General features: G+C 44.0%; 60 protein-coding genes and 1 pseudogene (2 of these 61 cut by a window edge). 36 read left to right on the top strand and 25 right to left on the bottom strand.

The features are described 5' to 3' along the window. From KQI66_RS08500 to KQI66_RS08475, 6 genes are all read right to left on the bottom strand, one after another. Positions 1-2,063, bottom strand: partial view of a peptidoglycan D,D-transpeptidase FtsI family protein gene (locus KQI66_RS08500; protein ID WP_216428551.1) — the 5' portion only. Its footprint begins 280 nt before the window's first position; only the first 2,063 of its 2,343 coding nucleotides appear in the window; its start codon is at positions 2,061-2,063; its stop codon lies off the left edge, out of view. A gap of 5 nt (positions 2,064-2,068) precedes the next feature. Continuing rightward, a complete protein-coding gene (locus KQI66_RS08495; RefSeq protein ID WP_216428548.1) occupies positions 2,069-2,623 on the bottom strand; it encodes a septum formation initiator family protein in 555 nt (184 codons plus the stop codon). Positions 2,624-2,640: 17 nt separating this feature from the next. Continuing rightward, positions 2,641-3,573 carry a 16S rRNA (cytosine(1402)-N(4))-methyltransferase RsmH gene (rsmH, locus tag KQI66_RS08490; RefSeq protein WP_216428546.1) on the bottom strand — a complete coding sequence of 311 codons (933 nt, stop codon included), beginning with the start codon at positions 3,571-3,573 and terminating at the stop codon, positions 2,641-2,643. Between the two features lie 50 nt (positions 3,574-3,623). After that, positions 3,624-4,052 carry a division/cell wall cluster transcriptional repressor MraZ gene (mraZ, locus tag KQI66_RS08485; RefSeq protein ID WP_216428544.1) on the bottom strand — a complete coding sequence of 143 codons (429 nt, stop codon included), beginning with the start codon at positions 4,050-4,052 and terminating at the stop codon, positions 3,624-3,626. Between the two features lie 306 nt (positions 4,053-4,358). After that, positions 4,359-5,075 (bottom strand): hypothetical protein, encoded by a 717-nt coding sequence (locus tag KQI66_RS08480; RefSeq protein WP_216428542.1) that lies wholly within the window; start codon positions 5,073-5,075, stop codon positions 4,359-4,361. A gap of 262 nt (positions 5,076-5,337) precedes the next feature. After that, on the bottom strand, positions 5,338-6,336 hold the full coding sequence (locus KQI66_RS08475) for a hypothetical protein (RefSeq protein ID WP_216428540.1): 999 nt from the start codon (positions 6,334-6,336) through the stop codon (positions 5,338-5,340). A 465-nt stretch (positions 6,337-6,801) separates the two neighbouring features. Between KQI66_RS08475 and larA the strand changes: the two genes are divergently transcribed. The 7 genes from larA (at position 6,802) to ilvD (ending at position 15,126) form a co-directional block, all read left to right on the top strand. Next, on the top strand, positions 6,802-8,073 hold the full coding sequence (gene larA, locus KQI66_RS08470) for a nickel-dependent lactate racemase (protein ID WP_216428538.1): 1,272 nt from the start codon (positions 6,802-6,804) through the stop codon (positions 8,071-8,073). Positions 8,074-8,104: 31 nt separating this feature from the next. Next, positions 8,105-8,407 (top strand): UxaA family hydrolase, encoded by a 303-nt coding sequence (locus tag KQI66_RS08465; RefSeq protein ID WP_216428529.1) that lies wholly within the window; start codon positions 8,105-8,107, stop codon positions 8,405-8,407. Positions 8,408-8,454: 47 nt separating this feature from the next. Next, positions 8,455-9,618 carry a UxaA family hydrolase gene (locus tag KQI66_RS08460; protein WP_216428527.1) on the top strand — a complete coding sequence of 388 codons (1,164 nt, stop codon included), beginning with the start codon at positions 8,455-8,457 and terminating at the stop codon, positions 9,616-9,618. Positions 9,619-10,179: 561 nt separating this feature from the next. Further along, on the top strand, positions 10,180-11,835 hold the full coding sequence (gene ilvB, locus KQI66_RS08455) for a biosynthetic-type acetolactate synthase large subunit (protein WP_216428526.1): 1,656 nt from the start codon (positions 10,180-10,182) through the stop codon (positions 11,833-11,835). Positions 11,836-11,849: 14 nt separating this feature from the next. Further along, positions 11,850-12,356 (top strand): acetolactate synthase small subunit, encoded by a 507-nt coding sequence (gene ilvN / locus KQI66_RS08450; RefSeq protein WP_216428524.1) that lies wholly within the window; start codon positions 11,850-11,852, stop codon positions 12,354-12,356. A gap of 87 nt (positions 12,357-12,443) precedes the next feature. Next, the gene (gene ilvC / locus KQI66_RS08445; RefSeq protein ID WP_216428520.1) at positions 12,444-13,430 is read left to right on the top strand and encodes a ketol-acid reductoisomerase; all 987 of its coding nucleotides are present in this window, start codon (positions 12,444-12,446) and stop codon (positions 13,428-13,430) included. A gap of 28 nt (positions 13,431-13,458) precedes the next feature. Beyond that, entirely contained in the window at positions 13,459-15,126 is a 1,668-nt protein-coding gene (ilvD, locus tag KQI66_RS08440) for a dihydroxy-acid dehydratase (RefSeq protein WP_216428518.1), read from the top strand. Positions 15,127-15,131: 5 nt separating this feature from the next. On the opposite strand, the gene KQI66_RS08435 is transcribed toward ilvD, so the two are convergent. From KQI66_RS08435 to KQI66_RS08400, 8 genes are all read right to left on the bottom strand, one after another. Beyond that, complete coding sequence (locus tag KQI66_RS08435; RefSeq protein ID WP_216428516.1) at positions 15,132-16,256, bottom strand: SLC13 family permease; 1,125 nt, start codon at positions 16,254-16,256, stop codon at positions 15,132-15,134. A 179-nt stretch (positions 16,257-16,435) separates the two neighbouring features. Continuing rightward, positions 16,436-16,960, bottom strand: coding sequence for a VanZ family protein (locus tag KQI66_RS08430; protein WP_216428515.1), 525 nt, complete (start codon positions 16,958-16,960; stop codon positions 16,436-16,438). A gap of 204 nt (positions 16,961-17,164) precedes the next feature. Further along, positions 17,165-18,328, bottom strand: coding sequence for an aspartate aminotransferase family protein (locus KQI66_RS08425; RefSeq protein WP_216428513.1), 1,164 nt, complete (start codon positions 18,326-18,328; stop codon positions 17,165-17,167). Next, a complete protein-coding gene (gene argB / locus KQI66_RS08420) occupies positions 18,325-19,191 on the bottom strand; it encodes an acetylglutamate kinase (RefSeq protein ID WP_216428511.1) in 867 nt (288 codons plus the stop codon). The genes KQI66_RS08425 and argB overlap by 4 nt, the downstream gene beginning before the upstream one ends. Before the next feature lie 34 nt (positions 19,192-19,225). Then, a complete protein-coding gene (gene argJ / locus KQI66_RS08415; protein ID WP_216428509.1) occupies positions 19,226-20,440 on the bottom strand; it encodes a bifunctional glutamate N-acetyltransferase/amino-acid acetyltransferase ArgJ in 1,215 nt (404 codons plus the stop codon). Positions 20,441-20,448: 8 nt separating this feature from the next. Beyond that, a complete protein-coding gene (gene argC / locus KQI66_RS08410; protein WP_216428507.1) occupies positions 20,449-21,399 on the bottom strand; it encodes an N-acetyl-gamma-glutamyl-phosphate reductase in 951 nt (316 codons plus the stop codon). Positions 21,400-21,704: 305 nt separating this feature from the next. Next, positions 21,705-22,103, bottom strand: a complete 399-nt coding sequence (locus KQI66_RS08405) for a DUF5684 domain-containing protein (protein WP_216428505.1) — start codon at positions 22,101-22,103, stop codon at positions 21,705-21,707. Positions 22,104-22,214: 111 nt separating this feature from the next. After that, complete coding sequence (locus KQI66_RS08400) at positions 22,215-22,847, bottom strand: helix-turn-helix domain-containing protein (protein ID WP_216428503.1); 633 nt, start codon at positions 22,845-22,847, stop codon at positions 22,215-22,217. A gap of 193 nt (positions 22,848-23,040) precedes the next feature. Here KQI66_RS08400 and KQI66_RS08395 point away from each other — a divergent pair, with 193 nt between their 5' ends. From KQI66_RS08395 to KQI66_RS08315, 17 genes and pseudogenes are all read left to right on the top strand, one after another. Beyond that, positions 23,041-24,507 (top strand): ParB/RepB/Spo0J family partition protein, encoded by a 1,467-nt coding sequence (locus KQI66_RS08395; RefSeq protein WP_330655096.1) that lies wholly within the window; start codon positions 23,041-23,043, stop codon positions 24,505-24,507. Between the two features lie 310 nt (positions 24,508-24,817). Next, the gene (locus KQI66_RS08390) at positions 24,818-25,165 is read left to right on the top strand and encodes a DUF7768 domain-containing protein (RefSeq protein ID WP_117498342.1); all 348 of its coding nucleotides are present in this window, start codon (positions 24,818-24,820) and stop codon (positions 25,163-25,165) included. Beyond that, entirely contained in the window at positions 25,158-25,874 is a 717-nt protein-coding gene (locus tag KQI66_RS08385; protein WP_153919677.1) for an antirestriction protein ArdA, read from the top strand. Before KQI66_RS08390 ends, KQI66_RS08385 begins: the two co-directional genes overlap by 8 nt. A gap of 90 nt (positions 25,875-25,964) precedes the next feature. Further along, positions 25,965-26,435 (top strand): PcfB family protein, encoded by a 471-nt coding sequence (locus KQI66_RS08380; protein WP_153919674.1) that lies wholly within the window; start codon positions 25,965-25,967, stop codon positions 26,433-26,435. An 8-nt stretch (positions 26,436-26,443) separates the two neighbouring features. Beyond that, a complete protein-coding gene (locus KQI66_RS08375) occupies positions 26,444-28,252 on the top strand; it encodes a VirD4-like conjugal transfer protein, CD1115 family (protein ID WP_330382836.1) in 1,809 nt (602 codons plus the stop codon). Between the two features lie 106 nt (positions 28,253-28,358). Beyond that, positions 28,359-28,571 (top strand): Maff2 family mobile element protein, encoded by a 213-nt coding sequence (locus KQI66_RS08370; RefSeq protein ID WP_153919671.1) that lies wholly within the window; start codon positions 28,359-28,361, stop codon positions 28,569-28,571. 20 nt (positions 28,572-28,591) lie between these two features. Continuing rightward, the gene (locus KQI66_RS08365; protein WP_216428502.1) at positions 28,592-29,458 is read left to right on the top strand and encodes a VirB6/TrbL-like conjugal transfer protein, CD1112 family; all 867 of its coding nucleotides are present in this window, start codon (positions 28,592-28,594) and stop codon (positions 29,456-29,458) included. A gap of 45 nt (positions 29,459-29,503) precedes the next feature. Continuing rightward, positions 29,504-29,902 (top strand): annotated as a pseudogene (locus KQI66_RS08360) (DUF7007 domain-containing protein); the annotation flags it as partial. Between the two features lie 42 nt (positions 29,903-29,944). Then, entirely contained in the window at positions 29,945-30,334 is a 390-nt protein-coding gene (locus KQI66_RS08355; protein ID WP_153919667.1) for a PrgI family protein, read from the top strand. Next, the gene (locus tag KQI66_RS08350; protein ID WP_330587937.1) at positions 30,282-32,684 is read left to right on the top strand and encodes a VirB4-like conjugal transfer ATPase, CD1110 family; all 2,403 of its coding nucleotides are present in this window, start codon (positions 30,282-30,284) and stop codon (positions 32,682-32,684) included. The genes KQI66_RS08355 and KQI66_RS08350 overlap by 53 nt, the downstream gene beginning before the upstream one ends. Beyond that, positions 32,677-34,542: a C40 family peptidase gene (locus KQI66_RS08345; protein WP_216428500.1), complete on the top strand. Its 1,866-nt coding sequence runs from the start codon at positions 32,677-32,679 to the stop codon at positions 34,540-34,542. The genes KQI66_RS08350 and KQI66_RS08345 overlap by 8 nt, the downstream gene beginning before the upstream one ends. Before the next feature lie 20 nt (positions 34,543-34,562). Next, complete coding sequence (locus tag KQI66_RS08340; protein ID WP_117498380.1) at positions 34,563-34,817, top strand: DUF4315 family protein; 255 nt, start codon at positions 34,563-34,565, stop codon at positions 34,815-34,817. After that, positions 34,807-35,421, top strand: coding sequence for a DUF4366 domain-containing protein (locus tag KQI66_RS08335; RefSeq protein WP_153919657.1), 615 nt, complete (start codon positions 34,807-34,809; stop codon positions 35,419-35,421). The genes KQI66_RS08340 and KQI66_RS08335 overlap by 11 nt, the downstream gene beginning before the upstream one ends. 166 nt (positions 35,422-35,587) lie before the next feature. Beyond that, the gene (locus KQI66_RS11575) at positions 35,588-35,950 is read left to right on the top strand and encodes a cysteine-rich VLP domain-containing protein (RefSeq protein WP_173005673.1); all 363 of its coding nucleotides are present in this window, start codon (positions 35,588-35,590) and stop codon (positions 35,948-35,950) included. 341 nt (positions 35,951-36,291) lie between these two features. Beyond that, positions 36,292-36,705 (top strand): hypothetical protein, encoded by a 414-nt coding sequence (locus KQI66_RS11570; RefSeq protein ID WP_253287728.1) that lies wholly within the window; start codon positions 36,292-36,294, stop codon positions 36,703-36,705. 9 nt (positions 36,706-36,714) lie between these two features. Further along, positions 36,715-36,900 carry a DUF4316 domain-containing protein gene (locus KQI66_RS08320; RefSeq protein WP_153919649.1) on the top strand — a complete coding sequence of 62 codons (186 nt, stop codon included), beginning with the start codon at positions 36,715-36,717 and terminating at the stop codon, positions 36,898-36,900. After that, positions 36,897-37,241, top strand: coding sequence for a plasmid mobilization protein (locus tag KQI66_RS08315; RefSeq protein ID WP_416388317.1), 345 nt, complete (start codon positions 36,897-36,899; stop codon positions 37,239-37,241). Before KQI66_RS08320 ends, KQI66_RS08315 begins: the two co-directional genes overlap by 4 nt. A 39-nt stretch (positions 37,242-37,280) precedes the next feature. Here the strand turns inward: KQI66_RS08315 and KQI66_RS08310 are convergent, their stop codons facing one another. Further along, on the bottom strand, positions 37,281-38,420 hold the full coding sequence (locus tag KQI66_RS08310) for a toll/interleukin-1 receptor domain-containing protein (protein WP_117498389.1): 1,140 nt from the start codon (positions 38,418-38,420) through the stop codon (positions 37,281-37,283). Positions 38,421-38,628: 208 nt separating this feature from the next. Between KQI66_RS08310 and KQI66_RS08305 the strand changes: the two genes are divergently transcribed. Together KQI66_RS08305 and KQI66_RS08300 are read left to right on the top strand one after the other, a co-directional pair. After that, a complete protein-coding gene (locus tag KQI66_RS08305) occupies positions 38,629-38,919 on the top strand; it encodes a CD1845 family protein (RefSeq protein ID WP_117498391.1) in 291 nt (96 codons plus the stop codon). An 82-nt stretch (positions 38,920-39,001) separates the two neighbouring features. Further along, complete coding sequence (locus KQI66_RS08300) at positions 39,002-40,405, top strand: relaxase/mobilization nuclease domain-containing protein (RefSeq protein ID WP_117498393.1); 1,404 nt, start codon at positions 39,002-39,004, stop codon at positions 40,403-40,405. 214 nt (positions 40,406-40,619) lie between these two features. Here the strand turns inward: KQI66_RS08300 and KQI66_RS08295 are convergent, their stop codons facing one another. Beyond that, on the bottom strand, positions 40,620-40,976 hold the full coding sequence (locus KQI66_RS08295) for a helix-turn-helix transcriptional regulator (RefSeq protein ID WP_118481125.1): 357 nt from the start codon (positions 40,974-40,976) through the stop codon (positions 40,620-40,622). 201 nt (positions 40,977-41,177) lie between these two features. Between KQI66_RS08295 and KQI66_RS08290 the strand changes: the two genes are divergently transcribed. The 6 genes from KQI66_RS08290 to KQI66_RS08265 all read left to right on the top strand — a co-directional run bounded on the left by KQI66_RS08290 (position 41,178) and on the right by KQI66_RS08265 (position 46,422). After that, on the top strand, positions 41,178-42,047 hold the full coding sequence (locus KQI66_RS08290) for an AraC family transcriptional regulator (protein ID WP_216428498.1): 870 nt from the start codon (positions 41,178-41,180) through the stop codon (positions 42,045-42,047). Beyond that, on the top strand, positions 42,048-43,091 hold the full coding sequence (locus KQI66_RS08285; RefSeq protein WP_216428496.1) for a C45 family autoproteolytic acyltransferase/hydolase: 1,044 nt from the start codon (positions 42,048-42,050) through the stop codon (positions 43,089-43,091). It begins immediately after the preceding gene. A gap of 477 nt (positions 43,092-43,568) precedes the next feature. Then, positions 43,569-43,991: an RNA polymerase sigma factor gene (locus KQI66_RS08280; protein ID WP_216428494.1), complete on the top strand. Its 423-nt coding sequence runs from the start codon at positions 43,569-43,571 to the stop codon at positions 43,989-43,991. Positions 43,992-44,336: 345 nt separating this feature from the next. After that, positions 44,337-44,507: a hypothetical protein gene (locus KQI66_RS08275; protein ID WP_216428492.1), complete on the top strand. Its 171-nt coding sequence runs from the start codon at positions 44,337-44,339 to the stop codon at positions 44,505-44,507. 137 nt (positions 44,508-44,644) lie between these two features. Continuing rightward, positions 44,645-44,830, top strand: a complete 186-nt coding sequence (locus KQI66_RS08270) for a hypothetical protein (protein WP_216428490.1) — start codon at positions 44,645-44,647, stop codon at positions 44,828-44,830. Positions 44,831-44,916: 86 nt separating this feature from the next. Continuing rightward, positions 44,917-46,422, top strand: a complete 1,506-nt coding sequence (locus KQI66_RS08265; RefSeq protein WP_216428488.1) for a recombinase family protein — start codon at positions 44,917-44,919, stop codon at positions 46,420-46,422. A 33-nt stretch (positions 46,423-46,455) separates the two neighbouring features. Here KQI66_RS08265 and KQI66_RS08260 read toward each other — a convergent pair whose 3' ends face one another. From KQI66_RS08260 to KQI66_RS08250, 3 genes are all read right to left on the bottom strand, one after another. Further along, positions 46,456-46,599, bottom strand: coding sequence for a hypothetical protein (locus tag KQI66_RS08260; RefSeq protein WP_216428485.1), 144 nt, complete (start codon positions 46,597-46,599; stop codon positions 46,456-46,458). Between the two features lie 129 nt (positions 46,600-46,728). Continuing rightward, complete coding sequence (locus KQI66_RS08255; protein ID WP_216428483.1) at positions 46,729-47,436, bottom strand: gamma-glutamyl-gamma-aminobutyrate hydrolase family protein; 708 nt, start codon at positions 47,434-47,436, stop codon at positions 46,729-46,731. A 32-nt stretch (positions 47,437-47,468) separates the two neighbouring features. Further along, positions 47,469-48,314, bottom strand: a complete 846-nt coding sequence (locus KQI66_RS08250) for a patatin-like phospholipase family protein (RefSeq protein ID WP_216428480.1) — start codon at positions 48,312-48,314, stop codon at positions 47,469-47,471. Between the two features lie 164 nt (positions 48,315-48,478). Here KQI66_RS08250 and KQI66_RS08245 point away from each other — a divergent pair, with 164 nt between their 5' ends. After that, entirely contained in the window at positions 48,479-49,288 is an 810-nt protein-coding gene (locus tag KQI66_RS08245; RefSeq protein WP_216428769.1) for a hypothetical protein, read from the top strand. A 146-nt stretch (positions 49,289-49,434) separates the two neighbouring features. On the opposite strand, the gene KQI66_RS08240 is transcribed toward KQI66_RS08245, so the two are convergent. From KQI66_RS08240 to KQI66_RS08220, 5 genes are all read right to left on the bottom strand, one after another. After that, entirely contained in the window at positions 49,435-50,412 is a 978-nt protein-coding gene (locus KQI66_RS08240; protein WP_216428478.1) for a nucleoside hydrolase, read from the bottom strand. Positions 50,413-50,424: 12 nt separating this feature from the next. Continuing rightward, positions 50,425-50,949: a cob(I)yrinic acid a,c-diamide adenosyltransferase gene (locus tag KQI66_RS08235; RefSeq protein WP_216428476.1), complete on the bottom strand. Its 525-nt coding sequence runs from the start codon at positions 50,947-50,949 to the stop codon at positions 50,425-50,427. 69 nt (positions 50,950-51,018) lie between these two features. Then, a complete protein-coding gene (locus tag KQI66_RS08230; protein WP_216428474.1) occupies positions 51,019-51,549 on the bottom strand; it encodes a 4'-phosphopantetheinyl transferase family protein in 531 nt (176 codons plus the stop codon). A 257-nt stretch (positions 51,550-51,806) separates the two neighbouring features. Continuing rightward, a complete protein-coding gene (locus tag KQI66_RS08225) occupies positions 51,807-53,357 on the bottom strand; it encodes an HD domain-containing response regulator (RefSeq protein ID WP_216428472.1) in 1,551 nt (516 codons plus the stop codon). Then, on the bottom strand, positions 53,358-54,629 hold the full coding sequence (locus KQI66_RS08220) for a sensor histidine kinase (RefSeq protein ID WP_216428470.1): 1,272 nt from the start codon (positions 54,627-54,629) through the stop codon (positions 53,358-53,360). It lies immediately after the preceding gene. 277 nt (positions 54,630-54,906) lie between these two features. Between KQI66_RS08220 and KQI66_RS08215 the strand changes: the two genes are divergently transcribed. Together KQI66_RS08215 and KQI66_RS08210 are read left to right on the top strand one after the other, a co-directional pair. Further along, the gene (locus tag KQI66_RS08215; protein ID WP_216428469.1) at positions 54,907-55,866 is read left to right on the top strand and encodes a diacylglycerol/lipid kinase family protein; all 960 of its coding nucleotides are present in this window, start codon (positions 54,907-54,909) and stop codon (positions 55,864-55,866) included. Further along, positions 55,853-56,317 carry a hypothetical protein gene (locus KQI66_RS08210; RefSeq protein ID WP_216428466.1) on the top strand — a complete coding sequence of 155 codons (465 nt, stop codon included), beginning with the start codon at positions 55,853-55,855 and terminating at the stop codon, positions 56,315-56,317. The genes KQI66_RS08215 and KQI66_RS08210 overlap by 14 nt, the downstream gene beginning before the upstream one ends. Positions 56,318-56,412: 95 nt before the next feature. Here the strand turns inward: KQI66_RS08210 and KQI66_RS08205 are convergent, their stop codons facing one another. Beyond that, the gene (locus tag KQI66_RS08205) at positions 56,413-56,553 is read right to left on the bottom strand and encodes a hypothetical protein (RefSeq protein WP_216428465.1); all 141 of its coding nucleotides are present in this window, start codon (positions 56,551-56,553) and stop codon (positions 56,413-56,415) included. A 372-nt stretch (positions 56,554-56,925) separates the two neighbouring features. Between KQI66_RS08205 and KQI66_RS08200 the strand changes: the two genes are divergently transcribed. Then, positions 56,926-57,671 carry the 5' portion of a helix-turn-helix domain-containing protein gene (locus KQI66_RS08200; RefSeq protein ID WP_216428463.1) on the top strand. It continues 217 nt past the right edge of the window, so the window shows 746 of its 963 coding nt (coding positions 1-746); it begins with the start codon at positions 56,926-56,928; its stop codon lies beyond the right edge, outside the window.

The raw sequence follows: 57,671 nt of genomic DNA, 5'->3' as shown, positions 1-57,671 counted from the left end.
TCGTTATAGCTCCTTCCGAGTACGTTGGGAACCTGAACTGTATTATCTTCTCCGGCAGCCTTGGTTACATAAAGGATTATTGTCGAACCTTCCTGTACTTCGGTTCCGGTATGAGGTGCCGAGCTTGTTACCTGACTGCCTTCGCCGACAACCTGATAATTAAGGTTATTGTTTACAAGATAAGAAATAGCCTCATTTGTTGTATATGTTGTAAGATCATCAAGAACAACAGTATTTTCCTCTGCCGCCTTTGAAGATGTAACCGCCTCTGTTTTTTCTATACCAAGATACTTAATAATGTTTTCAAGCAGTCCTTTAAGCATAGGTGCCGCAGATGCAGAACCTTCTGTATATATAGAAGGCTTATCTATAATTGCGATAGCTATTATCTGTGGATTATCAACAGGAAGAAAGCCTACAAAGGTTACTGTATATTCTTCATTTGAACGGATAGCCTGCTGTGCTGTACCGGTTTTACCGCCGATTGCGTAGCCTTCGATTTTTGCCTTGTTGCCTGTACCTGTATCAATAACCGCCTGAAGATATTTTCTTACGGTATCACTTGTTTCCTTGCTTATTACCTTTCTTATAACAGTAGGGCTTTTTTCATATGTAACATTGCCGTTTGAATCAATAACCTTTGAAACAACATACGGCTGCATAAGGTTACCGCCGTTTATAACGGCAGAAAATGCGTTAAGCACCTGTATTGATGTACAGTTAAATGACTGACCGAAACTCATTGTGGCAAGGTCAACCGGGCCTATTGCGTCTTCTTTATAAAGAAGCGTTGATGCCGATGCTTCACCGGGAAGGTCTATTCCGGTCTTTTCACCAAAACCAAAATCTCTCTGATATTTATAGAAAAGATGTACTCCCATCTTCTGTCCTATATCCATCATTGCAACGTTGCAGGAATTTGCAAGAACGTCCTCAACAGTTTCCGTTCCATGTCCGGATTTCTGCCAGCAGCTTATATCTCGGTCATATACAGTTTTCATACCGTCGCAATAGAAGGTATCCGTTTCGGATATAACTCCTTCGTCAAGAGCCGCCGCAACAACCATCGGTTTAAATATAGAACCCGGTTCAAATGTATGAGAAATATTGAAGTTTGTCCAACTATCATAAAGATAGTTAAACTGTTCCTCATCGGACATTTCACTCCACTGTGATGCAAAAGCCTCCGTTGTATTAACCTTTGTAGGATCGGAAGGATTATTGGCATCAAAGGTCGGAGAATCCGCCATTGCATAAACCTCGCCTGTGTTCGGGTTCATAACAAGAACAGCCGCATGCTGTGGATTGTAATCGGCAATGGCCTTCTGAACTGCCTGTTCGGCATACTGCTGTATTGTATAGTCCAATGTGGTTACTACGGTTGAACCGTCCTGTGCATCTATCGTCTGTATAATGGCAGAACTGCTTCCGTCGTATGTCTTAAACTCTCGTCCGTTTACACCGGAAAGCTCTGTATTATATTCGCTCTCCAGTCCCCATGAGCTGTCTCCTCGTATAAAACCGATTACATCGGCCGCAACCGTTCCGAGCGGATAGCTTCGCTTTGTATCGGCACCGAAAACTATACCTTTAAGCTTATAGCTTTCTATCTGTTCCTTCTGTTCACGGGAAAGCTTCTTTGCAAGCACCTTCCAATGTGTGTCCTCTGCCGGTTTTCCGTTAGCATCAAGAATTGTATAGCTCTTAAGTGTGTTATAATCAAGGCTTACAAAATCAAGCTGTGAAAGAGTTGTAAGCGTTTTTTCTATTTCTTCGGAATCATACTGAACAAGCACTCTTACGTCCATAACAAGGTCGTAAACTCTTGTGGAGACCGCAAATGCCTGATTATTACGGTCAACTATCGATCCTCTGTTGGCAACTATCGTTGAATCGTAATTTTCCGTCTGCTGTGATTTTGCCGCATTTTCGTATTCTTCGCCCTTTACGATTTTAAGAAAAGCAATTCTTAAAAACAAAACCGAAAGAAGTACAACAGCAGCTAAAAGGATAATCCTTTGACGTTTTATCCTTCTGTTTTTCTGTATTCTGTTTTTTGACAACTTTATCAATCCTTTCGGACGTTAGAGAAAAATTCTTTAACAAGCTCCGCGTCTACCTTAACATTATCCTGTGAATCATCATCATACTGAACTGTGTAGCTCTGTTCGGGTACAGTTATTGTTCTTATCTGATAACTCTGAGGTTCCGTCATTCCAAGCTCATTAATTGCTCTGTCCTCGATATATTCAAGATTAATCGTATCACTGATTTCAGATGAAAGAACAATGTTCTCATTCTGTATTGTACTAAGATCATTTCTTAGCTGTTGTATTGAATATCTCATTTCAGCAACGGAAGAAACTCCTATTATGGAAACAATACAGCCGGCACAGAAAATAACGGCGGAAGCCGCAAGCATAACAAGCTGTTTTGCATTAAGGCGTGCCTCTGCTCTTTCCATCTTTATTCTTTTTTTACGTCTTTCTTCCATTAAAATACGTTTATTTTCTTCCTGTATTCTTTTTTCAAAATTTATATCATAAGCGGCTGTTCCCGCATTATAACCACTATATTTTTTTCTTTCCGAAAAATCTGTATATGCTATTTCTCTTTCACGCATATTTACAGCCCCCAAAATTATATTCTCTCAAGTATTCTGAGCTTTGCACTTCTCGATCTCGGATTAAGCTCAAGCTCTTCATCGGAAGGAAGTATAGGCTTCCTTGTTATAACCTTTCCGTCCGGTTTTTTTCCGCATACACACACCGGAAATTCCGGCGGACATACGCACGGATTTTCATGTCGTTTCATTGCGTTTTTAATAATTCTGTCCTCAAGCGAATGGAATGTTATTATGCACAGCCTTCCGCCGGGATTAAGTAATGCCACCATATCGTCAACAGTCTTGTCCAATATGGCAAGCTCTCCGTTTACTTCTATTCTGATTGCCTGAAAGGTTCTTTTTGCCGGATGAGGACCGTCACGCCTTGCTCCCTTGGGAACGGCTTTCTTGATTACCTCAACGAGCTCATAGGTTGTTTCAATAGGCTTTATTGCTCTCTCCTGCACAATGAACTGTGCAATTCTTTTTGCCCATTTTTCCTCACCATATTTGAATATTATGTCATTAAGCTCTTTTTCGCTCTTTTCGTTTACGACGTTCCATGCAGAATATTCATTTTCACGGTTCATTCGCATATCAAGAGGCGCATCGTGCATATATGAAAAACCTCTGTCTGCCTCATCAAGCTGATATGACGAAACACCAAGGTCCAACAGAAATCCGTCTGCCTTTTCAATGCCGAGATTGTCAAGCACTTCTCTTACATTATAAAAATTGCTGTGAACGGCTGTAAAAACATTCTTATACGGTTCAAGTCTTTTTGATGCCGCCTGTATTGCGTCTGTGTCCTGATCTATTCCTATAAGACGGCCCGTTGTAAGCTTTGCGGCTATATGACTGCTGTGGCCGCCGCCGCCCAATGTACCGTCAACATATATTCCGTTTTCTTTAATATTCAGTCCTTCTATACATTCGTTCAAAAGAACCGATATATGATTAAATTCCAAAATTTATCCCTCCGTAAGAGTCAGCGGCAATATACCGTAACAGCTGTCAATCAGATACCGAAAAGTCCCATTGATTCAACAATGCTGTCGTCAAGGTTATCAGGATTGCATTCTGCCTCCCAGTTATCCTTGCTCCAGACCTCTATCTTTGTTCCGACACCGGCCGAAACAACCTCTTTTGTCAGTCCGGCATGGTTTCTTAAGCTCTGCGGTATAATTATTCTGCCCTGATTATCTGTGTCACATTCGACAGCTCCGGACAGGAAAAAACGTGTAAATCGTCTTGCATTGGCATTGGCAAGCGGAAGCTCACGAAGCTTATTTTCGAAAATCTCCCATTCGCTTCTCGGATATATATAAAGGCACTTATCTATTCCTTTGGTCATAATAAAATGTTCACCGAGCTCTTCCCTGAATTTTGCAGGCACAATAAGTCTGCCCTTAGCATCAAGGCTGTGCGAATACTCACCTATGAACATTTTTATCACCTCCGGAAACAAATTAATGACCTGTAATGCCATGCAATAGATTAGCTTCACCCTAATCTGCCTCATATACACCACTTTTCACCACTTACAACCATTATATAAAAAAGAAGCTTAAAAAACAAGTATTCACCAAACAAATTATTTATTAAAAAATTACTTATATGTACATAATTTTTAGTCATTTTTGTCTGACATTTTCTATATCAAATCCAAATAAACTTACGCCGTATTTTTTGCAATAAAATAAGGATACAACCTAATAAAAGGCGTATCCTTAATGAACAAATTAAATTCATTTTATTTAAATAACAGCTCCGCAATATGCTTTGTGTTCATTCCGCCAAGCTCAAGTCCTTCATGGCAATAATGACAGTAGCACACAACCGTATCCGTTGTAAACTGTTTACAGTAATCCTCCATTATTTTCTTCTGCTCTTCCGGAGTATGCGGTTCAAATTTTCCGACAGCACCGTCAACATAATGCTTTGGTGCAAGAGTAGGATTTCTCTTAGGCTGAGGTCTGTAAAGCGATATTCCGCAGAAATCGGTTTTCTCGAAATTGTCCTTAAGCTCAACAAATTCAATATTCATCTTTTTAAGCAGCTCTCTTACAGCCTTCTGTTCATCAATTCTTTCCTTTGCTCTCCAGCAGTCCTGAATTGTTACCTTCATTCCGCTATAATCGGGATAAACAAATTTATCATCGGAAAGAATAAGCTCCCAAAGTGACGGAACATTTACTCCCGGTTTTGTTTCTTCAATTATATTTGAACAGTTATGGCAGAGTGAATATACTGTATCGCCGGCTTTAAAATCCGCACAATCCGGCAATGCAAGCCAATCTGGACGGTGTTTTTCGGGCACTCTCTGCGCAATCTCGTCAAGCTTATAATTCGGAACACAACAGCGGACAATGGTCATACCGTATCTTTCCCTTATGTACTTCTGTATTTTAGCGCTTATTTCAGGAAACTTAGGCGTAAAAACACAGCTTGCAATATAATATTCACTCATAATCATAACCTCCTAATATAATATTTTTATCATTATAACACATAAAAAAACCGCAGAAAATAAATTCCGCGGTTTATATAAAAATATTCTTTATATAGCGGAAAGGTTCGGAAAACAATAGTCATGACTTTCGTAAACGAAAGTTGCTTCGCAACTGTGCCATCTTGCACAGTCAGTGGTTTTCCGAGTGAAATCCGCCGATGGAACGAGCTATTCACACTTCTGTTTAAACAAGTCGAAATTCTGATTTCTCCTTAGTTTTTTATGCTCCGAAGTTGCCTCTGAGTACTGTCTGATAATCGCCCTTTTCATCCATTGCGCTTACCAAAACGTGACCGTTTTCCCAATCTGCATATACTATACATACATCATAATTACCGTCGCCGTTAATGTCGTAAACGCCGTTTATAACTATATTCTGGTTGTAATGCATATAAGCATTTTCCTCGCCCTCAAAAGGTCTTATTTCGCTGAAAACAGGCTTTGCACTTCCGTTATCGTCCACAAACAATGCAACGGCATAGCTGCCGATTCCGTCAGTTTCCTTTGTTCCGTCCTCAACAAAGCTGGGAACATAATTTTCATTCTTAGGTGTGTTTGCCGCAACGATCTGTTCAAGCTTTCCATCGCCGTCAAAATCAGCCTCAAAGCACTGTGTTAAATTAGGTGCTGTTGTAATTCCGTTCTTTTCAAGATATTCTTTAATTGCATTTTTCGAAGCTTCGCTTGGCTTAGCCTTTGTATTTACATTTTCAGGTGCAATGTTTTTGTCTGTGCTTACAGATACATTGTCAAAGTTGTCGTTATCGTATGAAAAACGTGAATAGAATGCGTACTGGGGGAAGTCAAGCTGTGCTAAAGCACTGTCCTTATCAACGGGCATTTTAATGCTTCTTGAGCCATCCTCGCCCTCTGTCGAAAAGTTGTCCATACCGTCATTGCCATATCCACCGTAATAGATAAGCGTATCGCCCTTACCCTCAAGCTCCTCGTTGTACCACATATTGTAGCCATCGACAGAAAGAACCTCTCCTATTTTATATTGATGTCCACTGTTTTCGTCCATATTTCCGTCAACATCGTTATGAGATACCCACTGGCCGTTTTCCCAGCTTCCTGCAAGTATTCCGCCTACAAAGCAGTATACGGGTGCCTCTCCGTTTCCTTCGGTTTTATTTGCCGTGTTGTTTCCATTATTCGCTCCCGAACAACCTGTGATTGCAAGCATTGCCGCAACAACCGGAATAATAATTTTTTTCATTTGGTTTACTCTCCTTTCATTTTCCTTATTTTAACCGCATAAATCCCATTAAACAATATACTTATGTAAAACGAAAGATAAAATTAAGAAAATATTTTGCTATAAAACCCGTTATACATTTTAACAATAAAGCTATTCCATTAAACAGCTTTTTAGTGTATAATACTGATATAAGATATTAAAATAAATACAAAGCAACTTTTCTATTGTATATATTGCATAATTTAATCAGCTATGTTTTGCACTTGTTTCACAATCAATTTTTGTACACAATTTAAATTTGCGTCATTTTGTACTTTTATAGAAACATATTTTGTTCAACCTGTATAAAGTTTGATTTAAGTCTTTTTTTGTGTTGACTAAATTCAAATTTGGTTTATAATTTATTTAAGTATTAAGTATCATGTATACATCATACTTTGATTTTAAAAATTATTTACCTACTATATGGAAAGGAGACATAATATGAAAACAATTAAGCTTCCATATTACAAAGAAACAGTAGATCTTCACGTTGACGAAGCAAATTTAAAAGCAGTCATTACAGCAAAAATGCACGAATACAAAGCAGCTAAAGGCGAGGCTGAGCTTGTTGAGGACGCTCTTGATAACCCTATCGGCTCCAAAACTCTTACTGAGCTTGCTGTCGGAAAGAAAAACATCGTTATCGTTACAAGCGACCACACAAGAGCCGTTCCCAGCAAAATTACACTTCCCATTCTTCTCAGAAGAATCAGAGAAGGTAATCCCGATGCAGACATTACAATCCTCATCGCAACAGGCCTTCACAGACCTACAACAGAGGAAGAACAGCGTAAAATGTTCGGCGATACTATCGTAGACAACGAAAAGATCGTTGCTAACGATGCTTTCAATCCTGAGCAGTTTGTTAAATTAGGCGATCTTCCTTCCGGTGCAGAATTCTATGTAAATAAGATTGCCGCTGAGGCAGATCTTCTTATAACAGAAGGCTTTATCGAGCCTCATTTCTTTGCAGGCTTCTCAGGCGGAAGAAAGAGTATTCTTCCCGGCATCTGTAACTCAACAACAGTAAATGAAAACCATTGCTTCAAGGCTATTTCAAGCCCTTACGCAAAGACAGGCGTTCTCGAGAACAACCCTATCCACAAGGACATGGTCGTTGCCGCAAGAACAGTAAACGTACAGTTTATACTTAATGTTGCTCTTGATGCAGAGAAAAAAGTTATTGCCGCATTCGCAGGCGATCTTGAAGAAGCACATGAAAAAGGCGTTGAATTTATCCGTAGTCTTTCACAGTGCGAAACTATCCACGGAGACATCGTTATTACATCAAACGGCGGATATCCTCTTGACCAGAACCTCTATCAGAGCCCCAAGGGAGCTTCAACAGCTGAGGTTTATGCCGGCGATGACGGTGTAATCATTATGGTTTGCTCATGCTGTGACGGTATGGGTGGTACAAACTTTGAAAGACTCATAACTCTCGGTACTCCCGAAGAAATCGACGAATATCTTTCAAAGATTCCCGCTGACCAGACTATCGCAGAGCAGTGGTGCCCTCAGATCTATTCAAGAATACTCAAGAAACATAAATTAATTCTTGTTACAACCTTCCTTGACCCTGAGCTTGTCAAGAAAGCAAATATGATTCCTGCCAAAACTCCCGATGAAGCACTTGAAATTGCTTATCAGATAAAAGGCAGAGATGCTAAAGTAGTAGTTGTACCTGACGGTGTCAGCGTACTTGCAGTATAAAATCCTAAATAATGAAAGGAGTAACAAAAACATGAGTCTTAATTTAGCACTTAAAGTTACAGATTTGGACAATGTTGCAACCATCTTTGCAAATGGCATCACAGACGGAACTGAAGTAGAAATCCGTGACAAAAAAGGTCAGTCTGACTTTACAAAGGTAATCGGAGATGTACCCTACGGCCACAAAATCGCCGTAAGAGACATCAAAAAAGGCGAGCTCATCATCAAATACGGTGAAGAAATCGGTATCGCAACAAAGGACATCAAAAAAGGCGAATATGTTCATGTTCATAACCTCGACAGTATGCGTGGACGTGGAGACTGGAAAGATTGATCTAACCGAAATACTATCATTTCTAATTACGAAAGGAGATATTAACTATGGAATTTATGGGTTATGTACGTCCTGACGGAAAAGTCGGAGCTCGTAACTATGTAGCAATTATTCCCAGTGTTACTTGTGCAAATGACGTAGCAAACGCTATTCATCGTCAGGTACTCGGCACTGTAACATATTTACATCATCAGGGCTGCTGTCAGCTTCCTCCTGATCTTGAAAGAGTAACAGATACACTTATCAGCATCGGCTGCAGCCCCAACGCTGCCGCTGTATTAATCGTAAGCCTTGGCTGTGAAGGTACAGACCATGAGCGTATGGTTAAAGAAATTTCCGCAACAGGAAAACACGTTGAAATTATACACATCCAGGAGCTTGGCGGCGTAAGCAAGGCTATCCAGGTTGGTACAGACATCGCAAGACAGCTTGTTATTGAGGTTTCCGGACTTCAGAGACAGCCCGTTGACGTATCAAACATCGTTATGTCAATCAAATGCGGCGGTTCAGACACAACAAGCGGTATGGCATCAAACTGCGTAATCGGTTATGTTGCAGATAAACTTGTTGACCTCGGTGCAACAGTTATCTTCGGTGAAACAACAGAATTCATCGGCGGCGAGCACCTTCTTGCAAGAAGAGGTGTTAATAAAGAAGTCGGCGATAAGATTTTCGAAATCGTTAACAACATGGAAACAAGAGCAAAATCTCTTGGCTGTGATATGAGAAAGGGTCAGCCTACTCCCGGTAACATTGAAGGCGGTCTTTCAAGTATCGAAGAAAAATCACTCGGTGCTATCATGAAATCCGGTACAAAACCTATCCAGGGCGTTCTTGAGTATACCGAAAGAGTTACTAACCAGAAAGGTCTTTGGATCAAGGATACTCCCGGTCGTGAGCCTGAAATCCTTACAGGTATGGCAGCAACAGGCGCTCAGTGTATGATGTTCTCAACAGGACGTGGAGCTCCGCAGGGATTCCCCAGCATGCCTGTTATCAAGATTTGCGGTAACCCTAATACATACACAAGAATGGAGCAGGATATGGACATCAATGCCGGCTTAATTCTTACAGGCGACAAGACTATCGACCAGGTTGGCGAGGAAGCTTTCGCAAGACTTCTTGACACATTAAGCGGAAAGATGACTAAGAACGAAGCTATCCAGTACTGTACATCAATCGATATTCACTGTCTCGGACCCGTTATCTAAGCATATTATTCTCTTAAATAAATGAAAATTACCCCTGTGAGTTTGTCCTGTTTTTCAGTTTCAGAAAGCTCGCAGGGGCTTTTTCTTGCCATAATACAGCAACAAAAAGCCGGTACAAAAGTATTATAAAATTATTATATCGGATAAATTGCTTTTTTATAAAAGCATAGTTTTGTCAAAATATAATATTAAAAGCAATCATAATAAGCAGAGTTTTTATTCATTACGCTATATTGTACTTATTTTAATACTTTATACCGTTTGAATTTTAATGTTGACAAACTATTTTTTAGTCTTTATACTTAGTGTCAATTCAAACACTTAATTTCAGCAGACTATAATTCACGAAAGGAGATCAATCATCATGTTCAATACTATGTTCGCAAATGTCATTATTAGCATTATTATCCTCATCATTGATGAGGCTATTTGTGTTGGTAAAAAGCGAATTGGTATTAATATGACGGCATTGATTTAAAGCGAATTACTTTTACGAAGCCCTCACAGCCAATACGCTGTGAGGGCTTTTTTGTTTTCAAAATTACATGGAGGATTAAGGATATGTTTTTAAAAGGCAGTGAAATAGTTATGGAGGTTCTTCTGGAACAGGGAGTAGATACGGTTTTCGGTTATCCGGGAGGACAGGTTTTAAATATATATGACGCATTATACAAATATCAGGACAGAATTCACCACGTACTTACCGCTGATGAACAAGGAGCGGCTCATGCGGCAGACGGTTACAGCCGAATAGGAAAAAACATCGGCGTATGTATCTCCACCAGCGGCCCCGGAGTAACAAACCTTATGACCGGACTTGCAACAGCCCATGCAGATTCAATACCGATGGTTGCAATAACAGGAAATGTTCCTACCGAGCTTCTCGGAACCGACTGCTTCCAGGAGGTCGCAACAATCTGTTTGACAATGCCGGTAACAAAGCATAACTTCATCATCAAAAACATTGATGACCTTGCCGACACAATCAGAGAGGCATTCAGACTTGCCAAAAGCGGACGTCCAGGACCGGTGCTTGTGGACATTCCGAAAGACGTACAGACAGCAACAGTTGAATACACACCACAGCCTGCTGTTAAAAAAGATTGTCCACCCTGCCCTTCCACAGAGCTTCTTAATGAGGCAGTAAAGCTGATAAACGAAAGCAAACGCCCTATCCTCTATTGCGGAGGCGGAGTTATAAACGCCGACTGCTCCGAAAGCGTAACAGAGCTTGCCGAAAAGGCAGACGCATATGCAGCATTCTCAATGATGGGACTTACGGCAATGGACAGCAAAAGTCCACGTTATCTCGGAATGAGCGGTATGCACGGATCATACGAAGCCACAACGGCACTTGATAAAGCCGATGTGATAATCGCCGCCGGAGTAAGATTTACCGACAGAGCAACAGGAAACAAAAACAGATTTGCGGAAAATTCAAAAATAATCCATCTCGACATCGACTACGCAGAACAGAGAAAAAACATCAACTCATATTTAAATATATGCGGTGATTTGGAAGCCTCACTAAAGTACCTTACAGAACACATTGAACAAAAAAACAATTTACAATGGCACACAGAGGTTGAGGCAATGAAGGAAGTAAGCTGCACAAGACCAAAAACAGATAAGCTTCTTCCCGAAACAGTGCTTGCCACAGTAAACAAATTTGCGGCAGACGACACACCGGTAGCAACCGATGTAGGTCAGCATCAGATGTGGACAGCACAGTATTACAAATTCAGAAAGCCGAGAACATTCATTACAAGCGGCGGTCTCGGAACAATGGGATTTGGTCTTGGCGGTGCAATCGGTGCCTGTATGGCATCGGGAAAACAGACAGTACTTATAACAAGCGACGGCAGTTTCGGAATGAACTTAAACGAGCTTGCAACAGCAGTTTCACAGAACCTTCCGCTTGTTATAGTAATAATGAATAACAAACGTCTCGGAATGATAAGACAGTGGCAGACAAGATTTTACGGAAACAGATTTATGGCAACCATACCGGACAGAAAAACCGATTTTGTTAAACTGGCAGAGGCCTTCGGTGCATACGGTATGAGAGCAGAAAACGAAGCCGATCTTGAATCGGCAGTCAAAAAAGCTTTTGAACTGAAATCAACGGTTGTTATTGAATGTTTAACGGACAGCAATGCAGATGTCCTTCCTATGATACCACCCAACGGTTCAGCAGATAATATAATGTTACAGTAAAGGAGTTGTTTAAAATGAACAGTAAATTCGCAGTTTCACTTATGGTTAAAAATCCTTCAGAGGTTCTTACAAGAATTTCCTCACTTATGACACAGAGAAATTTCGTTATTGATACCTTTTCTCTCGGCGAAACAGAAAAATCGGGATATGCAAGAGTTACTATCACAATTAAGGGCGATGAGCATCAGAGAGAACAGCTCCTTAAACAGCTTTCAAAGCTCTATGATGTAAAAAAAGCCGAGCTTTTAGAGCCGGACAACACAATAATGCGTGAACTTATGATAGTAAAAGTAAATACCTCCGGCAGACTCAGAGAGGTTCTCGACACAGCCGCCGTATACAAAAGCAAAATACTTGATATGTCACCCAGCTCTGTATGTATGGAGCTTACAGGAGAAACAGGAAAGCTTGATGCCTTTCTTAACTGCATAAGAGATTACGGCATACTTGAATGCTGCCGAACAGGTCTTGTGGCACTCGAAAGAGGTACAAACTGTCTCTTTGACACAGCAACAGCATAATTAAATATGTTAACTATATAAATGAAGAAATTTTAAAAAAATAAATAATTAAAAATCTATTATATAAGAAAAAGGAGAAAAATTATTATGGCTAAAATGTACTACACAGAGGATGCAGAAAGAAAATATTTAGAGGGAAAGAAAGTAGCTGTTATCGGATACGGAAGTCAGGGACATGCCCATGCACTCAACCTTAAGGAAAGCGGTTTTGATGTAAGAGTCGGTCTTTACGAAGGCTCAAAGAGCAAAGAACGTGCAGCGGCAGCCGGACTTAAGGTTATGAATACAGATGAGGCAGTTAAAGAAGCCGACCTTGTTATGGTTCTTGTAAACGACGAAACACAGGCTAAGCTTTACAACAACGACATCAAGCCTTATCTCAAAAAAGGTGCTACACTCGCCTTTGCACATGGTTTCAATATCCACTACGGACAGATCGTTCCTCCTGCCGATGTTGACGTTATCATGGTTGCTCCAAAAGCACCCGGTCACACAGTAAGAAGTACATATCTTGACGGTTTCGGCGTTCCTATGCTTATCGCAGTATACCAGGACGCAACAGGAACAGCAAAACAGACCGCCCTTGCCTATGCAGACGCTATCGGTGGAACAAGAGCCGGCGTTCTTGAAACTACATTTAAAGAAGAAACAGAAACAGACCTTTTCGGTGAACAGGCAGTTCTCTGCGGTGGTGTATGTGCCCTTATGAAGGCAGGCTTTGATACACTTGTTGAGGCAGGCTATCAGCCCGAAAGTGCATATTTTGAATGTATGCACGAAATGAAGCTCATCATCGACCTTGTTGTTAAAGAAGGTATGTCATTCATGAGAAATTCAATCAGCGACACAGCCGAATACGGCGATTACACAGCAGGCCCGAGAGTAATCACAGACGAAACAAGAAAAGCAATGAAAGGAATACTCAGCGACATCCAGCAGGGTAACTTTGCTAAGGAATGGATACTTGAAAACCAGGCAAACAGACCTCACTTCAATGCAATGAGAAGAATGCAGAAGGAACATCTTTCAGAAACAGTAGGCGCAGAGCTCAGAAGCCACATGCGAATGAAATAATAAATTTAAAGGTAAAGGAGGAAAACCCATGTTAAGCGATTCAGTAAGAAAAGGCGTAGACGCAGCACCGAGAAGATCACTTTTTAATGCTCTCGGTTTCACAGAAGAAGAAATGAATAAGCCGCTTGTCGGCATTGTAAGCTCACATAACGAAATTGTTCCGGGACATATGAACCTTGACAAAATTGTTGAGGCTGTAAAGCTCGGAGTTGCAATGGCAGGAGGAACACCCGTTGTGTTCCCTGCTATCGCAGTATGCGACGGCATTGCAATGGGACATGTCGGAATGAAATATTCACTTGTAACAAGAGAGCTTATTGCCGACTCAACCGAGGCTATGGCAGTTGCACATGGCTTTGATGCACTTGTTATGGTTCCCAACTGTGACAAAAATGTTCCCGGCCTTCTTATGGCTGCGGCGAGAATAAATGTACCGACTGTATTCGTAAGCGGCGGTCCTATGCTTGCCGGAAGAGTCGGCGGAGAAAAAACAAGCCTTTCAAGCATGTTTGAGGCTGTCGGTGCATATCACGCCGGACTTATTGATGACAACAAGCTTTTAGAGTTTGAGAAAAAAGCCTGTCCTACCTGCGGTTCATGCTCCGGAATGTATACAGCCAACAGTATGAACTGTCTTACCGAAGTGCTTGGCATGGGACTTAAAGGAAACGGAACAATACCGGCAGTATATTCGGAAAGAATACGTCTTGCCAAAGAAGCCGGAATGGCAGTAATGAAGCTTCTTGAAAAAGATATAAGACCAAGAGATATAATGACAAAAGAGGCATTTATGAATGCACTCACAATGGATATGGCACTCGGATGCAGTACAAACAGTATGCTTCATCTTCCGGCAATCGCCAACGAATGCGGAATTGTTCTCAGTCCCGAGGTTGCAAACGAAATAAGCGACAGAACACCTAACCTTTGTCATCTTGCTCCTGCCGGACACGCATATATCGAAGAGCTTAACGAAGCCGGCGGAATATATGCGGTTATGAACGAAATAAACAAGCTCGGTCTGCTTAACACAGACTGCATGACCGTAACAGGCAAAACCGTCGGAGAAAACATAAAGGACTGCAAAAATCTCAACACAAACATAATCCGTCCTGCCGAAAACCCGTACAGCAAGACAGGCGGTATAGCAGTATTAAAAGGAAACCTTGCTCCCGAAAGCTGCGTCGTAAAGCGTTCGGCCGTTGTAGAGGAAATGCTTGTACATGAAGGCCCGGCAAGAGTATTTGACTGCGAAGAAGATGCCGTTGCCGCAATCAACGGAGGAAAAATCCATGCCGGAGATGTCGTTGTTATCCGTTACGAAGGACCTAAAGGCGGCCCCGGAATGCGTGAAATGCTCTCTCCTACCTCCGCAATCGCCGGAAGAGGTCTCGGTAGCAGCGTTGCACTCATCACAGACGGACGTTTCAGCGGTGCAAGCAGAGGCGCATCTATCGGACATGTATCTCCGGAGGCAGCAGTCGGCGGAAACATCGCTCTTGTCGAAGAAGGCGATATAATAAAAATCAATATCCCCGAGCATACAATAAATGTTGATGTTTCCGATGAGGTTCTTGCAGAAAGACGCAAAAACTGGACACCTAAAAAGCCTTCAATAACAACAGGCTATCTTTCAAGATATTCCGCTCTTGTAACAAGCGGAAGCCGTGGTGCTGTGTTGGAATATAAAAATTAAACCATCTATTTAATCCTACCCCATATTGCCAGCAGAATAATCAGGAATATTACATTTGATGCGGTAAACATCTTAAAGTATTCCCCTTTATTCTGCGGCATTTTTCTTGCAATAAACCTATATGAAATCAGACTTGCCATTGAGGCAATAAGTGTGCCTAATCCACCTATATTCGTTCCTATAACCAATGCCCTTATATCATCGGTAAATCCAGAAAGCAATAATGCTGCCGGAACATTACTTGTTATCTGTGATGCAGCAACAGAAACAATAACTTCCCTACCATATAATATTTTCTTTAACCATTCAGAAAACAAAGGAATACGGCCTATATTCCCTATAAATATAAAAAAGGCTGTAAAAGTTAAAAGAAGCGAATAATCAATTTTTATGAGTGTTTTTTTATCTGAAAACAAAGTGCATAACAAAACAATCGCAAACACTATATAGTATGGCAAAATATGTATAACACACAGCAAGCATACCATAAACAAAATTATATAAAGCACAATAATTTTATAATCAGCCGTTACTATTTCTTTTTTATTATTTATCACAAGCTTTTCTTTTTTTCTACGAAAAAAACATACGCACCATATAGTAAGCAATATTAATGATGCAAATGTATACGGAAATGTAATCCTCATAAATTCAATAATGCTCATTTTGCTTTTACTGTAAAGATATAAATTCTGCGGATTTCCTATAGGTGTCATCATACTTCCAAGATTTGCCGCAACCGTCTGCATACAAACAATGGTCGGCACAAACTTATTACGTGTTTTTTCGTCTACATTGTCCATTATAGCAAATGTAAACGGAACAAATGTCATCAACGAAACATCATTAGTAATAAACATACTTCCAAAAAAGCATAAACCTACAAGAACAAAAACAATCTGAAGTATTCCACCGGCATGTGTAATCATTTTCTGTCCCATTCTGTCAAAAACGCCATGTCTTTGCAAGCCTGCCATAACTGTCATCAATGAAAATAAAATAGCAAGTGTACGAAAATCTATATAACTGATATACTGTTTATCGGGACGAACAAAAAATGCAGATATAACGGCAAGGACTATTGCAACAGAAAGAACTGTTTCCTGTTTTATAAAATGCTTTAAGCTCATATTAAACACCTCTTAAAAATTAATATAACAAATAATATTTTATATAAAAAATCAATTTATTCAAGATATTTTATATTTCATACAAACAAAAACCGCAGGTCATTCTAGATCTGCGGTTTCCGTTAAAGGGGAATTCATTCATATATCATCTATGTAAACAACTTAATGGTTGTATGCGATTATCTGAGCCACATAACCGAAAGCACCGGCACAAGCATTGCCGAAGGTATACATACGGCTGTTGAACAGATAACAACTGTTTTTCGGAGATTAAACTCACTTTTTATCAATGCACGCATTGCCGAAAGTGACGCAATACCGATTGCCGCTCCGAGAGTATTTAATATAACGTCTGTTATATCTGTAACTCCGATAGCAAGAACAAATTGTATCAGCTCATATACCAAACTCAGTGCAGCACCAAGCATTATTCTTGAGCTGATACTTGTGTTCTTGAGTATCATGCTTGTGAAAATGCCAAAGGGGATAAAAATTATTGCATTTCCTATTATCTCAAACATACTGTATGGTTTTCCTACTATTATATCCACAAACGGGATAAGGTTGATTTTTCTGCTGCCGACTATTGAATAAAACTCCGACGGCATAACCGACTTAAAGAGGATAATCCATGTCATTGCAAGTATATAAAATACAAACAATCCAAATATAGCTTTATCATAAATATCTTTCTTTTTCCACATGTCCAATCCTCCGTTTCGTCTTGATTTATTTTATGAATCAAGTATAACAAAGGATTTTTAAAAATATATGTATGTAAGCTTTAATATTAATTACAACAATCTTAAAAAAATCTGACGAATTCTCTCGAAATTCTTAAGCTGTTCTAATAATTGCGTTTTTGAACAGAAAATAGCCCCAATCAACTAAGATTGAGGCTAAATCTGTTATTCCGCTATTGCTTTTTTAAGTATATCTATTCCTTTTTTGAGTACATCAAAATCAATATTGAGTGCCGGAAGAAGTCTTACCTTATCCTTTGCCGTAAGCACAAGCAGTCCGTTATCCATACAGGTTTTTAAAACATCACCGGCAGGCTTTTTACATTTAATACCTATCATAAGGCCCATTCCCGTAACTTCTTCAACTCCGTCTGCTTTTCCAAGCTCATTAAATATATATACTGATTTTTCACGAACCTCTGCGAGAAGCTTGTCATCTATTCTTTCGATTATGGAAACCGCACCGGCTGTGCTGACCGGATTTCCGCCAAAGGTTGAGCCATGAGAACCGGGTGTAAATATATCCTTAACCTTTTCACCAAGCATAGTTGCTCCGAGAGGAAGGCCGCCGCCGATGCCCTTTGCTGTTGAAACAATATCCGGCATAACATCATAATTCATATATGAATAAAGCATACCGCTTCTGCCGTTGCCTGTCTGCACCTCATCAACAATCATAAGCATATCGTTTTCTTCCGTAAACTCTCTTACGGCTTTAACAAACTCTTCTGTAAGCGGACAAACACCGCCTTCGCCCTGTATAATTTCCACCATAACGGCTATACATTTATTTTCCTTTGCAAGACGTTTTACATCTTCTATATTGTTTGCCTCGGCATAAACAAAGCCTTCTGTAAAAGGTGTAAACTCCTCATGGTAATGCTCCTGTCCTGTTGCGGCAAGAGTTGTTATTGTTCTGCCGTGAAAACTATTTTTTAATGTAATAATTGTTGAATGTCCATCACCGTATTTCTGAAAAGCATATCTTCTTGCCGCTTTTATTGCACATTCGTTTGCCTCTGCTCCCGAATTTGAGAAAAATACCTTTTTCATTCCGGTTTTTTCGCAAAGCAGCTCTGCAAGCTTAGTACAAGGCTCAGTATAGTAAAGATTTGATGTATGCTGAACCTTCTCTATCTGGTCTATTACAGCCATTTTCCAGACCTCGTCATTTACTCCGAAAATATTTACACCTATTCCACTTCCGAAATCTATATATTCTTTTCCGTTTTCATCAACAAGTATTGAGCCATGTCCGTCAACAATGCTTATCGGAAAACGTCCGTAAGCATGAGCAACATATGTATTATCTCTTTCTATTGTATTCATTTGTTTTCCTCCCTTACAAACATTGTTCCGACACCTTCATCGGTAAGCATTTCCATAAGTATCGCATGAGGCTTTGTACCGTCAAGAATAAACACTCTGTTTACTCCGCCCTCTATTGCGTCAAGACAACACTCAACCTTCGGTATCATTCCTCCCTGTATTATGCCGTCCTCCATAAGCTTATGTGCCTTTTCGGGAGTTATGTTAGTAACAAGTGTTGAAGGATCATGCTGATCCATAAGTATTCCACAGATGTCCGTCATTGAAATAAGGCTTTCCGCCTTCATCTCTGCCGCAATTTTTGCCGCAGCCGTATCCGCATTTATATTGTAAACATGTCCGTCCATATCACAGCCGAGTGTAGACACAACAGGAATATATCCATGGTCAAGAAGGTCTGTTATAGGATCAATATTTACCTTTGTTATCTTTCCTACATATCCAAGCTTTTCATCAAGTGTCTCCGCCTCAATAAGGTGTCCGTCAAGGCCGCAAAGGCCGACAGACTTTCCGCCTGTACATTCAATAAGATTTACAAGGCTCTTATTTACCTTTCCGGCAAGCACCATAAGCACCGTATCTATTGTTTCCGCGTCTGTAACACGAAGTCCGTTTACAAACTCGCTCTTCTTGCCTATTTTGTTAAGCATTGAATTTATTTCCGGGCCACCGCCATGAACAAGAACAACCTTAACGCCTATAAGCGAAAGAAGAACTATGTCGTTCATAACCGCTTTTTTAAGGTCTTCATTTATCATTGCGTTTCCGCCGTATTTAATTACAACTACCTTATTGTAGTACTTTTGTATATATGGCAGTGCGTGAACGATTGTTTCCGCACGCTGTAAATTAGTAAGCTCCATTTTATCTACCTCCGAATATTTTTGATTAAAACACTTATGAACGATAATCTCCGTTTATTCTTACATAATCATATGTAAGGTCACAGCCCCATGCCGTTGCACTATATTCTCCGTCTTTGAGGTCGATAAGTATTTCAATTTCCTTTTCAAGAAGTATTTCCTTAGCCTTTTCCTCCGAAAATTCAATTCCGGAACCGTTTACACATACAGGAATTTCGCCTTTTGCAGATTTAAAGCTTACATCTATCTTATTTACATCAATATCTTCACCGCTGTAACCGAGAGCACAGAGTACACGTCCCCAGTTAGCATCTGCACCGAACATAGCCGCTTTAAGAAGTGATGAACATATAACCGATTTTGCGGCACCCTTTGCGGCTTTGTCTGTTTTTGCATGGCTTACCTTGCATTCAAGGAGCTTAGATGCACCTTCACCGTCACCGGCAATCTTTCTGCAAAGGTTTACAGTTACGGCATTAAGAGCCTTTTTGAACTCATCATATGCCGCACCTTCTTCTGTTATTTCCTTATTTCCGGCCATACCGTTGGCAAGCACAGTTACCATATCGTTGGTTGATGTATCTCCGTCAACCGAAATCATATTGAAAGATGTCTGGACATCTTCACTGAGTGCCTTCTGGAGAAGCTCAGGTGAAATAGCAACGTCGCTTGTCACAAAAACGAGCATTGTAGCCATATTAGGGTGAATCATTCCGGAACCCTTTGCGATACCGCCGATTTTGCACTCTACTCCGTCAATATCAAAGCTGTATGCAACTTCCTTTTCAACTGTATCTGTTGTCATAATTGCCGCTGCGGCATCATGGCTGTTATCATATCCGAGAGAAGCAACAAGTGCCTCCATGCCGTTTGCGATTGGTGTTATGTCAAGAGGCTGTCCTATTACACCGGTTGATGCAACAACAACATCTTTTTTGCTTATGCCTGTATATATTTCCGTAAGCTCACACATCTGCTCCGCAATTTCAATGCCATTGGCATTACATGTATTTGCATTTCCGCTGTTGCAGATAATTGCTTTTGCTTTACCGTTTTTAATATTTTCCTTTGTAACGGCAATAGGTGCGCCTTTAACAAGGTTCTGTGTATATACAGCCGCAGCCGATGCCTCTTTATCACTTATTATAAGTGCCAAATCCTTCTTTGTTGTGTTCATTCTTATACCGCAGTGAACACCGCCTGCTTTATATCCTTTTGCCGCACAAACGCCGCCTTCAATTTTTTTCATAATATATGTCACTCCTTTATGTCTAATCCGTAAGTAATTTCTCTTCCAAGTATATAGTTAAGACATTCAACTGCCGCTCCCGATGCTCCTTTGCCGAGATTATCATATCTTGCGGTAAGAAGTATTCTGTCATCGTTTCCTTTGACCGAAACAAACATATTATCATATCCGGAAAGCGCATTGGCAGTCATAAATCCGTTTTCTTCATCAACATCTTTATATGTAATTAATTTTCCGTTATATTTATTTTTATAAAGTTCTTTAATATCTTCTGCCGTATGTCCGTTTAACAAATCCTCCTTAAATATAGGAACAGTTACCTCCATACCGCTGTAATAATCGGCAACTATAGGACAAAACACAGGCTTTGTTTTTAATCCCGTTATTGCATTCATTTCCTTAAGATGCTTATGGTTCTGTGTAAGTCCGTACTGTCTTGGAGCTTTAAGTGCTTCATCTCTTACAACAATCGTATCATACTGTGCAATCATCTTTTTTCCGCCGCCGCTGTAACCTGTAAGCGAAAAACAGGTAAGCTTTACATCATCAGCAATAAAGCCTTTTTCTATAAGCGGATAAACAAGAGCTATAAATCCGCTTGCATGACAGCCGGGAACCGCAATTCTCTTTGAATTGATAAGCTTATTCTTAAGCTCTTCCGAAAGCTCCGGCATTCCATATGCCCATTCCGGATCGGTTCTGTGTGCAGTTGATGTGTCAATAAGCACAGTATTATTATTTTCAACAAGCTCTGCCGCCTCTATTGCCGCCTGGTCGGGGAGGCAAAGGAACGAAACATCGCTTGCGTTTATTGCTTCTTTTCTTTTTTCTGTATTCTTTCTGTCCTCCTCCGAGAGAACGATAAGCTCAATATCCTCCATTGCGGCAAGTCTGTCATATATTCTTAAGCCCGTTGTACCTTCTTTGCCGTCAATAAATATTTTCGTTTTTTTATTCATTATTATCACTCCTCGGCTCATTTAAATTAATGTATATAATACCGTATAGCGTATAAAAATGCAAGAGTACATAAAGCTGAATTATACATAAAATTAACAACCCATAGCTGTTTTCTTTATATAATTTTACTATTTATCATTGAAATAATGGAATTTTCAATAAATTAAGTTAATATTCAAGGCTGATTTAGTATCATTTTTCCAATCACAGTATTTAGATTTATGCAGCATATTTGCATAAAATTTCGTATATATGCAAAAAGAGAGCCTTTTCAGACTCTCTCCAAAATCACATTATTTTATTTTTAACCTTCCACCGGTCCGTAATATGTCGAATCACCAAAACCGAGAATCATATGGAATATGCTCGGAAGAAGTATAAGACCGACAGCAAAGCCTGTTCCCATTCCGTAAGCTCTTGCAAGCTTTATTGAAAGCATTATTGAAAATACAACTCCGACAATAGGTATGTATCCGATAAGGAAATACCAGCCATGTCCCCAGCCGATTTTATAAAGCTCGTAGCTGCTGTAAAAAGGTATTAATGATGCCCATCCGGGTTCTCCTGCCTTTTCGTACATTTTCCAACGTCCTACAACTTCAAGAATTACGAGTATAATTATAAAAACAGTATATGCCATTGAAAATGCTCCACCAATAAATGACCATATATAGCTTGGTGCTGTATCTGGATAATAGCTCATAAAACATCCTCCTTTTAATTTTATTATCGTTTACAATCGAATTATACATTTTATAACAAGCACCGTCAATAGGTTACAAATAACTTAAACTAATTGTAATAACTGTTAATTCTATTCCTTTTCCTTAATCATTTTAAACATCTGTACTCTGTTTTTAATTCTGAGCTTTCTATATATATTTAATATATGCTTTTTAAGTGTGTTGACACTTATATTGAGCGAAGTATATATTGTTGTGTTGTCAAGCCCCTGCATAAGCATTTTCAGTACCATTGTTTCCTGCCTTGTAAGTCCGTATTTTTCGGAAGCCTCCGTTACCGTCAGCTTTTCATGCTCTGCCGCATCAAAAACAATACGTCTGTAAAGCTTTAGTGCAAGATGCTCCTTCAGCATATCCAGAAGAAAAATATCATCATAATCGAAATCATTTTTACCTATCGAGCGATAAAAAGTAAATATGCCGATAAATTTTTTATTCATATTTAATGATATATGTATCGAATAATCCATATTATTCGGTTTGTATATTTCCTTATATATTTCTGTTTCTTTTCTTATTTCGTTGTCTATTATATCCGATTCACGATATACAAGATTTTTTTCACCGAAAGCTGTATCACTGCCAAAACTATATTGATTGTATAAGTCGGAATAATCTGTATCGCAGTTATAAAACACAGGTGAACCGAGTCTACCCTTCTCGTCCGCAAAATAAAAATCCGCACAATCAAAATCAAGAACCATTTGCGTCGGTGGACAAAGGGATACAGAATAAAACAACCAAATATGGACTGCCAACCTACTGAAATTACCGCCCTAATGAGACACAGGGCGGTTTTTTCATAGGCAGAGAAAGGAGGTATCCCTACAAGCGGGGCTTGACTGCAAAAAGTCAGGCCCTTTTTTCATGCCATCAAATAAGAAGGAGGAAATGCGAATGGCCGATGAAAAAGCAAAAATCGTAACTGACGCAACCGGGCCGGGCTCTGGCCCTGCCCCGGCCCAGCCCGAAGTGGACGCACAGGTTTCCAAGCAGGAGCAGTCCGCTCCCGAGGCTCCAACCCCGGATAAGGCCGAAGCTCCCGCACAGGAGGCTCCAGCACAGGACAAGGCCGCAGACGCTCCCAAGGAGCAAAAGGCCGCCAGCGTGTCGGTCTTTAACTTCTCTGAAATCATGGCCGAGAAGAAGGCCACGGAGCGAGCCGCCGCCCAGCAGGAGGCAAAAGCCCCGGAAAAGGCGGCTTCTCCCGTTCCTTCCAAGGAGGCCGGGTCGAAGCAGGAGGAACAGTCCCAGTCCCCGAAACGCCGAGGCCGTCCACCCAAGGCAGACAAGGAAAAAACTGCTTCTCCCGGACAGAAAGAGGCTCCCAGCAAGAAGGGCAAGGCGGCGCAGAAACCCGCTCCCGCCAAGAAACCGGAGAAAGCCCCCAAGGCTCCCAAGCCCGCCAAGGCTACGCCCGAGGTAAAGGCTCCCGTTCAGGCTGAAACGCCTGCGGCTCCTGCCGAGGCTCCACGCCCGGGCAAGGAGGAACAGATTGTTTATATCAAGCTGTCCGAACTCCACGCCTTCAAAAATCATCCCTTCCAAGTCCGTAATGACGAGGAAATGAAGGCTATGGTATCCAGCGTCCGGGATAAGGGCGTGACCCAACCTGCTATCGTCCGTCCCCGTGAAGACGGCGGGTATGAAATCGTGTCGGGCCACCGCCGCCAGAAGGCCAGCGAACTTGCGGGCTTCGTGGATATGCCTTGTATCGTCCGTGACCTGACAGACGAGCAGGCCATCACGCAGATGGTGGAGGACAATACCAACCAGCGTGAAAATATCCTGCCGAGTGAAAGGGCCAAGGCCCTGAAAATGCAGTTGGAGGCCATCAAGCACCAAGGAGCCAAGGAGGCCACTTCGGGCCAACTTGACCCGAAGGACGCCGGGCGGCGCTCCAATGAGATCGTAGCCGAGCGCAACAAAATGACGGTCAAACAGGTACAGCGGTATATCAAGCTCAATGACCTTGTTCCTGATTTGCAGAAAATGATGGACGCCGGGCAAATCAAATTTACCCCGGCGGTGGAGCTGGCTTATATCAAGCCCAAAAATCAGAGGTATATCGCCGTTGCCATTGAAGGCCAGCAGTCGGCCCCTTCGCTCTCGCAGGCCCAGCGCATGAGGGAGCTTGACCAGAAGGGCGTTCTGAATGGCGATGTGATCGACGGAATTATGATGGAGGATAAAAAGGAGGTAGACAAAGTGATTTTAACTGGTGCAGAACTGGGCAAATACTTCGGGAAGGAAACCACTCCGAGGGAAATGAAAGACCAGATTATCAAGCTGTTGGATGACTGGAAGGGCCAGCAGAAGGAAGTGGCCAAGCCGGAGAAAAAGGCCGCACAGCAGGAAAAGTAACGCTTCTTCGGGTCAACTTGGCCCGAGGCAGTATGCGGGGCTCTGCCCCGCACCCCGAAGCTCAAAGGATATTAAATATTCCCCGTCGCCGGTTTTCAGGTAGCATATCCGGGAAAATCAGTCAAGGGCCAAAGCCGCCATGGGCGGTGCCAAAGGCACCCTTGACGGATTTCTCCCGGTTATGTTTTCAGGCGGCAAGCGACGGGGATATATATTCCTTTGAGCCGTTCCCCTTCCCACGGGAAGGGGCGGAGGGGTTGGGCTCCTCTGTCTGGCTCTTTTTAATATGTAGAAACGGAGGTACAAAACCATGAAAAGACCTTTAGCGTATATTACCGCCGCATGGTGCGGCGATCCTGATACCGATATGGAGCTGGCCGCCCGCTATTGCCGCATGGCATACGAGGCGGGCTTTTCTCCTATTTGCCCTATTCTTTATCTGCCACTGTTCATCAACGACGCTATCCCGGAGGAACACAAAAACGGGATTGATATGCGCCGGGATATGCTGCGCCGCTCTCATGTACTTGTGGTCTGCGGTGACGAGGTGGACGAGGATGTGAAAAACGATATTGCCGTAGCCAAGCGGCTGAACATCACGGCCACTACCCTTGACGGTATCCTGACAGTCAACCAGCAGGGCCGCCACGATGTTTGAAGCCTATGTGACCAATCTGGGGCTCTACCCGGAGCGAGGGGCCGGGGCTGGGGAATATCTAAAATTTCCTACGACTGTTGAGGAAGTGCAGGCCCTCTTTTCCCGGATTGGCATAGACGGAAAACAGTATGAGGAGTATTTCATTACCGACTATGACAGCGATATTCTGGGGCTGACTGACCACCTCGGGGAATATGAAAGCCTTGACGAGCTCAATTACTTAGCACATCTTCTGGAAGAAATGACCCCGGCCGAGCTGGAAAAGCTGGAGGCAGTCATGGATGCCGGAGAATACACGAGCAGCGTCAGGGACTTAATCAACCTGACACAGAACCTTGACTGCTTCGATTTTTACTCCGATGTCAACAGCGAAGAAGAACTGGGCCGTATGTATATTCAGGATTTTGAGGCTATGCAGGTGCCTGAACACCTGATTGACTACATCGACTATGAAGCATACGGGCGGGATATTCGTATCAATGACGGCGGCCACTTCGCTCCCGGCGGCTATGTGGCGGATAATCGGAGTAACTTTGTGGAGCACTATACCGGGCTGGACGATATTCCAGACGAGTACCGTATTTCCAAAGTCCACGCCCGGGACGAAAAGGAGGAAACCCATTCTATTCTGGCGGCAATCAAACAGTTTAAGGAGGCCCCACCTACTCCTCACAAGGAGAAGGCGGGGCCTTTCCATGAGGAACGGTAGACCTCGGGCCAACTTGGCCCGAGGCTCTCCCTTCCGGGCGATGTTCCGAGGCGCCCGGTTTTCTGACCCACTCGGAGGAAAGGAGGCAGTATGCAGGAATATGTAGAAGAACGGACAATCGCCATATCCGTGAAAGCAGCAAAGCTCTCGGGTAAGGTGCTGGCTGCGGCCTGCAAAAAGGTATTTGCGGAAATTGCAAAACAGCAAGAAGCCGCCAAACGGCCCAAGGGGCGGCAGAGCGTGCGGAAACTGATGAACCACCACGGCGGTAAAAACGCCATGAAATATGTGGGGGCTCCCAAGGATTTTGACCGTATCGCCAAGGCGTTCCATGTGGACTACGCTTTCCACAAGACCGGCCCCGGCCACTATCTGCTGTTTTTCAAGGCAGATCAGGCCGACGCCATTCAAGCGGCTTTCGGCAAATATACGGAAAAGGTCATGGGCCGCAGTCAGGGCAGGCCGTCTATCCTCGGTCAGCTTCGACAATTCGTAGAGCAGATTGCGGCAAGGCCAAAGCAGAAAGAACAGGTCAGAGAGGCGGTGAAGGAGGAACGGTAAGTAAGAAAATCAAGAAATATGTACTTCCATATTTCCCTTATCTCATAGCATTTTGGTTTTTCTCCAAGTGCGGCACAGCCTATCGCATGGCGGCGGGAGCCAACCTCGGAGAAAAGCTGTTCGGTATGGTCAAGACCATCGGCCCGGTATTTCAGATCTATGCACCGGGGCTGGGCCTCCTTGACCTTGCCGTAGGTGTAGCCGGGGCCGTGATACTGTATTTCGTGGTACAGTCCAAAATCAAAAAGGCCCGGAAATTTCGCCGGGATATGGAATATGGCTCGGCCCGCTGGGGTACAGAGGCCGATATAAAGCCATTTGTTGACCCTAAGTTTGAAAACAATGTCATCCTGACCGGGACGGAGTTCTTGACCATGAACACCCGGCCAAAAATCCCGGCCAACGCCCGTAACCTAAACGCCTGCGTCATCGGCTCGTCAGGCTCGGGCAAGACCCGTTTCTGGCTCACGCCCCAGCTTTTGCAGGCTCATTCTTCCTATGTGGTGGTAGACCCCAAGGGCGGCACACTCTCCCAATGCGGCTATTTTCTGCAAAAGAAGAAGGGCTACAAGGTCAAGGTGTTCAACAGCATAGATTTTTCAAAATCCATGCACTACAACCCCATGGCCTATATCAAGACGGAAAGCGATGTTTTGAAGTTCGTCAACGCCCTGATTGCCAATACCAAGGGGGACGGCAAGGAAGGTGACGAGTTCTGGACGAAAGCGGAAACCCTTCTGTACTGTGCTCTTGTGGCCTATATCGTCTTTGAGGGGCCGGAGGAAGAACGGAACATGAATACGCTGGTGGAAATGATAAACAGCATGGAAGTCCGGGAGGATGACGAGAGCTTCAAAAACGCTGTGGACTATATGTTTGACGGCCTTGCCAAGCGAAGTCCCCAGCACTTCGCTGTGCGCCAATATGCCAAATACAAGTTGGCCAGCGGCAAAACTGCCAAAAGCATACTGATTTCCTGCGGCGCAAGGCTTGCCCCGTTTGATATAGCGGAGCTCCGGGAGATTATGAGCTATGACGAGTTGGAGCTTGATAAGCTCGGGGACAAGAAAACGGCCCTGTTCTTCCTGATAAGCGATACGGACAGTACCTATAACTTTATCGTGGCCCTTGCATTTTCACAGATGTTTAATCTTCTGTGCGAGAGGGCCGACAACAAATATGGTGGCCGCCTGCCCCATCATGTTCGTGTGCTGTGGGACGAGGCGGCCAATACCGGGCAGGTGCCGGGGCTGGAGAAAATCGTGGCCGTTATTCGGTCAAGAGAAATCAGCCTGACCCTGTTCTATCAGGCCATGAGCCAATGCAAGGCCCTTTATAAAGACCATGCGGAAACCATCATGGGCAATATGGACAGCATTGTGTTTCTGGGAGGCCGGGAGGCTTCCACGCTAAAGGACATTTCGGAAAACTGGCTGGGAAAAGCGACGATCTCCATGCAGACAGACAGCCGCACACGGGGGCAGTCCGAAAGCTATGGACTTAATACCCAGCGTTTGGGCCGGGAGCTTTTGACAACCAGCGAGATCACCACCATGCCCGGAAACAAGTGCCTGTTACAGCTTCGGGGCCTGCCCCCATTCTTTTCACCCAAGTATGATTTGAAGCAGCACCCCAACTACCGCTACACAGCGGAACATGACAGTAAACGAAACGCCTTCCATCTGGAACGCCTGACTTCCCGGCGATTGAGACTAAAGCCCGAGGAAGAATACACGGTGTATGAGGTGGACACCTCCGACGAGGACGCTGACATTCTCAATTATGATGATTTGGACAGCGCAGACGATTTCGTTTAACTGATAGATGGACTTCGGGCCAAGTTGGCCCGAGGCCGGAGACCGCCTGAAAGGGCGGTTTTTTGATACCCACAATTCAATCTTTTATCAAATGGAGGAAATGTATATGGAATTTTTCGCTTCTGCTGTTGACACTCTGAAGGTTCTCGTTATGGCTATCGGCTGCGGCCTCGGCGCATGGGGTATCGTCAACCTCTTGGAAGGTTACGGAGCCGACAATCCTGCCTCCAAATCGCAGGGTATGAAGCAGCTCATGGCTGGCGGCGGCATTGTCCTGCTGGGTATGAACCTGATCCCGCTTCTGGCAAACCTGTTCTAATCTTCGCAAAGGAGTAAGCTATGCAAAGTATCTTCGACGCTATCACGGAATGGCTCAAAGGGCTGTTGGTCGAGGGTATCATGGGAAACCTCGGCGGGCTCTTTACAGGTGTGAATGAGCAGGTCGGAGAGATTGCGGCACAGGTAGGAATGACCCCGGCGGCATGGAACGCCGGGGTCTTTTCCATGATACGGCAGCTCTCCGAAACGGTCATCCTGCCTATTGCCGGGCTGGTGCTTACCTTCGTGATGACCTATGAGCTCATTCAAATGCTGATAGACCACAACAATCTACACAACTTCGATACATGGATTTTCTTCAAATGGATTTTCAAGACCTTCGTGGCGGTGCTGATTTTGTCCAACACCTTTAATATCGTCATGGCGGTGTTTGATGTGTCCCAACAGGTCATCCAACAGTCGGCGGGCCTGATACAAGGCTCCACCGCCGTCACGCCGGATGTACTGAATGATATGCAGGCCCAGCTTGAAGCCATGGAACTGGGGCCGCTCCTCGGTATTTTCCTGCAATCGTTCTTCGTGCAGTTTACCATGACGGCTTTGAATATCGTGATTTTCGTCATCGTCTACGGACGCATGATTGAAATTTACCTGATGACGAGCCTTGCCCCCATTCCCTTTGCCACCAGCGCAAACCGGGAGGCGGGCCACATGGGCCACAACTATTTCAAATCCCTGTTCGCCATCGGCTTTCAGGGGATGCTCATTATGGTGTGCATGGCGATTTACGCCGTGTTGGTGCAGAGTATCGCTACAAGTGGCGATATGATGGCCGCTATCTGGGAATGTGTAGGCTACACGGTGCTCCTTGTTTTCGTGCTTTTTAAGACCGGGAGCCTGTCAAAGTCCATATTCGGAGCCCATTAAATCATATCTCGGGCCAACTTGGCCCGAAGCTGGAAGGAGGCAAAAATGTATCAGGAGCCGAACAAATCTCCGTGGGGAGCGGTACAGACCTGCGACACACTCTGCCCCGGCGTGTTCCTTGTGAGCACAGCCAGCCATGGCGGGACGATGGTTTCAAACGATGTGGCGGCCTTTCTCTCCCCGGCAGCCAAGCGGTGCGGTTTCCGGCGTGGCGGCTACCTCTGCTTTGAGGAAGATACGCAGGAGGAAGTGGTGCTGCGGGAGCTCTTAGACAAAAAGCTCTGGAAGATCCCCGAGCGTATCAAAGACAAGGCCGCCTTTGAGGAAAACATTAACCGCTCTATCAAGCGGTATAACCCCGAGTATTGGCGGGCCAGACAGTCGGGCCTTGAGGCGGTGCAGACCGCCCGAAAGGGGGCAACGGCCCGCCAGACAGAACGATGACCTCGGGCCAAGTTGGCCCGAAGCACCAAGGAGGTGATTTCTTTGGCCTATGTGCCAGTACCTAACGATTTGAGCCGAATTAAAACAAAGCTGGCCTTCAACTTGACGAAGCGCCAGCTTATTTGTTTCTCCATAGCGGGCGGTATCGGTATTCCGTTTTACCTGTTTACCCGTTCTCACATTGGGAACAGTACGGCCCTGTTCCTGATGATCGGGCTGATGATGCCGTGTTTTCTGTTCGCCATGTTTGAAAAAGACGGGCTTCCTTTTGAAAAGGTGCTCCGCAACATCATCCGAACACGGTTTTTATTGCCGAAGGTCAGGCCCTATAAAACCGATAATTTTTACGCTTTTCTGAGCAGAAAGGAGGAACACCCGATTGCAGACCAACGCAAAGACCGCAAGGCCGGGCGCAGAAAGAAAGCGTCCTGACCGTACCCCCAAGAAGCAGGCCCCGGCAAGAAAGGTCGGGCCGCAGACCGCACAGCAGACCATCCCGTACCGGGAGATTTTCAAGGACGGTATCTGCCGGGTCAATGACAGGCTCTATACCAAGAGCATGGAATACGAGGACATTAACTATCAGTTGGCGCAGGCTGATGACCAGTCAGCCATCTTTGACGGCTATTGCGCTTTTCTTAATTCCTTCGACAGCTCCCTTCCGTTCCAGCTTTCCTTTATCAACCACCGAAGCCGCCCCGAGAGCAAATACAAGCTCAATATCCCCATGAAGGAGGACGGGTACATCGATATGCGAAGTGAGTATGTGGAAATGCTGGAGGGCCAAATTGCAAAGAGCAACAACGGCATTGTGCGGACAAAGCTGCTGACCTTCGGGGTATCGGCAGACAGCCTCGCCGCCGCAAGGCCCCGGCTGGAGCGTGTAGAGGCGGACATTTCCAGCAACTTCAAAAAGCTGGGCGTACAGTCACGACCCCTGAACGGGCTGGAACGCTTAGAGATACTGCACGGCCAGCTTCACCCCGGCGGCACAGAGCCCTTCCGCTTCACATGGGATATGATACCCAAGACCGGAATGGGAACAAAAGATTTTATTGCCCCTACCAGCTTTGACTTCCGCCAAACCCGGCTGTTTCGCATGGGCTCCACTTGGGGAGCGGCCTCCTATATGCAGATTATGGCCTCCGAACTCTCCGACAAGCTCCTTGCCGAGCTGTTGGAGGTGGACGCTGAAATGACCATTACCATGCACATTCAGACCGTCGATCAGGCTAAGGCCATCAAAACCATCAAGGGCAAAGTCAGCGATATTGACAAGATGAAGGTGGAGGAACAGAAAAAAGCCGTCCGAAGCGGTTACGACATGGACATTCTTCCCCCTGACCTCGTCACTTTCAGTCAGGACGCCAAGAACCTGTTGAATGATTTGCAAAGCCGCAACGAGCGAATGTTTCTTTTGACCTTCCTTGTGGTAAATACCGCCGCCACCCGCCGAGAGCTGGACAACGACCTGTTCACCGTATCGGGTATCATGCAGAAGTACAACTGCCTTTTGAAGCGGCTGGACTTCCAGCAGGAGCAGGGCCTTGTGTCCAGCCTGCCCCTCGGCTACAACGGGATTGAGGTACAGCGTGGCATGACAACCAGCTCCACGGCGATTTTCGTTCCGTTTATGACGCAGGAGCTCCGCATGGACGGCGAGGCCATCTATTACGGCCTGAACGCCCTTTCCCATAATGTCATCATGGCAAATCGCAAGAAGCTGAAAAATCCTAACGGGCTGTACCTCGGCGTTCCGGGGAGCGGCAAGAGCTTCAGCGGAAAACGGGAACTTGTGAATGTGTTTCTTGCCACCAATGACCGTATTATCATCCTTGACCCCATGGGCGAATATTCCCCGCTGGTGCGCCAGTTTGGGAAGGATGGGCTTGTGGTGGAGATTGCCCCCAACAGCCCGCATTTCATCAATCCTATGGATTTGGATTTGAGCATGGATGACGAGGTTTCTCCTATCAGTCTGAAATGCGATTTTCTCCTTTCGCTCATGGAACTGATTGTGGGCGGCAAAGACGGCTTACAGCCCGTCGAGCGTACCATCATTGACCGCTGCGCCCGTATGGTGTACCGGGATTTGCTCAACGACCCGGAACACGCACCTATGCCGACGCTTCAAGACCTGTATGACCTTCTGTGCCAGCAGAGCGAGCCCGAGGCAAAGCGGCTGGCAACGGCCCTTGAAATCTATGTGTCGGGCTCACTCAACCTGTTCAACCACAAAACCAATGTGGACTATAAAAACGCCCGAGTGCTGTGCTTCGATTTGAAGAAGCTGGGCTCCGGGCTCCGCAAAATTGCCATGCACATTCTCAACGACCTGTCCAACAATCAGGTTTCCTACAACTTCTCCTGCGGTATTGCTACATGGTGCTATTACGACGAGTTCCATGTGCTGTTGCAGGACGAGTTGACTTCCAGCTATTTTGTGACCATCTGGAAAATGCTCCGTAAAAAAGGATGTGTTCCCAGCGCCCTGACCCAGAATGTGAAAGACCTCCTTGCCAGCCGTCAGATCGAGAACATCTTTGAGAACTCTGATTTCATGGTGCTTTTGTCACAGGCACAGGGAGACAGGCAGATTTTGGCGAAGCAGTTGGGTATCAGCCCCCACCAGCTTTCCTATGTGACCCACTCCAATCCCGGCGAGGGCCTTTTGTTCTTCGGAAATGTGACCATTCCGTTTGTTGACCGTTTCCCGAAGAATACCAAGCTCTATTCCATTATGACCACCCGCCCGGAGGAAAAGGAGGCCCAGAATGAGTAAGGACGCTTCGGGACAGGTTGACCCGAAGAAAACAAACGGTGAGAAACGGGTAAAGCGTGGGCGGCTCCACTTCACTGAGGAAGAAGTGACCCGTCAGGCCGGGGAGCAGGCTTCGGGCCAAGTTGGCCCGAAGTCCCAGAGTACCGGGAAATTCAGGCAGGACGGCGAACGAGAAAAGCCGTCCTCCCGCTTGCGGAAGGACGGCGAGGCCCGGGAAGATACCGTTTGCGAGGAACAGGCCGCCCGCAAAGATCAGAAAGACAAGTGGGAGAAAAAGAAAGAACGGGCCGAAGCCAAGGCGGAACATTCCGTTGTCCGGCTGGAAATGGCAAAGGAAAAGCTATCCCGTCAGGAGCCGCCGAAGCCGCCCAGCCTTCCCAAGCAGGCGGTCATGGTGGCGGGGGCTGGTATGTGGGCCTATGGACACCGCAAAATCCATGAGGTCGAACACGAAAATGTTGGTGTGGAAGGAGCCCACAAGACCGAGCTTCTGGCGGAGGCCGGGGCGCATAAGGTCAGCCGCTATGCCAAGCTGCGTATCAGGGAGCATCCAGCCCGTCAGGTTAGGAAGTGGGAACGGCGAACAATGAAGGCCAATGCAGACCTCCACTATCAGAAAATGGTGCAGGAGAACCCGGAGCTAAACAGCACTTTTCTTTCCCGCATGGCCCAGAAGTGGAAAATCAAGCGGGAATATGCCAAGCAGGCCCGTGAGGCCGCAAGGCAGACCGCCAAGGCGGCGGGAGTAGCGGCAACCACCACCGAGAAAGCGGCGGCCTATGCCGCTCAATTCGTGCGGCGGCATAAGGGCGGCGCTGTCATTATTCTGCTGTTGTTCTGCCTGTTTCTGATACTCAACTCCGTTTTCTCCGCCCTTCCATCGTTGGGTACGGGCATGATGAACGCCGTGGTGGGGACTTCCTACACCGCCGAGGACGAGGATATTTTAGGGGCCAACAAGGACTATACTGCCCTTGAAAATGAGCTCCGGGAGAAAATCGCCAACATCGAGCGCACCCATCCCGGCTATGACGAGTACCGTTACCAAGTAGACGAGCTGGGCCACAATCCTTATGAGCTGACTTCCTACCTGATTGCCAAACTCCGCACCTACACCCGGGAGAATGTGCAGGGAGAACTCCGGGCCTTGTTTGAGGCACAGTACAAACTGACGCTGGCCGAGGAAGTGGAGATACGCTACCGCACCGAAACGGACACATGGACGGACGAGGATGGAACGACCCACACCGACACCTATGAAGTGCCGTATGAGTATTACATTCTCCATGTGCGGCTCCAGAACAAGACCCTCCCCGTGGTGGTTGGCTCCCTCTTGGACGCCGAGCAGAAGGAAATCTACGACATAACCTTGGAGCTCAAGGGCAACAAGCCTTATCTGTGGGATGACATTTACACAAGCAGCGGAGGCAGCTATGACCCCGGAAGCGACTATACCATTCCGGGCGAGGCCCTTTCCGACCCGGCCTTTGCGGCGCTGATCTCGGAGGCAGAAAAATATCTGGGCTGGCCCTATGTGTGGGGCGGCTCCTCTCCAAGTACCAGCTTCGACTGTTCCGGTTTTGTCTGCTGGGTTTACACGGCAAGCGGCGTTCATAATCTGCCACGCACCACGGCCACGGGAATTTTCAACCAGTGCTCCTATGTATCACCTGCCAACGCAAAGCCCGGAGACTTGGTTTTTTTCACGAAAACCTATGCTTGCGATGGCCCCGTTTCCCATGTGGGTATCTATGTGGGCGGCGGAATGATGATCCATGCGGGCGACCCTATTAAATACGCCAGTATCAATACAAGTTACTGGCAGGAACACTTTTACGCCTTTGGGCGCTTGAACTGATTTTCAGAAAGGAGCTATCCATGACCAAACTTGAAAAAATTGACAAAGAGCTGTCGAAGGCCCGGGAGAAGGCTGCCGAGTGGCAGGCCAAAATCCGGGATTTGGAGAAACAGCGTCAGGAAGAAGAAAACAGCATGATTGTTCAGGCTGTTCGTTCTCTGAAACTGACGCCCGCCGAACTGGCTGAGTTTTTCAGCAATCCCGGCATTACCGCTTCGGGCCAACTTGGCCCGAAGTCTGATGAAGCAAAGGAGGATACCGAACATGAAGAATAAGTTTTTTCGCAGGGCTGCGGTTTTGACTGCCGCCCTGTTTTCTTTTACCTGCATGAGCGCCACAGCCTACGCCCAGAGTAACGAGCCCGTTGCAGAAACCGAGCTGCCTGCTGCCGAGGAAACCACTACTAAGCCCTTCACCCCGGATGGAACGGGTGCGGTGGTGGATAATGCTACCGACGAGGACGGCAAGGAGTTTTTTACGATTACCACCCCCAGCGAAAATGTGTTTTATCTGGTCATTGACCGTCAGCGCACCGAGAACAATGTGTATTTCCTGAACGCTGTCACGGAAAAAGACCTTCTGGCTCTCGCAGAAGCAGACCCGGAGCCCGAAGTAACAGAGCCGGTTGTCCAGCCCGAACCTGACCCGGAACCTGTTCACGAGCCGGAGCCTGAACCGGAAAAAGACACAGCCTTTCCTGTCGGCAATCTTCTGATGGTTGCCGCCGTGGCGCTGGTGGGCGGTGGTGCGGCCTACTATTTCAAGGTCTACCGCCCTAAGCATGAAGCCGCTGGGCTGGACGAGGACGATTACGACTACGATGAAGCCGACCCCTATGGAGATATGGAGACTGAGGAAGAAACGGAGGACGAGGAATGAACTTTACCAACAGCCCCTACGAAAAGATGATGAAAGAGATCCCCCGCCCGGGCCGTGGCGGCGCTGACCGCTGTGCCGGATGCCGCCACTTGAAAGAGTGCGGCAACAGAAAAGGCCATTGCCGCAAGCAGTTTCGCCCCTCGGGCCAAGTTGGCCCGAAGTCCTGATGTGCCGGGAACTGACCCGTGACGAGCGAAAGGGTATCCGAAAACTGGTCACGGAGATGTGCGCCAATTATGACCGGGAGTATGGCTGCCTGCCGCTGGATTGTGAGTGTTATATGCTTGGCAAGTGTTGGACAGGGGCCTATTGCCGCTACTTCCGGGAGGCCGTTCTGCCACTTGACCCGGTACTGACAGCCTCCATCTGCGAGGACGGCCCAGCCCCGGACACCCGGCTGTGCGCCGTTTGCGGGCGGCCCTTTCTCCCGGAGGGGCGGCAAGCCTACTGTTCCGACGCCTGCAAGGCCGAGGGAAACCGCAGAAGGAGCCGGGAGCGCATGAGAAAAAAGCGGCTGAAAAACGGATAGACCTGTTACGATTTGCCCGGAGAAAAAGCCCGGAATATCAGGCTTTTTCCTGCCTGTTTTCCGGGGCGGAATACCCTAATACCTTCTGCCTCCGTTTTGACCGGGTATTTCGTAACATTCATGCACTTCGGGCCAAGTTGGCCCGAAGTCGGAAAGGAGGAACCCACATAGAAATCAACCAAGGCTATGAGATTTTGAAGTCCATCACCTTCGGCAATGGCCGGGGCTTTGCCCTGGGCTATGACGAGGCGGCCCCCAGCCCCTTTGTCACATGGCAGTTTACCGAAACGGGAAACGGCCAGCGGGACTACTATTGGGGCCACTACCACAGCGACGGCCAGATGGCGGAGAAGGACTTCGCCAAGCGCATTGACGATTACAAGGAGCTGTTTCAGGTGCAGGAGCACACAGGTGGCCGGGAGCCTGCGGCGTATTACCGCTACTATTCCACCCAGCGGCCTGTTGACCTCGGCACCTTCCCGAAGCCGCCCGGCAACGCTCCCGTGGAGATCATCAACTTTGACGAGCGGCGCATGGTGGAGGGCGGCACCATGCGGGCATGGGGCGAACTGACCTATTTGAAGCCCCTGACAGATGAGCAGATGGACGATTACGAGCTGCGCCCGGCTCCCGGAAACCCTGATCGGGCGGCCCGACCCTCCATCACAGCCCAGCTCAAGGAGGCGGCCCGCAGAGCGGAGCCCCCGAAGGAGCCCGACAAGGCCAAACACAACAAGTCCCGTGAGGACAGATAGGAGGACGCTATGAACGAAAAAGACAACCACCTGCTGACAGTCGAGCTCTCCGAGGAACAGAACAGCAATATGCTGGACGGCATTTTGAACAACCTACCGCTCTCGCCGCTCCCCAAGGGGCCGGAGAAAAAGGAGCTGGACAGAGTGAAGGAGCCGCCCGCCCACAAGCGGAGCCGGGAACGGGAGGAACGCTGACGGCCCGGCGCAAGCGTGACAGGCACCTTCATGTGATGGTCACGGCGGACGAGTTGACCCAGATACAGCGGCGCATGGCCGAGGCGGGTATTACCAACGCCGGGGCCTATATGCGGAAGATGGCCCTAAACGGCTATATTCTCCATGTAGACCTTGCCCCGGTCAAGGAGTTGGTATCTTTACAGCGGCGGTGCGCCAATAATCTCAATCAAGTGGCCGTCCATGCCAACACCTTCGGCGTGTACCCGGAGGAGATTGCCGGACTCCAGCGGGACTATGAAAAGCTCTGGGGCCGGGTGTCCGATGTGCTCACGGAGCTGTCTGTTATCGTCGCGAAGTAATAAGTAGGGGCAACAACTAATTAGCTGTTGCCCCTACTTTTATGATTTTAGCTGTTCGATATAATCATACCCACTTTTTGAAACAACGAAGATCTCACCTTTGCTCCCTCGTGTTTCTATATAACCTGCGCTCACCAATTCCTCCAACACGCTTTCCCATTGGGCTATTTCTCGTCGTTCCTGTGAGGTAATGAAGTTCTGACTATTTGTTTCTATATATGTACCAGATAAATCGGTGGTTTTCAAAATAGTTCCATCATTAGCTTCACAAGCAGCAAGTAAAAGTTTTAACGCATTATCACTGATTGTTTGTTTGGGCTCTCTGTATTTAGATATTGCGGAAATAAATGTATCACGCTTACGCTCCCAACGGACATCTGGAATAGATGCCAGTCCAAATTCTTGTGCCAATGCGTCTTTAAGTTGTCCCAATTTTTCCTTGACCTCGGTTAAATCGCCATCCAGCTTTAGCCCAATTTTTCTCGGATTGATGGCGCCTTTTATCTCCTTAAATTCAAAGCCTGGAAGTAAAATCGTTGTGTACTTATTTTGCAGTATCCATGCCGCACCCATTTCATTCATGCAAGCAACACTTTGGTAATAATTATCTGAAAGGACGAGGATAACATGGAGGTTATGTTCTTGAAATTGTTGTTTCAAATAATCATAAATATCTTCATCTAACGGAATACCATATCCCGGAATTGATGAACAAAATAGTTGCTCTTGTGTTAGACCTATATCTTCTAAAAAGTCCACAATGCAAGAAACATAATCTTTGTCTTGACTTGAATGGCTTATAAAGACCTTCGGGCTTTTTTGTGGCATCTCTTGTTCCTCCTTGTCATTATCATTCTGAGTACGGTTAATTTCTGCCGGATAATATTTGTCAATATTTTTCCGAATGGCTAAAAGGCTTCCGCTCAACTCATTGTACGACTGTTCATCCTTCCAACCACTAAACCCCTGCTTTAGAAGTGTTAATGTGCTCCAAATAAATTTATCATGTGTGCGGTCATGGATGCCCTCCAACTCCAACTGCAATTCCTGTTTCCATGCAGAAAATTCGGCCTTGTCATAAATCACATTTAGCTGTGGGATACCAGTTCCACCAACAATATGGAAAAAGGACTTAATATAATCTATTTGCTCAATCAAACATAATAAATCGTTTTTCACAAATTTCACCCCTCAATCTGCAATCATTTACCAATAGTATACCAAAGCAAACTTTGTTTATAAAGAGGGAAATAAGCAGAAACACAATTACTTCGGGCCAAGTTGGCCCGAGGTGCGCCGGGACAAGATTTACTAACCGTCTGCAACATTGTTGCCCCTGCGCCCGCATGGTAAAATATAGGTAGAAAGATAGAAAGGGGCTAAAGATATGAGACTTATATTAAAACTGATTGCTGCACCGTTTATCGTTTTGCTGACTATCCTTGTTACCGTTCTGTTGTTCCTGTTCTCTGTGTCCTCCTTCCTCCTGACTACGGCCTCGATTATTATGGCACTGTTGGGCGTGGGGCTATTCTTCATCAGTTACCCGGTGGGCGGCGTCATTTATCTGGGGATTGCGTTCCTGCTTTCGCCCTTCGGCTTGCAGGCGGTGACGGGCGCTGTTATTACGGGGCTGAACAGCTTAAACCTGTCTCTGCGGCAATTCATCACAAGCTGATAGCTTCGGGCCAAGTTGTCCCGAAGTAATATGGACGGCGGCCTTGCATGGCCGCCGTTTTCTATGAAGGGAGGGATTTTCTCTGGCAACAACTGCCTTGCTGCAACGCCACGCCAACGAAGGAGAAAGTATAGCCGAGGCTATTCGTGATTGTCTGGACTATGGGAAAAATCCTGAAAAGACGGAGGACGGGAAATACATATCTTCCTATGAGTGCGACCCGGCCACGGTAGCCGCTGAGTTTCTTTTGGCAAAGGCCAGCTACAAGGCCATGACAGGCCGGGAACAAAAGAAGGGTTCTGATGTGCTATGCTATCAGATCCGTCAATCCTTCTATCCCGGAGAGATTACGCCAGAAGAAGCAAATCGGATAAGTTATGAGCTGGCTATGCGCTGGACGAAGGGCCGACACGCTTTCATTGTTACGACCCACACGGACAAGCAGCATATCCACTCACACATTTACTACAATTCTACTACCCTTGACTGTACCCGGAAGTTTCGCAACTTCTGGGGCTCGTCCTTCGCCTTGCGGCGGCTCTCTGACCGTCTGTGTCTGGAAAACGGGCTCTCCATCGTGGAAAATCCCAAGCCCCGGAGCAAGGGCAAGTTTCGCAATTATGGGGAGTGGCAGGCCGGACAGAAAAAGCCGTTGACCTATCAGGACAGACTGCGGGCCACCATTGATACCGTTCTTGCCAAGAGGCCCACCGACTTCCCGGCGTTCCTCTCCCTGATGGAGCAGGCGGGTTATGAGGTCAAACAACGGCGGGGTGCAATCAGCTTTCGGGCTCCCGGTCAGGAGCGGTTTACCCGCTTGCGCTCTGATACTCTCGGGGAAGGTTACAGCGAAGTGGACATACGGGCCGCCTTGTCAGGCTCCCGCCAACGGCCCGGTCAGCCTCGCCCAAAAATCAGTCTGGCTATTGACATTCAATCTCGGCTCCAAGGAAAAGGCCCCGGTTATGAGCGATGGGCCAAGGTGTTCAATCTCAAACAAATGGCCGCCGCCCTTGCTTATTTGCAAGACAACGGCTTGACGGATTATGAGCAGTTGGAGCAGAAGGCCACAGCGGCCACGGAGCGTTTTCACAAGCTGTCTGACCAAATCAAAAGCACCGAAGCGGCCCTCCATACTAACATGGAATTGAAGGCAGCAACGGTGCAGTATGCCAAGACCCGGCCTGTCTTTGAGAAGTACAAGGCCAGCAAATACAGTAAGAAGTTTCTTGCGGAGCATGGGGCGGATATTGAACTTTACCGGGCGGCCTGTGCCGACTTCAAAGCCATCCTCGGCGGGGCCAAGCTCCCCAAGATGGACACGCTCAAAGAGGAAGGCCGCAAGCTCTCGGAACAGAAAAAGAAGCTCTACGCCGAGTACCGCAAAACCAAGGCGGATATGCAGGAGGTCACGACCATCAAGGCCAACATTGACTATCTGCTGGGCTACTCGGAGCCGGGCAGAAAGAAGGAACAGGAGCGTTAGGGACTGTGACGCATAAGGAGCAAAGCGACGCTAACACTTCGGGCCAACTTGGCCCGAAGCGCCGGGTTTGGGGAGGCTCCCCAACAAGCAAATTTTCACAGACGGGCCGCAAGGCCGGGCTTGTGAAAATAGCTTCTGTGGCCACAGAAGCATTGCTTGCCATTTAGCGGAACCCCCGGAAAGTCCCCAAAAACAAGAAAAACGAAGGCCCTTTTTACTTGACCTCCGTTTCTCTGGCTTTTTGTAGTCCCTCTGCTGTGGCCTCCATGACCGTCAATTCCTTTTCGTCCATTGAGTTAAGCAATCTATCAATGTGCTGGCGGCAGTCGCTTTCGCTGTTCTGCCTGTCAGGATAAAAGAATTGGTCTACGGAAATGTCCAGCAAGGTGACGATTTGGTAAAAGGTATTCAGACTTGGATGCTGACCCCGGTTTTCAAAATACATGATAGAGCGTGGGGTACGGTCTACAAGCTGTGCAAGATATTCCTGCGTCCAACCTTTCGCCTCTCTTTTGCGCTTGATCTCCCGGCCTAATGCGTGGAAGTCGAGCCGTCTTTCATCTTGGTACATTCTCATATCACCCATATATTATTCTACATTTCGGGTTTGATTATGAGAACGAAACACAATTTTATGTTTTAGTAGTATTTTATTGTCCCATCGCATACTTGCACATAAATTTTTATTGAGTTAAAGTTTACAAAAGAGCGCAGAGAAAGCGAGGATTAAATTCTTTGTGTCAGATATAATGTCCATAAAGGAGGTAAAGGAATGGAATGGTTGAAAAAGATAAACAACGCCATAGATTATATAGAAAATAATTTGGATAGTGAAATATCCTACGATGAAGCAGCCCAGATAGCGTGTTGTTCAACCTACTATTTTCAACGGATGTTTACTTACATCACAGGAATTTCATTAGCTGAGTATATAAGACGCCGTAGAATGACACAGGCTGCTTTTGAGCTACAACGGACAGACAAACGAGTGTTGGAGGTCGCATTAAAATATGGGTACACATCCCCTACATCTTTTAATAGGGCATTTCAAAATGTACATGGCATTTCTCCGATTGCGGCCAAAGATATTGGAAGTACATTAAATGCTTATCCAGCTATTAAATTTTCTGTCCACATTACAGGAGGAAGTGCAATGTCATATCACATTGAGGAAAAGGGAGCTATGCGTATTGTTGGTGTGCGCGCCCCTTTGGTAGAGGATTTTGAAACTAACATAAAAAGTGTGCCAATTTTTTGGCAACATACTTTGACGACAGTACAATTTAATCAGATATGCAGTTTTACACATAAAGAACCAAAAGGTGTTTTGGGCATAAGCATCTATCAAAATCCAAACAACATTTTCTATTATATTGCGGCTTCAACTGACGCTCTCGTACCCGAAGGAATGTATGAGTATGAAATACCTGCAACAACTTGGGTAATATTTGAAAACGATGGCTACTTCAAAGAAAGTGTACAAAGTGTATTTCGTCGTTTTTATACTGAATGGCTACCCTTTTCCGGTTATGAATATGCGGGATTACCTGATATTGAAGTCTATCCGGTTGTTGAGGATGGAACGATACATGGACATTCGGAAGTATGGATTGCAATTAAAAAGAAAAAGGAGAACACATAAATGTACCATTTAAGATTGAAAGGCGAACATTACCAAATGGGGGTTAAAAGAGGAACAATCTTTCAACGAGGCAACATATCGTTTCCACTTCATCTCGATACTTTCCAGTTAGAACATGGAAAGCAGAGCGAAAAAATACTTAGAAAATTTTTCCCAGAAGTATGTGAGGAAATAAGAGGTGTGAGTGATACCATAGGTGCCGATTATATATCCTTCATATCATGGATGTTGTGTATGGGGTGTTGTATGTATAATCTGGAAAATAATATTCCAGTTGAAATCAGAGGATGTACCGCTTTTGCTTACTCAAAGGATGGCAATATAATTTATGGACGCAATAATGATTTGCCTCCATATTTACGAGATGGTAGCAAAAGCGAAATCTACTCGCCTATAAACGGAAACCGCTTCAACATTACTACTTCCTCTTTTATTAACGGAGAGGAAGGGTTAAATGAACATGGTTTAGCGGTTGCTATGACTTTTGTTATGACCAGACTTGAAAAGATTAAACCGGGTTTCAATTCTTGTTTCATTGTTAGATACCTATTGGAAAAGGCAAATAATACTGAAATGGCTATGGCTTTACTTATGGAATTGCCAATAGCGTCTAACTGCAACATTCTTCTCGCAGATAAAAATGGGAAGATGGTTGTCGTCGAATGTACTCCAACTCAAAAAAGAGTTCGTGAAGCTGTGACATCAGATAACGGTAACATTGTATGTACGGTCAATAGCTTCACTTCTGATGAATATGCTCCTTATGACGATGCTAAGGGTGATGATTACGATTCTGCAAAACGCTATAAAGTCGTTATGGATAGCTTTATAGACAAGATTACTGACGATTATTTTGAAACCACTACACGCCTTCTCAAAGGTGAATATGGCTTTATGTGTCAATATGAAGATCCAAATTTTCAAACAGTTTGGAGTTCGATATTCAATCTAAAAAGTTTGATGGTATATCGAGCAGAGGGCGATCCACGAAAAAAGAAATTCGTAACAGACAGCAGGCTACACGACATAAAGTTTGGCAAATAGGATTTTCGCATACATAGATATGGGGCTATCGAATTTTTATATTTTATCAATCTGCCCAGCGGCAGAAAAGAAAAAAAGCCGCTGACAGGCAGGTACATTTCCACGCCATCATAACATATCCACAAGGGCGGCTTTGATTTTTCAGAGCCGCTGTTTCTTTTTGGATATTCAGTAACCCCACGGCGGCCCATAGGAGGGTGTCGCCGTGTCCATCTTACTTTCTCACAATTCCCATGACCTTCACCAGCTAAAAAAAGCGTAGCTCCCCCTCCGGGACAGTCTGGCTATGAAGGTACAATATATCAGTACAATTATGATAATGTAATTTCATGCGTCTGCATAGCGTCTTGCTGTGCGGGCGCATTTCTTTTGCTTTGCCTCGGGCCAACTTGGCCCGAAGTCCAGCCCCGGTGCCGCTCTCCGCCGCCCTCCGCTTCGGTCACTCGTCAATCCCCAACACCGAAACGGAGGTACACAATGAAGGAAATCAATTTGCGGGAATTTTACCCGTGGTATATGGAAGATGTTATGGTCGAAGTCACGGAAGAAGTTGCGGAAGAATTGCTGGCGGGTCAGAGGTACATTAAGGCCAGCCGCCGTCGTATCTATCGCAATAAGGCGCACTACTCGCTGGATGCCGAGGACGGCATTGAATATTCTGCTTGCTTCTCTAACCCTTCTCCGCAAGAACTGATCGAGCGCATGGAACGCTTCGAGCATATCTGCCATGCACTGAATAGTCTGCCTGACGCACAGGGCCAGCGGGTGTTTGAGCGCTATCTGCTGAACCACTCGGTCAAAGCGATTGCTGCCGCAGAAGGTGTGACGGAAAGGGCCATCAACGCCGCCATCCAGCGTGGCTTGGAGAACATGAAAAAATATTTGGAAAAAGTTCTGTGAGCCTATTCTTTTTCCCGTTCTAACTGACACGGTTAATGAGAGGATGAACCTTCCTCACACAACTGAATAGCGGGTAACTCGGAGTGCTTGGCAGGGAGCCAAGCAACAGGTACGCCAAGACTTTTCCATAAGGAAAACGAGCGACAACTACTCATGCCGCAGGTGGGGACAAGCCATCTCCACGGCCACGATCTGCAACGGGCCGCAAGGAATAAGTTGGCAACTTATTCGCTCCGATTTGCCGCACAATCCAGCGGGGACACTGACGGAAAAAACAGTTGTCTTGCGACAGGCCAAACATATAGCGTCAGCGCCCCCAGCTTTATAAGAAAGAAGGTCTTGACTATGAATGAGGAATGGAGCAACGACGCTTGCCGTGGCTATGTTATCAAAGCCATGGAAAACTGTGGGTTCCATGCAAAGGACATTCATCAGGTGCTCGTTGAGCTTTATGAAGTCTTTGATTTCTGCGCTGTTGAGGAGGCGGCGCACTACTACGAAAATTGGCAATATTGACCTCGGGCCAAGTTGGCCCGAGGCGTGGAGAAGAACGAAAGGACAGCACTCTTTGCCGGGTGCTGTCCTTTCGCTTTTCCCCACAGGGACAATGCGGGAAATGCTGGCAGTCAACCAACTACGCAAAGGAGGCTTCAATGGTACAATCCGTTACTTATCAGAGTGAAACCAAAACCGTCCATTTTCAGGGGAAAAGCATTGTGCTGGAAAGTCTTACGCCGGTACTCTCTCCGAAGGAAAAGGAAAAGCGGAAAAAGGAGATTGAACGCTGTCTTTATGAGGTGTTCAGCAAGTACAGAAGGGCCAGCGATACCCCGGCCTGACCATCGACAACATTGTCCTTCGGGGCTATCAATGGTATAATATACTTGTAGGTTGGTAGCTCCATTCCACAGGAAAGGAGCCCAACATGAATATTAGAGAAGATGTAATTTATGCAAGACAATCCGTAGACCGCAAGGACAGTATCAGCATTGAGAGCCAGATTGATTTCTGCAAGTATGAGTTGAAAGGCGGCAGTTGTCGGGTTTTCAAGGACAAGGGTTATTCCGGCAAGAATACCGACAGGCCCGAGTTTCAAAAGCTCCTTGGCGAGATACGCAAAGGCAAGGTGCGCCGGGTAGTTGTCTACAAACTGGACAGAATAAGCCGCTCCATTTTGGACTTTGCGAATATGATGGAGCTGTTTCAGGAATACGATGTAGAGTTTGTTTCTTCCACAGAGAAGTTTGACACCTCGACCCCCATGGGCCGGGCCATGCTGAATATCTGTATCGTATTCGCCCAGCTTGAACGGGAGACAATTCAGAAGCGTGTTACAGACGCTTATTACTCCCGGTGCCTGAAAGGCTTTCACATGAGCGGTCAAGCTCCCTATGGCTTCGACTTGGAGCCAACGGTGGTTGAGAATATCCGCACAAAGATGATGGTAGCCGACCCCATAGCCGCAAGCCATGTACGCCTGATGTTTGAAATGTACGCCGAGCCCGAGACTTCCTTCGGAGATATTACCCGGTATTTTGAGGAACGGGGTATCAAAGTATATGGGAAGTCATTGACTCGTTCCTACTTATCCCAGCTCTTACGCAACCCGGTCTATGCACAGGCCGACTTGGAAATGTATGAGTTCTTCAAAAGTCAGGGTACGGTGGTAGTCAATGATGCCGCCGACTTCGCCGGGACAAATGGCTGTTATCTCTATCAAGGCCGGGATGTGAAGGAGGACAAGGACAAGAGCCTGAAAGACCAGATCCTTGTGATTGCGCCCCATGAAGGCTTTGTATCTGCTGATGTTTGGCTGAGGTGCCGCAAGAAGCTGATGACAAACACCACCTTCCAGAATGGCCGCAAGGCCCGCAACACTTGGCTGGCAGGGAAAATCAAGTGCGGGAAATGCGGGTACGCACTCAAAACGACCCACAATCCCTCTGGTTATGAATATCTCCGCTGTTCCAAGCGGGCCGACCACAAGGGCTGTCCGGGGTGCGGCACTCTCCGCAAGACGGAGTTTGAACAGTTCATTTTTACCGCCATGGGAGAAAAGTTCCGGGAGTTCAAGCTACTGCGGGGCGGCGAGGAAAAGGCAAACCCGAAAATCACCGCCTATCAGGTGGAGCTTGCACAGGTAGAGGCCGAGATTGAAAAACTGCTTGATACGCTGACCGGGGCCAACGCCACCTTGCTGGCCTATGCCAACAAGAAAATCGAGGATTTGGACAATCGCAGAAAAACGCTGTCCAAGGCGATAGCCGACTTGTCCGTTGAAACGCTGTCCTCCCAACAGATTGAATTGCTGTCCGGGTATCTGGACGATTGGGAGAATATCAGCTTTGAGGACAAACGAAAAGCCGCTGACGGCCTGATTTCTTCAATCAGCGCAACCAGCGACTATGTAAAGATAGAGTGGAAAATCTGACACTCTTTCCACTCTATCAAACCACTTGTTTCTTTATACCGCTTGTAGCCCCTTGTACACCGTTGCTTTCATGTCCTGAAAAAACTGTCCGCACATTTTTGCTGTATCATCTGCGGCATAAAGCTTATATATAATGTTATTCACTACTACCCAGTCATTTGTGTCAATCGTTTTCATAAGTATGCGCCTGCTTTCTGTCATCATATAGTGTCAAGTATTATGTGTCTTTGCTGTTAGTTTTTATGCCGATTATTAATATATTAAGATTATTTTATTACCCAAACGTCTTAAAACCGTTGAATATATTTAATTACAAGCGGCAATAAATGCCTTAAATATTTTCAATGAAATATCATCCGTTTTATATGAAAATTCCGGATGCCACTGCACCGCCCAAAGGAATTTTCTGTTTTTGCCGTAAACAGCCTCGATAAGTCCGTCCTCGGAAACAGCCATAGGCTCCAAGCTTTCCGCAAGCTCTTTAACCGCCTGATGATGATAGCTGTTCACACCAATTTTTTCTTTTCCCGTCAGCTCAAAAAGCGGAGTATCTTCTATAACATTATCATAATGCTGTATTCTGTCATAGGGTGGAGTCATATGGTGCTCTGTATCGGATTTATGCTCGGTCGGCAAATCCTGATACAGCGTTCCTCCCATAAGTGCGTTTATAATCTGTATGCCCCTGCATATTCCCAAAATCGGTTTGTCGTTCTTCTCCGCAATGTCAAACACAAGTCTTTCGAGTCCGTCTCTTGCATCGCAGGGAATTCCGCATTTATCCGATTTCTTCTCATTATACATATCGGGATTTATGTCATGTCCTCCGGTAAAAAGATAGCCGTCAATAAATTTATCAAGCTGAATAAGCTCATCTATTCCGGCATTTAACGGCAACATAACCGGTATTGCTCCGGCGGCAGAAATTCCGTTAAAATATCCCGGCAGCATCCAAATACTTTCCTTTTCATCATCATACAGCGGTATTACGCCGATAACAGGTTTTCTTTCCATAGCTGTTCCTCCTTGCTGTCTTTATTTTTATGTTAATTAATTTCAAGCCATTCCTTTATACTGTCAAGCTTATCTGTACAATCCTTTCTTCCAAGCTGGTACATCGTCCAAATGTGCTCAAGATTTTTGTCGGTTCTTGATATTTTAACCTTTTCGGTAGGCCTTACAACAAGTATCTTTCCTTCTTCCTCAAGCTTATTTACATAATCGAGGTTATCTTTATAGCGAAGATGTCTTGTTATGAGCGTATCAACAAAATCCGGATATTTTGAATATAATTTCTTTGTCATCGTTACATTGTTCGGATTTGGCTGATAACCTCTCGGTTTTGTAAGCACAACCACAAGTCTGTCATATCCCATTTCCATGAATTTTTTAACCGGAACAGCATCCGACACACCGCCGTCAAGCAGTTTCATGCCTTCGGTTTCGACTATTTTCGATAAATACGGCATAGATGCCGATGCTCTTACGGCGTCCATCTGCTCAAACATATCCTTTATGTGGATATATTCCGGCATTCCGGTTTCAACATTGGTGCAGACAACATAAAAATCTATTCCCGATTTTTTAAATGCCTCATTATCGTATAAATCCAACTTATGCGGCAGCTCGTCATAGCAAAACTTGGCCTCACATATATCACCTGTTTTAATAAGCGAGCGAAGACTCATAAATCTTGGATTTCTTCTATATTTCATTGTGTATCTTATACTTCTGCCCTTCTGACCGGAAATATAAGAACAGCCATGGACAGATCCGGCAGACACACCGATAACTCCGTCAACCTTTATATTGTTTTCATTAAATATATCAAGAACGCCGGCAGTATATATTCCTCTCATTGCACCGCCTTCAAGCACAAGTCCCGTTTTCATTTTTAATCATCTCCTATATATCTGTAAATTGCTTATACACAGCTATATTGTTATAATTAACCGGTAAAGCAGTAATTATTTTTTTAGAATATCACATTTGTGGTTAAAATTCAAACTAAGAGGTGTAAATATTGGGAATAAAGTGGAAAAATATTAAAAAAGCTATGAAATTAGAACGGCAGGAAAATAAAAGATCTCTTAAAGTATATATTATACTGCGAGCATTGGTCATTGCCGTTATGATAAGACAGTGCTTTCTCGGAAATTTTGAAAATGTATTTATGTGCGGACTTACGCTGATACTCATGCTCATACCGAGCTTTGTTCAGGTCACATTTCGTATTGAACTACCGACTGCCTTGGAAATAATAATACTGATGTTCATATTTTCGGCCGAAATACTTGGCGAAGTAAACGAATTTTATATAAAAATTCCAGGCTGGGACACTCTTCTGCATACGCTGAACGGATTTCTTGCGGCGGCAATAGGCTTTTCTCTGGTCAACCTTCTCAACAATGACGACCGACTGACCTTCAATCTTTCGCCTTTCTTTGTTGCGATAGTATCATTTTGTTTTTCAATGACAATAGGCATACTTTGGGAATTTTTCGAATTTTCAATGGACTGGTTCTTTGCAACAGATATGCAAAAGGACACTGTTATTCACACAATCAATTCCGTTATGCTCAACCCCAACGGAGTTAATGTGCCGGAGCATATCAAAAATATAACCGATGTTACTGTGAACGGCGTTGAACTTGGACTGGGCGGCTATCTTGACATCGGTCTTATCGACACTATGAAGGATCTGTTCGTTAATTTCATAGGTGCGGTTGTGTTCTCCGTTATCGGCTATTTTTACAGTAAGCACCAAAACAAAAACTCCATAGCCAAAAAACTTATTCCGAGCCAGAAAACAAAGGAAAATGATTTTCTCACACAAGTGACCGAAGGTGAAAAAGCTGATATTTAAAATTGAATTATGGTAATTTTCATACACTATATTTTTCAATAATTATCAAAAAGCAGGTGAGGAAAAGTCTAAAAAGACTCTTCAATTCACCTGCTTTTGAATATACTATAATCTTAAGAGTACTATCTTTTTCAAATTTTTCATGTTTACTTACTAAGATACTTAACAAGCATCTCCATATATTTATCATGTGAAGCTCTGAAAGCAAATACACAATTTGGCTCTGACGGAACGCATCTTCTGTCGATTATTGTTCTTCCGTCAGCAATTCCGGATAATGCAACTCTTACATTACATTTTTTACTTTCGGTAATAACCGAAGGATCTATCACCGCACAAACGGCAAGTGAATCATGCACCGGTGTTGATGTAAGCTTTTTGCCTGCCATTGCGGAATCGAACTCTGCTCTCTGTTCTATTATTTTTGCGGTAAAACCTCCGGCAAATGTTCCGAGATTTCTTAATGTTTCGGCATCCTCAAGAGTAAGTGCGGCAGAATGTGTTGCATCAAGGCTTACAAAAAGAGTAGGTACTCCTGCATTGAGTGCAATCTGTGCCGCTTCGGGATCATGCCATATGTTTGCCTCCGCACATTCACTTACGTTGCCAAGTCTGTCTGTTCCGCCCATTATTATAAGTTCTTCGATATTTTCCGCTATAGAAGGAACAGCGGAAAGCGCAAGACCGAGGTTTGTCATAGGTGCAACTGTTATAATCGTTACCTTTTCCTTTGCATGCTTAAGATAATCTATGTAGAATGAAACAGCGTCCATATCTTCAGCCTTTTTGTCCGTAGGTTCTTCAAGTCCTTCAAGTCTTTTATAATGTATTCTTACTTCTTTGCCGTCTTTTATAATCGGCTGAAGCTCCTGTTTTGTATCTCTTTCAAGATATTTCGCTATTGCGGTAGGCGCACCCATATACACAGGTGTGTCTTTGCCCATTGCTCTGACAAGTCTGCAAGTATTCTCTGTTGTATCTTCAACCGAAAGATTTCCCCATACACAGCAGATAGCAACAACATCAAGCTCATCCGACTGCAAAGCAGTCATTATAGCAACAGCGTCATCAGAACCTGTATCGACATCAAGTATAACCTTTTTCGGTTTTGTGTTTTCAGACATAATATTCTCCTCCTACATTTCAATATATTTTCTTGCAAATACTCCTCTGTCATACGGATGCTTTATTTTTTTGATTTCGGATACATAATCCGATTTTTCAATAAGCTTTTCCGAAGGATTTCTTCCGGTCAGAACTATTTCCGTATTATTCCTAAAGCTGTCAATAATATTAAGCAATGTTTCTTCTCTGATAATTCCGTAATTCAGTGCCGCCATAGCTTCGTCAAAAACAGCCATATCACAGCCGTTTTCAAGAACGGAACGTATATATTCCATTCTCTTTGAATAAAGTCCGACAAGCTCTGCCTTTTCCTCCGAATTCATTCTGCCGAAAAACTTCATCGAAGACGGATTTTCAATAAGTTCTATATTTTTTATACCGCGGAGTATATTCAATTCTCCGCTTGTATTGTCCTTAAGAAATGATGTGTATATAACCTTTCCGCCTCCACCGGCACATCTTACGGCAAGACCGACTGCGGCAGTTGTTTTGCCTTTTCCGTCACCGCAGTAAATGTGGACACAACCATTTTCCATTCTAAACCAACTCTCTAAAAACCTATATACTACTAGCTGTTTAAACAAATCTGAATCGCAGATTTCGACTTACTTATATACTATTTCAGCCTCAAACTCCTCATCGGTACATATAACAAGCTTATATCCGTCAATAAACGGTATTTCTTTTATAACAAAATCTGTATTATTCAAAACGGAAAATCCGTTGAATTCTTCTGTAATTCCTTCACCTGTATATTTAACGACGCTTTCCTTAGCTGTCCAAATATCAAAGAAATCCTCAAAGTCATTTTCCTTCAGATGAAGGTATTCGTCAAGACTGAAATAATTGGATGCTATATATTCGGATCTGTCCCTATTGTTATTCTTAACCTTCTGCAAATCAATTCCTATACAGCAGCTTGATACTGCACATACTGTATAATCTCCGCTATGTGAAAGACTGAAAAACAGCGGAACATTCTCCGTATACGGTTTTTTAAATTCCTGTCTAACTATTTTTATATTATCCGGAAGACTTATTGCTCTGTCTGCCGCAAACATTCTTATACTTTCTGTTATTATTTCGTCTGATGTTTTCTTCGTTCCGTTGTATACGGTTATCACTATATTACTCAAATCCGTACTCCTTTATATAAATTATTATATTTTGAACCCTATGGAGCTTACGGATATTTATTACATATATATCTATATCAAATCTTCCCTCAAATGCCAAAACAATATTATTATGTTTTAAGCATCAATTCTGCCTCATTAGTTCTGTGTTATGATTAATTTTCTATATTATTGCCGAATTAATCTTAAATCGGTTTCTTATATTAAGTCTTATTATCATACTACAAATAATACCACAGGTAAAGTCTATAATTCATTTACTGTTTTATTTTTTCTTTATTTTCTAAAACATCAAGGCTTTTGAATGTCCAGTCCAGCTTCTTTCTAAGATCGCTGTTGCTGTTTATAAGATCGACAAAAGTATCTACCATATGCGGATCAAACTGCGTACCTCTGCATCTTTTAAGCTCCTCAAGAGCCTGTTCGGTTGTAAGCGAATTACGATAGGTTCTCTTGGATGTCATTGCATCAAATGTATCCGCAATACTTATTATTTTTGCCTCATCCGGTATCTGGTCACCCTTAAGACCGTTGGGATACCCTTTTCCATCTATTCGTTCATGGTGATCCTCGACTATATTCAATATATCATCAAAAGAAGATAATGATGAAATAATTTGTTTTCCCTTTGCCGGGTGTGTTTTTATTATGTCATATTCCTCATCTGTAAGCGGTCCCGGTTTCTGTAATATGTTGTCCGGTATACCAAGCTTTCCTACATCGTGGAAAAGTCCGGCTATCCTTACTCTCTGTACAAAATCGTCACTCTTTCCGAGTGCCTTTGCCAAAGCCACCGCATATGCCGAAACTCTGTCGGAATGTCCTCTTGTGTAATAATCCTTTGCATCAACTATCTGTCGCATTGTGTCAATCGTTTCCATATAGTTGTCGTGCATGGTATCATACATTTTTTCAAGCTCTACGCTTCTTATATTTATAATTTCGTGAAGAATTAGATTCTTAACAACAGCAACCGCCTGCTCCGCATATACCTCAAAAAGCTGAATATTTGCTTTATTTGTATCAACCGGTCCGACCGCAAGAACGCCGAATACCTTATCCTCCGCCGATTTAAGTACGGCAAAAAGCATATCATTATATAAATATACTATTTTATTCTCATTGGAACCTCTTATAATTTCCGAAACCTCATGGTTTGTATTAGGCTTCGTTTCCGAATATTTACCGATTCCGTTAAATGTCTTTACTCCCTTTTCAACAAGCAGATAATAATTTCTTACACTTTCTTTATTAAGATATATACATACATCTTCACAATCAAGAAGCTCTGCACATTGTTTAAGTATGGTATCTGTCAAATCATTAATATTCTTATATCCGTTAAGATCGTTCATCCAGTTCAGAATTTTCTGAAGGCTGTTCTGATATGAATTTATTATACGCATATGCTTAATTGATTTAACGCATGACTCAACAAGCAATTCAAGCTCATCAAACCTGTTGCTTTTTTCGTAATAGCCTTGAATATCAAGCTCACGTATTGTTTTTATCGGTGGAGCCATACTCTTATGGCCTGTCAGAAGTATTATAAATATGTCATGGTCGAATTCTCTTATTCTTTTAACAACCTCATCACCGTTAATGGGGCTCATAAGGAAATCCAGCAGGAGTATGTCAAAATGCTCTGTCTTTATGCGTTCAACAGCCTTTATCGGATCATTTTCGGTCTTCACATCAAAACCGACCGATTGGAAATATGACTGCAAAGTAGCTGTCATTATTTCGTCATCATCAAGTGCAAGTATTGATATATCATTTGTTTTCTGGACAATTTTGTTCTTTCGCATTTATCTCTCACTCCCTTCTTCGATAAATTTTATATTCTTCATAGGTATCTCAATTATCATAACAGTTCCGCCTTCCGGATTATCCTCATAGGACATTTTTCCGTCAAACCTAACCTTTATAACCGTACTCGATATATATAAACCCAGTCCACTGCCTTTGCTGCCTTTGCTCGTAACCATGTTTTTGAAAAGCAGCTTTTTGACCGTTTCCGTAATGCCATAACCGTAGTCCTTAACCTTAAGCTTAAGTCCTTCGTCGGTTTTTTCGACAGAAAAAATAATATCGTGATTTCCGTTTTCTTTTTGTGCGTCTATGGAATTAGCCACAAGATTGGACATTACCTGCACAAGGTTGTTAATATCTCCGTATATAAGTACATTTTTTATATCAAAATCGCTCTCTGTCTTAAGACTGCATCCGCTGTTCAACAGCTCATGTCTTAAAAGAAGAATAACCTGTTTAACGGTATTATCCACACTGAACCATGATGTCTCAGACATATTTGCATTGCTTGCCTGACCCTTTACAGTTTGAATTATATCGGACATATAGTCGCAGGCAGTCTTTGTTCTGTCCAGCCATTCATCAATTTCGCCGTATATTTCTCTGTAATCGTCTTCGCATACGTCGGAATCGCCAAGGCTTTCCTTGCATTCCTCGACAAGTCTTTCCACTGCCGAAGCACTTCCGGATATGCTCATAATAGGTGTTTTAAGGTTATGTGCTATACCGCCGACCATCTGGCCAAGAAATATAAGACGCTCATTTTCTATAAGTCTGGTCTGGTTTTCCTTTATTTTCTGCATATCAGCCTTCATTTCGGTTACATCTCTGAATAAAATCGTATAACCGCAAGCCTTATTATTAATTATAAGCGGATTTATCTCAACAACATAGTAACAAATATTCGTTTCTGTTCCATTGATTTTTTCAACAGACTGTTCATAGCTTGTTCCGGAAAAGCTGTTCTGCAAAGAATTCATTGCGGATATTATATTGGACAGCACATTTTTATTATCGGAATTATTTTCCACAGCTATATTATTGAGTTTATTTCCTACTCTTATACCATTATTTTTGCCGATTATATCCATAAATTTTTCATCGTGCCGAACAATAATGCCATATTTATCAATAACAAGGTATCCATCAGCAAGCGATTGAACAAGCTGTTCCATAGTCTTTAAATGTACGTTCAACAGGTACATACGATATATGGCAATTCCAAAACAAACAATTATAATCAGCATAATTAATATATATATTGTCATGTTTTAGCCTCCCTGTTATTTCTACAAATTTCCAGATGTATTTTAACATAATTATTTTCTTTTATTTCTTATATATACGTTTTATAAAACACTTGTTCAGTATATCATAAAATCAACCGTTTTAGCCATTAATAATGAAATAAATTTATTAATATTTACTGTAAAAATTTAATATTTTGCAATGTCAATTCTTTATTGTAGAACTTTATATTTTTTTGTATTTTTTATCATTATATGTTAAAATTATATTTATAAAATTCTTGGAAGTGATACAAAATTGGACAATTATTTTATAGTTAATCCTATCTCCGGCGGCGGTTCTGCCGCAAGAGTTCTTCCGCAAATAGAAGCTCTTGCCGCAAGCCTTAAAAATTGTCATCTGCATACTACATCCGAAAAAGGCAGTGCAAAAACCTTTGTGCATAAAATCGCCGAAAGCGGACGTCCATGCCGTTTTTATGCAGTCGGCGGCGACGGCACGCTTAACGAGATAGTGAACGGAATATATTCTTTTTCCAATGCCGAGGCCGGCTTTGTTCCATGCGGAACGGGAAACGATTTTTCACGTTGTTTTTCACCGGCTCAAAAATTTTATGATATTAAAGCACAGCTTGACGGAACATCAATGGAGCTGGACACAATAGAAACAACAATAGACAACGGGAAACCAACCATGATAATAAACATGGCAAACACCGGATTTGACTGCAATATTGTCATTCGTGCCGACAAAATGCGTTCTTCCGGTTCAACCGCATATATAAAGGGGCTTTTTCAGGAATTTTTCTCAGACTGGGGCTTTAACATAACCATAAAAACCGACAGCGGACTTGATATAACGACCGATGCACTGCTTATGACTGCCGCAAAGGGACATTACTGCGGAGGCGGTTTTTGTTCATCACCGCTTACACTTCCTGATAACGGGCTTATTGACATCGCCGTCATCAAAAACATAAGCAAACTGAAATTACTGCAATTTCTGAAGAAATACCACGACGGAACCTGTATAACAGACAAAAAAGCTCAGGATTTCATCAAATATACTCAATGCAAAGAAGCTGACATTTCCGTCAGCAAACCACAGGGAATATGCCTTGACGGAGAAATACATACATTCAGCAATGCACATTTCAAATGCTGTCCAAAATCAATAAAATTTATAGTACCGAAAGGTGCCGAATATACATATCGAAAAATCAAAAACAGGAGGATAAAAAGCAATGACAATAATTGAAACTATTGAATGTACTCCAAACGAAGAAACCGCTTTCAGAATAGCCGACGAATGCTGTACAAGAATGCAAACTCTTTATGATATGGAAGGACGTGAATTTACAAGAGAACACTACATTGTGTACTTCACCTACTTCGTTTTTGTGGAAAATGCCGCTGTGGCACTTACTCCCAAAATCATAGACACAATGGAAAACATACTTGCGCAAAGAGTCGGCAGAGGTGACAGAATAGATACCTTTGCGGCAAAAAGAATTGCCGTTGATTATATGCGACGTTTCACCGACCTCTGCGGAGAAGAGCTTACAAGCGAAAGTATACAGAAAATCGTTCTTAATATAGAAAGCGAATTCGGAACACAGGAAGGAAGCAAATCACCTTTAAATCTTATCCAGCTTACAATCGATATATTCAATACCGCAAATGACAGATTTAATAATGCAAGAGAGTAAAGCACAACAGAGCAGATGGCTTTTATGGCTGTCTGCTCTGTTTCTGCGTTAAATATTAATTTTCTGTTTTCACATATTTCAGCAACAACATTACCTTATATTATAAATAAAATAAATGCAACAGTTACGGCATAAGCCTCTCTTGTTACCGCTAAAAGCAAAATCATCAAGGTTCCGATAAGCATTGAAATAATTGTAAGTACTCTTTGATCTTTTTCCGGTTTTAATTCTGTCATCAAAATTTTTATAATTCCCGATAAAATAAGCAAACCAATCAAAATACAATATATTAATATACTTACTGAGGATGTTTCTTTATATGAAAGCAAATTTACCGAAAAAACATATCCATCAACGTGTTTCGGATAAAGCGGCAATACAATGAGTGCAACATAGACGACACTAATCGTGTCACATTTATAATTGCTTATATTTAGTCAAGTAAATTAAAAATTTATTAATCTGATTATATATTATATTTTCAATAAATAATACTTAAATTTATACTTTTATGATTGAATAGCTTTTTTAGTCAAATTTATTGCCTTTGCGACAATTTAATGCTATTATTAGTTAGTATAAACTAACGAGATAAGAAGGTAATACTAATGAAAAACAATACCATAACAAACTTTTTTGATTCCGAAATACAGCGCACAGCCGGAGAAAACGGCTGTAATATATACAATTTCAAAAATTCCACAGGCATCGGTGTTATAACTCAATATGAGCTTATGCCCGGGATAAATATTTTCTACAACGATTTTCACATGAAAGACGGAAAAAACGAAAACAAACTGCCTCAGAAAGATACAATCGAAATCAACCACTGCCGTGAAGGCCGTTTTGAATGTGAATTTGAAAACGGAGATTATCAATACATAGGTGCAGGAGATTTATCAATCCACAGGCTGACCAGATGTACAAAACGTACCGCATTTCCATTTGTTCATTTTCACGGAATATCCATTACAATTAATATCCCGGAGGCAACCAAAACAATATCTGAACTGGAAAGTATTATAGGAAAACTTGATATAAATATTGAAAGCATAATAAACCGTTTATGTGATGATAATTCATTTTTTGTTTTGAGGGGTTCAAAAGAAATCGAACATATTTTTTCCGAGCTTTACAGTACATCTCCGGAAACAATATCACACTATGCAAAAATAAAAATACTTGAACTTTTAATGTACTTAAATGATATGACACCGGAAGATTATGTTGTTCAAAAACGATATTTCCAAAGCAGTCAGGTTAAAACAATACATGAAATGCAGAAATTTATGATAAAAAATATCGGACATCACTATACTCTTCGTGAGCTTTCTGAAATATTCGATATACCTCT

It is taken from the genome of Anaerotignum sp. MSJ-24, from assembly GCF_018918145.1.
Classification (GTDB): domain Bacteria; phylum Bacillota; class Clostridia; order Lachnospirales; family Anaerotignaceae; genus Metalachnospira.
Note: the sequence above shows the minus strand (reverse complement) of the source record. Positions and strands in the feature narration are given on the sequence as shown.

Coding starts and splice junctions, on each gene's coding strand:
- KQI66_RS08495 (WP_216428548.1), bottom strand. CDS start 2,623: ATGCGTGAAAGAGAAATAGCATATACAGATTTTTCGGAAAGAAAAAAA.
- mraZ (WP_216428544.1), bottom strand. CDS start 4,052: ATGTTCATAGGTGAGTATTCGCACAGCCTTGATGCTAAGGGCAGACTT.
- KQI66_RS08480 (WP_216428542.1), bottom strand. CDS start 5,075: ATGAGTGAATATTATATTGCAAGCTGTGTTTTTACGCCTAAGTTTCCT.
- KQI66_RS08475 (WP_216428540.1), bottom strand. CDS start 6,336: ATGAAAAAAATTATTATTCCGGTTGTTGCGGCAATGCTTGCAATCACA.
- larA (WP_216428538.1), top strand. CDS start 6,802: ATGAAAACAATTAAGCTTCCATATTACAAAGAAACAGTAGATCTTCAC.
- KQI66_RS08465 (WP_216428529.1), top strand. CDS start 8,105: ATGAGTCTTAATTTAGCACTTAAAGTTACAGATTTGGACAATGTTGCA.
- KQI66_RS08460 (WP_216428527.1), top strand. CDS start 8,455: ATGGAATTTATGGGTTATGTACGTCCTGACGGAAAAGTCGGAGCTCGT.
- ilvB (WP_216428526.1), top strand. CDS start 10,180: ATGTTTTTAAAAGGCAGTGAAATAGTTATGGAGGTTCTTCTGGAACAG.
- ilvN (WP_216428524.1), top strand. CDS start 11,850: ATGAACAGTAAATTCGCAGTTTCACTTATGGTTAAAAATCCTTCAGAG.
- ilvC (WP_216428520.1), top strand. CDS start 12,444: ATGGCTAAAATGTACTACACAGAGGATGCAGAAAGAAAATATTTAGAG.
- ilvD (WP_216428518.1), top strand. CDS start 13,459: ATGTTAAGCGATTCAGTAAGAAAAGGCGTAGACGCAGCACCGAGAAGA.
- KQI66_RS08435 (WP_216428516.1), bottom strand. CDS start 16,256: ATGAGCTTAAAGCATTTTATAAAACAGGAAACAGTTCTTTCTGTTGCA.
- KQI66_RS08430 (WP_216428515.1), bottom strand. CDS start 16,960: ATGTGGAAAAAGAAAGATATTTATGATAAAGCTATATTTGGATTGTTT.
- KQI66_RS08425 (WP_216428513.1), bottom strand. CDS start 18,328: ATGAATACAATAGAAAGAGATAATACATATGTTGCTCATGCTTACGGA.
- argB (WP_216428511.1), bottom strand. CDS start 19,191: ATGGAGCTTACTAATTTACAGCGTGCGGAAACAATCGTTCACGCACTG.
- argJ (WP_216428509.1), bottom strand. CDS start 20,440: ATGAAAAAAATTGAAGGCGGCGTTTGTGCGGCAAAAGGATATAAAGCA.
- argC (WP_216428507.1), bottom strand. CDS start 21,399: ATGAATAAAAAAACGAAAATATTTATTGACGGCAAAGAAGGTACAACG.
- KQI66_RS08405 (WP_216428505.1), bottom strand. CDS start 22,103: ATGAGCTATTATCCAGATACAGCACCAAGCTATATATGGTCATTTATT.
- KQI66_RS08400 (WP_216428503.1), bottom strand. CDS start 22,847: ATGGTTCTTGATTTTGATTGTGCGGATTTTTATTTTGCGGACGAGAAG.
- KQI66_RS08395 (WP_330655096.1), top strand. CDS start 23,041: ATGGCCGATGAAAAAGCAAAAATCGTAACTGACGCAACCGGGCCGGGC.
- KQI66_RS08390 (WP_117498342.1), top strand. CDS start 24,818: ATGAAAAGACCTTTAGCGTATATTACCGCCGCATGGTGCGGCGATCCT.
- KQI66_RS08385 (WP_153919677.1), top strand. CDS start 25,158: ATGTTTGAAGCCTATGTGACCAATCTGGGGCTCTACCCGGAGCGAGGG.
- KQI66_RS08380 (WP_153919674.1), top strand. CDS start 25,965: ATGCAGGAATATGTAGAAGAACGGACAATCGCCATATCCGTGAAAGCA.
- KQI66_RS08370 (WP_153919671.1), top strand. CDS start 28,359: ATGGAATTTTTCGCTTCTGCTGTTGACACTCTGAAGGTTCTCGTTATG.
- KQI66_RS08365 (WP_216428502.1), top strand. CDS start 28,592: ATGCAAAGTATCTTCGACGCTATCACGGAATGGCTCAAAGGGCTGTTG.
- KQI66_RS08345 (WP_216428500.1), top strand. CDS start 32,677: ATGAGTAAGGACGCTTCGGGACAGGTTGACCCGAAGAAAACAAACGGT.
- KQI66_RS08340 (WP_117498380.1), top strand. CDS start 34,563: ATGACCAAACTTGAAAAAATTGACAAAGAGCTGTCGAAGGCCCGGGAG.
- KQI66_RS08335 (WP_153919657.1), top strand. CDS start 34,807: ATGAAGAATAAGTTTTTTCGCAGGGCTGCGGTTTTGACTGCCGCCCTG.
- KQI66_RS11575 (WP_173005673.1), top strand. CDS start 35,588: ATGTGCCGGGAACTGACCCGTGACGAGCGAAAGGGTATCCGAAAACTG.
- KQI66_RS11570 (WP_253287728.1), top strand. CDS start 36,292: ATGGCGGAGAAGGACTTCGCCAAGCGCATTGACGATTACAAGGAGCTG.
- KQI66_RS08320 (WP_153919649.1), top strand. CDS start 36,715: ATGAACGAAAAAGACAACCACCTGCTGACAGTCGAGCTCTCCGAGGAA.
- KQI66_RS08305 (WP_117498391.1), top strand. CDS start 38,629: ATGAGACTTATATTAAAACTGATTGCTGCACCGTTTATCGTTTTGCTG.
- KQI66_RS08295 (WP_118481125.1), bottom strand. CDS start 40,976: ATGTACCAAGATGAAAGACGGCTCGACTTCCACGCATTAGGCCGGGAG.
- KQI66_RS08290 (WP_216428498.1), top strand. CDS start 41,178: ATGGAATGGTTGAAAAAGATAAACAACGCCATAGATTATATAGAAAAT.
- KQI66_RS08285 (WP_216428496.1), top strand. CDS start 42,048: ATGTACCATTTAAGATTGAAAGGCGAACATTACCAAATGGGGGTTAAA.
- KQI66_RS08280 (WP_216428494.1), top strand. CDS start 43,569: ATGAAGGAAATCAATTTGCGGGAATTTTACCCGTGGTATATGGAAGAT.
- KQI66_RS08275 (WP_216428492.1), top strand. CDS start 44,337: ATGAATGAGGAATGGAGCAACGACGCTTGCCGTGGCTATGTTATCAAA.
- KQI66_RS08270 (WP_216428490.1), top strand. CDS start 44,645: ATGGTACAATCCGTTACTTATCAGAGTGAAACCAAAACCGTCCATTTT.
- KQI66_RS08265 (WP_216428488.1), top strand. CDS start 44,917: ATGAATATTAGAGAAGATGTAATTTATGCAAGACAATCCGTAGACCGC.
- KQI66_RS08260 (WP_216428485.1), bottom strand. CDS start 46,599: ATGAAAACGATTGACACAAATGACTGGGTAGTAGTGAATAACATTATA.
- KQI66_RS08255 (WP_216428483.1), bottom strand. CDS start 47,436: ATGGAAAGAAAACCTGTTATCGGCGTAATACCGCTGTATGATGATGAA.
- KQI66_RS08250 (WP_216428480.1), bottom strand. CDS start 48,314: ATGAAAACGGGACTTGTGCTTGAAGGCGGTGCAATGAGAGGAATATAT.
- KQI66_RS08245 (WP_216428769.1), top strand. CDS start 48,479: ATGAAATTAGAACGGCAGGAAAATAAAAGATCTCTTAAAGTATATATT.
- KQI66_RS08240 (WP_216428478.1), bottom strand. CDS start 50,412: ATGTCTGAAAACACAAAACCGAAAAAGGTTATACTTGATGTCGATACA.
- KQI66_RS08235 (WP_216428476.1), bottom strand. CDS start 50,949: ATGGAAAATGGTTGTGTCCACATTTACTGCGGTGACGGAAAAGGCAAA.
- KQI66_RS08225 (WP_216428472.1), bottom strand. CDS start 53,357: ATGCGAAAGAACAAAATTGTCCAGAAAACAAATGATATATCAATACTT.
- KQI66_RS08220 (WP_216428470.1), bottom strand. CDS start 54,629: ATGACAATATATATATTAATTATGCTGATTATAATTGTTTGTTTTGGA.
- KQI66_RS08210 (WP_216428466.1), top strand. CDS start 55,853: ATGACAATAATTGAAACTATTGAATGTACTCCAAACGAAGAAACCGCT.
- KQI66_RS08205 (WP_216428465.1), bottom strand. CDS start 56,553: ATGACAGAATTAAAACCGGAAAAAGATCAAAGAGTACTTACAATTATT.